We start from the raw sequence: 57,671 nt of genomic DNA on the forward strand, positions 1-57,671 counted from the left end.
GTTCGAACCCGGTCTCTCGCTCTAAGCGAAGAGTGGTGTGAAGTTTGTGCTGAGCGTAGTCGAAGCAAACCCAGTCTATCGCTCTAAACACTTACGAAAGTGGGTGTCTCTTCTTTTTAAATCTGTCTTTAATAAAGTAAGGCATGTTGAAAGATAGGGGAGAAAAAACTTTACGCCGGTGTAGCTCAGGGGTAGAGCGTTTCCTTGGTAAGGAAGAGGTCACGAGTTCAAATCTCGTCATTGGCTCATTTATAGTAGAAGAATTAAGTATTAATATAAATAGATTAAAACAGAAATAAACATGGCAAAGGCAACTTTCGATCGTTCAAAACCGCACCTTAATATAGGTACTATTGGACACGTAGATCACGGAAAAACAACCACGACTGCTGCTATTACAAAAGTATTAGCTGATGCAGGTTATTCAGAAGCGCAATCATTTGATTCAATTGATAATGCTCCAGAAGAAAAAGAAAGAGGTATTACAATTAATACATCGCACGTTGAATACGCAACAGCAAATCGTCACTACGCGCACGTTGACTGTCCTGGTCACGCCGATTACGTGAAGAACATGGTAACTGGTGCTGCGCAAATGGATGGAGCAATTTTAGTAGTTGCTGCTACAGATGGTCCTATGCCACAAACTCGTGAGCACATTCTTTTAGGTCGCCAGGTTGGTATTCCTAAAATTGTAGTGTTTATGAACAAAGTAGACTTAGTTGATGACGAGGAGTTATTAGAACTAGTTGAAATGGAAATCCGCGATTTATTATCATTCTATGAGTATGATGGTGATAATTGTCCTGTAATTGCTGGATCTGCTTTAGGTGCACTTAACGGTGAGCAAAAGTGGGTAGATGCTTTATTAGAATTAATGGAAGCTGTTGATACTTGGATTGACGAGCCTGTACGTGATACAGAAAAGCCGTTCTTAATGCCAATCGAAGATGTATTCTCTATTACTGGACGTGGTACTGTAGCTACTGGTCGTATTGAAACTGGTATCGCTAACACCGGAGATCCTGTAGAGATTATTGGTATGGGTGCAGAGAAATTAACTTCTACAATCACTGGAATTGAAATGTTCCGTCAGATTTTAGATAGAGGTGAAGCTGGTGATAATGCTGGTATCTTATTAAGAGGTATTGAGAAATCTCAAATCTCAAGAGGTATGGTAATTGTTAAGCCAGGTTCTGTAACACCACACGCTAAGTTTAAAGCTGAGGTTTATATCCTTAAGAAAGAAGAAGGTGGTCGTCACACACCATTCCATAACAACTACCGTCCACAGTTCTACGTACGTACAACTGATGTAACTGGAAATATTGCACTTCCAGATGGTATTGAAATGGTTATGCCAGGAGACAACTTAACGATCACAGTTGAGTTAATCCAACCAATTGCAATGAACGTAGGTTTACGTTTCGCTATCCGTGAAGGTGGTAGAACAGTTGGTGCTGGTCAGGTAACTGAAATTTTAGACTAATAAATAGTATAAGTCTTATAAATAAGAGTCAAGGTGTCGCGTGATTCACGCGATGCCTTTTGACATCTTTTTAAAAGTTTAACATATTCTTGATGTAAGAATGGTTATTCTTAAATACGGGTTTAGCTCAGTTGGTAGAGCACTGGTCTCCAAAACCAGGTGTCGTGAGTTCGAGTCTCTCAACCCGTGCAAAATTTAGGTATACACGAGCCGAAAAAGTTATCCTGAGCAAAGTCGAAGGAGAGTTGCTCAAACCGTGCAAATAAAGAATTAGAATAAATGGCTGGAATTGTAAATTACGTAAAGGAATCGTTTGGAGAGTTAAAAAACAATGTGACTTGGCCGACTTGGGCCGAGGGTCAGAATTTGACTATTTTGGTTGCAGTATTTTCAATTATATTCTCCTTGGCTATTTGGGGAATAGATACAGTTTTTAGCAGTGTGATTACAACTTATTTCGATTGGATTTCATAACGATTAAACACAAAATTTATGTCTGAAGAGAGTGAAAAGAAATGGTACGTGGTTAGAGCTGTTAGCGGTCAAGAAAATAAAATAAAAACTTACATAGAAAACGAAATAGCACGTTTAGGTTTACAGGATTATGTCGATCAAGTATTAGTACCTACAGAAAGAGTGGTGCAAGTGCGTAATGGTAAAAAAATCCATAAAGAAAAAGTGTTCTTTCCGGGTTATATCATGGTACAGGCGAATTTAACCGGAGAAGTACCTCATATTATAAGATCTGTTACTAATGTAATTGGTTTTTTGGGAGAAACAAAAGGTGGAGATCCAGTGCCGTTAAGGCAGTCTGAGGTAAATCGTATGTTAGGTAAAGTAGACGAGTTAACGGTAGATGAAACGGCCAGTGTGCCCATTCCTTATACCAAAGGAGAAACTGTTAAAGTGATAGACGGACCGTTTAATGGATTTGACGGTATAGTTGAAAATATAAACGAAGAAAAGCGTAAGCTTGAAGTAATGGTAAAGATTTTTGGAAGAAAAACACCATTAGAATTAAGTTATATGCAAGTCGAAAAAATATAATAATGTTACGTAAAGTTAGATGTGTCTTTTGCTTCCACAGAGAGACCATCAAAAATTAAATTATTAAAAATGGCAAAAGAATTAAGTAAAGTAGTTAAGTTACAAGTTCGGGGAGGTGCTGCGAATCCTTCGCCACCGGTTGGACCCGCTTTAGGAGCTGCAGGTGTTAACATCATGGAGTTCTGTAAGCAATTCAATGCCAGAACTCAAGATAAATCAGGTAAGGTTTTACCTGTAGTTATCTCTGTTTACAAAGACAAATCGTTCGACTTTGTAATAAAAACTCCACCAGCGGCAGTTCAATTAATGGAAGCTGCTAAAGTGAAGAAGGGTTCTGGAGAGCCAAACCGAAAGAAAGTAGCTAAAGTGACTTGGGATCAGGTAAAAGCCATCGCAGAAGACAAAATGGTAGATTTAAACACATTTACTATAGAGTCTGCTATGACTATGGTAGCCGGTACAGCAAGGTCGATGGGAATATCTGTAACAGGAAAATTTCCTTCTTAATCTATTAAAGACATTATAAAATGGCAAGATTAACAAAAAAGCAAAAAGAAGCTTTAGCAAAAATTGAAAAAGGAAGATTGTATTCTATTGATGAAGCGTCTTCTTTGATAAAAGAGATTACCAATACAAAGTTTGACTCATCTATCGAGTTAGCGGTACGTTTAGGAGTAGATCCGCGTAAAGCCAACCAGATGGTTAGAGGGGTGGTTTCACTACCGCACGGTACTGGTAAAGATATGAAAGTTTTAGCATTAGTAACACCAGATAAAGAAGCAGAGGCTAAAGAGGCCGGAGCAGATTATGTAGGTCTAGATGAATACCTTGATAAAATTAAGGGTGGATGGACAGACGTTGATGTTATTGTTACCATGCCTAGTGTTATGGGTAAGTTAGGACCTTTAGGTCGTATATTAGGCCCTCGTGGTTTAATGCCTAACCCAAAAACTGGAACGGTTACTATGGATGTAGCTAAAGCTGTAAGTGAAGTAAAAGCTGGTAAAATTGACTTTAAAGTTGATAAAACTGGTATCGTGCACGCAGCCATAGGTAAAGCATCGTTTAGTCCCGAAAAAATTGCAGGTAATGCAAATGAATTATTAACCACGTTAATTAAACTAAAACCGACAACAGCTAAGGGTGTTTATGTAAAGAGCATTTTTATGTCCTCTACAATGAGTCCGAGTTTAGCTATTGATCCTAAAATTGGTTAATTAAGTTAAAACTTTAAATTATGACAAGAGAAGAAAAATCACAAGTAATTGAGGAATTAACTGCAGAATTAGCTAATAACTCAAATATCTATTTAACAGATATTTCAGGATTAAATGCTGGAGATACCTCGAATTTGCGTCGTGCTGCCTTTAAAGCAAACGTGCAAATGGCAGTTGTTAAAAACACATTACTTGAAAAAGCAATGGAAGCTTCAGAGCGTGACTTTGGAGACCTTCCGTCTGTATTAAAAGGAAATACATCAGTAATGTATTCTGAAACTGGTAATGCCCCTGCGAAGTTAATTAAAAACTTTCGTAAGAAGACTGATAGACCGTTATTAAAGGGCGCGTTTATTGAGGAAGCAGTTTATTTAGGTGACGATCAACTAGATATGTTAGTTGATATTAAGTCTAAGGAAGAATTAATTGGAGAGATTGTTGGTTTATTACAATCGCCTGCTAAAAACGTTGTATCTGCACTTAAATCGGGTGGATCAACTATTGCTGGTCTAATTAAGACACTATCTGAAAAAGAAGGATAGTATTAACAAGTACGCACTAATTACAAATATATTATTACAAAATTATTAAAACGATAGAAAAATGGCAGATTTAAAAGATTTCGCAGAACAATTAGTTAACCTTACTGTAAAAGAAGTAAATGAGTTAGCAACTATATTAAAAGACGAGTATGGTATCGAGCCTGCTGCTGCTGCTGCAGTTGCTGTTGCTGGTCCTGCTGGTGGTGGTGAAGCTGAAGAAGCTCAAACTGAATTTGACGTAATTTTAAAAGCGGCTGGCGGTTCTAAGTTAGCAGTTGTAAAATTAGTTAAAGAATTAACAGGTTTAGGTTTAAAAGAAGCTAAAGGTTTAGTTGACGATGCACCAAGTGCAGTTAAAGAAGCAGTTAGTAAAGACGAAGCTGAAGCGTTAAAATCTCAGTTAGAAGAGGCAGGAGCAGAGGTTGAGCTTAAGTAAGCCATACCCTCAATAACACTAAGGTTTAGGTCTGGAGCATTGTCTTCGAGGCCTAAACCATTTTGCGTATATAGCGAGTACATACGCCAACACTATTTTTTTAATCATAATTCCGTCCATTGATGTTATCAACACAAGCTGAAAGATTAAATTTCTCATCTATTGTAAATAGAACAGAATATCCAGATTTCTTGGATATTCAGATAAAATCCTTCCAGGATTTTTTCCAGTTAGAAACGAAATCAGAAGAAAGAGGTGATGAAGGGCTCTACAATACCTTCATGGAAAACTTTCCAATCACAGATTCACGTAATCAATTCGTACTAGAATTTTTGGATTACTTTGTAGATCCACCTAGATATGCTATAGAAGAGTGTATTGAGCGTGGACTTACGTATAGCGTTCCGCTTAAAGCGAGGCTAAAATTATATTGTACAGACCCTGAACATGAGGATTTCGAAACTATTGTTCAAGATGTATATTTAGGTACTATCCCGTACATGACACCTTCTGGTACATTCTGCATAAATGGTGCCGAACGCGTTGTTGTATCTCAATTACACCGTTCTCCTGGTGTGTTTTTCGGGCAGTCTTTTCATGCCAATGGTACGAAATTATATTCTGCAAGAGTAATTCCTTTTAAAGGCTCTTGGATTGAATTTGCGACAGACATCAATCAAGTGATGTATGCCTATATCGATAGAAAGAAAAAATTACCTGTAACAACATTGTTTAGAGCTATTGGCTTTGAACGTGATAAAGATATTCTTGAAATCTTTGATCTCGCAGAAGAGGTGAAAGTTTCAAAAACAGGCTTAAAGAAATATTTAGGACGTAAATTAGCAGCACGTGTGCTTAATACGTGGCACGAAGATTTTGTAGATGAAGACACTGGAGAGGTGGTGTCTATTGAGCGTAACGAAATTGTGCTTGACCGTGATATTGTTCTAGACAAAGAAAATATTGAAGAAATTCTTGAAGCCGAAGTAAAAACCGTGCTTTTACACAAAGAAACTTCAGAGCAAGGCGATTATGCTATTATCCATAACACCCTGCAAAAAGATCCAACAAACTCTGAGAAAGAGGCTGTTGAACATATTTATAGACAACTACGTAATGCCGAGCCGCCAGATGAAGAGACAGCACGTGGTATTATAGACAAATTATTCTTTAGTGATCAACGTTACTCTTTAGGTGAAGTAGGTCGTTACAGAATGAATAAAAAGTTAGGTTTAGATATTGGAATGGACAAGCAAGTGCTTACCAAAGAAGATATTATAACCATCATAAAATATTTAATTGAGTTAATCAATTCTAAAGCAGAGATTGATGATATCGATCACCTATCAAACCGTCGTGTACGTACTGTTGGTGAACAGTTATCATCTCAGTTTGGCGTTGGTTTATCACGTATGGCGAGAACTATTCGCGAACGTATGAACGTTCGTGATAATGAGGTGTTTACGCCAATAGATTTAATTAATGCTAAGACGCTATCGTCTGTTATTAATTCGTTCTTTGGGACTAACCAACTGTCTCAGTTTATGGACCAAACCAATCCACTTGCCGAAATTACGCACAAGCGTCGTTTGTCTGCTCTTGGACCAGGTGGGTTATCTCGTGAAAGAGCAGGTTTCGAAGTTCGTGATGTGCATTACACACATTACGGTCGTTTATGTCCTATTGAAACGCCAGAGGGACCAAATATTGGTTTGATCTCGTCACTATCCGTATTCGCTAAAGTGAATAGTATGGGCTTTATTGAAACACCTTATCGAAAAGTAACCGATGGGGTTGTAGATATTAAAAATGCCCCAGTGTACTTGAGTGCAGAAGAAGAAGAAGATAAATTAATCGCACAAGCTACAGTTAAGGTAGATCATGATGGGAAGATTTCGCACGATAAGGTTATTGCTAGAATGGAAGGCGATTTCCCTGTTATCGAACCAGAAGAATTGCACTATACAGATGTTGCACCAAATCAAATTTCATCGATCTCGGCGTCGTTAATTCCATTCTTGGAGCACGATGATGCGAATAGAGCCTTGATGGGATCTAACATGATGCGTCAGGCGGTACCGTTGTTGCGAGTAGATGCTCCAATTGTGGGTACGGGCTTAGAGCGCCAAGTGGCATCAGATTCACGTGTATTAATAAATGCTGAAGGTAATGGTGTAGTGTTGTATGTTGATGCTAACGAAATTAAAATACAATACGAAAGAACCGAAGATGAAGCTAAGGTAAGTTTTGATAGTGATACCAAAACCTATAAATTGGTTAAATTTAGAAAAACCAATCAAGGAACCACTATAAACCTGAAACCAATTGTGGTTAAAGGTGATAAAGTAACTAAAGGTCAGGTGCTTTGTGAAGGTTATGCTACACAAAAAGGCGAATTAGCTTTAGGTAGAAATATGAAAGTGGCCTTCATGCCATGGAAAGGATACAATTTCGAGGATGCCATTGTAATTTCAGAGAAGGTTGTACGTGAAGATATTTTCACTTCTATTCATATCGACGAGTATTCGTTAGAAGTAAGAGATACTAAATTAGGTAACGAAGAACTAACAAACGATATTCCTAATGTTTCAGAAGAGGCGACAAAAGACCTAGATGAGTACGGTATGATTCGCGTTGGAGCCGAGGTAAAACCTGGTGATATCTTAATAGGTAAAATTACACCTAAAGGAGAATCAGATCCAACACCTGAAGAAAAATTACTACGTGCTATATTTGGTGATAAAGCAGGCGACGTTAAAGATGCTTCTTTAAAGGCTTCACCGTCATTACACGGTGTAGTTATTGAAAAGAAATTATTTTCAAAAGCCGTTAAAGACAAACGCAAAAGAGCGCAAGATAAAGACGATATTCTGCAATTAGAAGGTCGTTACGATGCTAAGTTTGATGAATTAAAAGCCGTTTTAATCGAAAAGCTTTTCGCTATTGTAAATGGCAAAACGGCGCAAGGTATTTTTAATGATTTAGGTGAAGAAGTATTACCAAAGGGTAAAAAATTCACACTTAAAATGTTAAATGCCGTCGATGATTACGCACATTTAGTATCTGGAAAATGGACAACCGATGACTATACTAATAAGCTTGTTGCCGATTTAATACACAACTATAAAATTAAAGAAAACGACCTACAAGGGGCTTTACGTCGTGAGAAGTTTACTATTTCTGTAGGCGATGAGTTACCATCGGGAATTATAAAACTTGCCAAAGTTTATATTGCTAAAAAGCGTAAACTAAAAGTTGGTGATAAGATGGCGGGTCGCCACGGTAACAAAGGTATTGTTGCACGTATTGTACGTCAAGAAGACATGCCTTTCTTAGAAGATGGAACACCTGTTGATATTGTTCTAAATCCACTTGGGGTACCATCCCGTATGAATATTGGTCAGATTTACGAAACCGTTTTGGGTTGGGCTGGTCAGAAATTAGGTCAAACTTATGCAACACCAATTTTTGATGGGGCGGAGATTGATCAAATTAACGAACTAACCGATAAAGCTGGAATTCCAAGATACGGGCATACGTACCTGTACGATGGAGGAACCGGACAGCGTTTCGATCAACCAGCAACTGTTGGGGTGATTTATATGCTTAAACTAGGGCATATGGTAGACGATAAGATGCACGCGCGTTCTATTGGACCTTACTCATTAATTACACAGCAACCGCTTGGTGGTAAAGCACAATTTGGTGGACAGCGTTTTGGTGAGATGGAAGTTTGGGCACTTGAGGCTTATGGCGCATCAAGTACCTTACGTGAAATTCTAACTGTGAAATCTGATGATGTCATTGGAAGAGCCAAAACTTACGAAGCAATTGTAAAAGGCGAACCAATGCCAGATCCAGGATTACCAGAATCCTTCAACGTACTTATGCACGAATTGAAAGGTTTAGCGTTGGATATCAGATTAGAGGAGTAAAAAAATAGTTGGCAGTCGCAACGTTCAGAATTTAGTTTAATCGACGCTCTGAACGTTGAGACCAAGACTGAAAACTTAAGAAAATGGCAAAAAAACAAGATAAGTATACTGTAAAGAGATTTAACCAAATCTCTATTGGTTTAGCCTCACCAGAATCTATTTTAGCAGAATCAAGAGGTGAAGTTTTAAAACCAGAAACTATTAATTATCGAACGCACAAACCAGAGAGAGATGGTTTGTTTTGCGAGCGTATATTTGGCCCTGTTAAGGATTACGAATGTGCTTGTGGAAAATATAAAAGAATTCGTTACAAAGGTATTGTTTGCGACCGCTGTGGTGTAGAAGTAACCGAAAAGAAAGTTCGTCGCGACCGTGTGGGGCATATCGACTTAGTTGTTCCTGTAGCTCATATTTGGTATTTCCGTTCTTTACCAAACAAAATTGGGTATTTATTAGGCTTACCGTCTAAGAAGTTAGATATGATTATCTACTACGAACGGTATGTGGTAATACAACCTGGAAATGCTAAAAATGAAGAAGGTGAGCCATTACAAAAATTGGATTTCCTTACCGAAGAAGAATACTTAAATATTCTTGAAACTCTTCCTCAAGATAATCAATATCTAGAAGACACCGACCCTAATAAGTTTATTGCAAAAATGGGAGCCGAGTGTTTAATCGATCTTTTGGCTAGAATTGACTTAGAAGCACTGTCTTACGAGTTGCGTCATAAAGCCAATACAGAAACTTCTAAACAACGTAAAACAGAAGCTTTAAAACGCTTACAGGTTGTTGGTGCGTTGCGCGATTCAAATAAAAATCGAGAAAATCTTCCAGAATGGATGATTCTAAAAGTGATTCCTATTATTCCGCCAGAATTACGTCCATTGGTACCGTTAGATGGTGGTCGTTTTGCGACTTCAGATTTAAACGATTTATACCGTCGTGTAATTATTCGAAATAATCGTTTAAAGAGACTGGTGGAGATTAAAGCTCCTGAAGTTATTTTACGTAACGAGAAACGTATGTTACAAGAATCTGTAGATTCGTTACTTGATAACACACGTAAATCTTCGGCTGTAAAAACAGATTCTAACAGACCGCTAAAATCCTTATCCGACTCCTTGAAAGGTAAGCAAGGGCGTTTTCGTCAAAACTTACTAGGTAAGCGTGTCGATTATTCTGCGCGTTCTGTAATTGTTGTGGGACCAGAATTAAGGTTGTTCGAATGTGGTATCCCTAAAGATATGGCAGCCGAATTATACAAACCTTTTGTCATTAGAAAACTAATTGAAAGAGGTATTGTAAAAACTGTAAAATCTGCAAAGAAAATTATAGATAAAAGAGAACCTGTAGTTTGGGATATTTTAGAGAATGTTTTAAAAGGACATCCAATCCTTTTAAACCGTGCACCTACATTACACAGACTCGGTATTCAAGCTTTCCAACCAAAATTAATTGAAGGAAAAGCGATACAATTACACCCATTAGTATGTACAGCATTTAACGCCGATTTTGATGGTGATCAAATGGCAGTACATTTACCTCTTGGTCCAGAAGCTATTTTAGAATGTCAATTATTAATGTTGGCATCTCATAATATATTAAATCCAGCTAATGGATCTCCAGTAACGGTACCATCACAAGATATGGTATTGGGGCTTTATTACATGACTAAGTTACGCAAGTCTACACCGGAGGTTCCAGTTAAAGGTGAAGGATTGACGTTCTATTCTCCAGAAGAAGTAATTATTGCTTACAACGAGAAAAAAGTCGATTTAAATGCTGGTATTAAAGTAAGAACCATCGATATTAATGCTGATGGAAAATTAGCACCAGCAATTATAGAAACTACAGTAGGGCGTGTGTTATTTAACCAACATGTACCAGAAGCTGCTGGATATATTAATGAGGTCCTTACCAAAAAATCTTTAAGAGATATTATTGGTAATATTTTGAAGTACACTTCGGTTCCAGAAACCGCAGATTTCTTAGATGCTATTAGAACCTTAGGATTTAAATTTGCATTCCAGGGCGGACTATCATTTAGCTTAGGGGATATTATTATTCCACCAGAAAAGCAAAACATGATTGATAAGGCTAACGGATTAGTTGATGGTATTACCGGTAACTACAACATGGGACTTATAACCAATAACGAGCGTTATAACCAGGTTATTGATATTTGGACCTCTACCAATGCCGAGTTAACAGAACTTTCTATGAAACGAATTCGAGAAGACCAACAAGGGTTTAACTCGGTGTATATGATGTTAGATTCTGGAGCTCGTGGATCGAAAGAACAAATTCGTCAGCTAACAGGTATGCGTGGTTTAATGGCTAAACCAAAAAAGACCAGTGCTGGTGGTGGAGAAATTATTGAAAATCCAATTCTTTCTAACTTTAAAGAAGGTCTTTCTATTTTAGAGTACTTTATTTCTACTCACGGTGCCCGTAAAGGTCTTGCAGATACCGCTCTTAAAACTGCCGATGCTGGTTATTTAACACGTCGTTTAGTGGATGTCTCTCAAGATGTTATTGTGAATTCTGAAGATTGTGGCACTTTAAGAGGTGTTGAAGTTGAAGCGCTAAAAAAGAATGATGAAGTTGTTGAGACCTTACAAGAAAGAATTGTAGGACGTGTATCTTTAAACGATGTTTATGATCCGTTAACAGACGAATTATTAGTCTCTGCTGGTGAACTCATTGAAGACGATATCGCCAAGTCTATTGAGGCTTCTCCAATTGATGCTATAGAAGTACGTTCGGCATTAACTTGTGAGGCTTTAAAAGGTATTTGTGCTAAATGTTACGGTCGTAACCTAGCAACTGGTAAAATGGTGCAACGCGGTGAAGCCGTAGGGGTTGTGGCAGCACAATCTATTGGAGAGCCAGGAACTCAGTTAACATTACGTACTTTCCACGTAGGTGGTATTGCAGGAAGCATTTCAGAAGATAATAAATTAGCTGTAAAATTCGACGGTATTGCCGAAATTGAAGATTTAAAAACAGTTAAAGGTAAAGATACAGAAGGAAACGACATCGATATTGTTATTTCTCGTACTTCAGAAATTAAGCTTGTAGATAAGAAAACAGGTATTGTTTTAAGTACCAACAATATCCCTTACGGTTCTACCATATACATTAAAAATGGCGACACACTAAGTAAAGGCGATGTGGTTTGTTCTTGGGATCCTTATAACGGTGTTATTATATCAGAATTCGCTGGTAAGGTGCGCTATGAAAATATTGAACAAGGGGTAACCTACCAAGTAGAAATTGATGAGCAAACTGGTTTCCAAGAGAAAGTAATATCCGAATCTCGAAATAAGAAGCTCATACCTACACTTCATATTGAAGATGCTAAAGGGGCCGTGATTCGTTCGTATAACTTACCAGTTGGAGCACATATTATGATTGATGATGGTGAGGATATTATAATTGGTAAAATTTTAGTAAAAATACCTCGTAAATCTGCTAGATCTGGTGATATTACTGGAGGTTTACCACGTGTAACAGAGCTTTTCGAAGCGCGTAACCCTTCAAATCCAGCAGTTGTAAGTGCTATTGATGGTGTGGTATCTTTCGGAAAAATTAAACGAGGAAACCGTGAGATTATAGTAGAGTCTAAAACCGGAGATATTAAGAAATACTTAATTAAATTATCGAGTCAGATTCTGGTTCAAGAAAATGATTTTGTAAAAGCAGGTATGCCTTTATCAGATGGATCTATCACGCCAAACGATATTTTAAATATAAAAGGCCCTTCTGCGGTACAACAATATCTAGTTAACGAAGTACAAGAAGTATATCGTTTACAGGGCGTGAAAATTAACGATAAGCACTTCGAGGTTGTTGTAAGACAAATGATGCGTAAGGTTAGAATTATTGACTCTGGTGATACCATGTTCTTAGAAGATCAATTGGTTCATAAATCAGATTTCATTAAAGAAAATGATGAGATTTTTGGTATGAAAGTGATTGAAGATGCTGGAGACTCTACAAACTTAAAAGCGGGACAAGTCGTTTCGCCAAGAGAGTTAAGAGACGAAAATTCTATTTTACGAAGAGAAGATAAAAATCTTGTAGTCGCTAGAGATGTACAACCAGCTACAGCAACACCTATACTACAAGGTATTACTAGAGCATCGCTCCAAACAAAATCATTTATTTCTGCAGCGTCGTTCCAAGAAACTACTAAAGTTTTAAACGAGGCCGCTGTAGCAGGAAAAGTAGATGCCTTAGAAGGACTTAAAGAAAATGTAATTGTTGGTCATAGAATTCCAGCAGGTACAGGTATGCGTGATTATGCGGATATTATTGTAGGTTCTAAAGAGGAATTTGATGAAATGATGCAAGTAAAAAAAGAATTAAACTATAACTAATATTTGGTATTCCCGCGAAGGCGGGAATCTCATAAATAAGAGTTCTATGATAAATAGAAACTAACAAAAAGCCTTCATGTAGATTACTTGAAGGCTTTTTTATTTAAACAACGATATATTATTAATAAGTCTTTCACTTTCGTGGAAGTACATAAACTAAATTACAATGGCAGACGAAAAAGAGAAACAAAAACAGGGACAGATTAATATCGAATTGGATGAGGCTGTTGCAGAAGGTATATACTCTAATTTAGCTATTATAAATCACTCAATATCCGAGTTTGTAGTCGATTTTGTGAGCATTATGCCTGGCGTTCCCAAAAGTAAAGTAAAATCAAGAATTATTTTAACACCACAGCATGCTAAACGTTTGCTAAAAGCTTTAAACGATAACGTAGCTAGATTTGAATCTACTCACGGCGAAATAAAGGATTATGAGCAACCGCCAATGCCTTTAAATTTTGGACCTACTGGTCAAGCCTAAAAAAACTGGTTCTAACATGAATATTGTGGAAACTAAATTTCGATTGCCGGACTTTGCGATTTAAGACATAAAACTAAAGCATTGGTGATAATGGTTTTTATTTCGGAGGAATCGAGCTGTCAAATTGTCATCAATCGAGGATCTTAGTTCCTTTTGTTCTATGTCCCATTAAGTACATAAAAACTCCTACCCACAGAAATAATAGTAGAACAAAAAAGCCTTTAAAATACACTTTTAAAGGCTTTTTGTTGATATTATACCAATGTTGTTTTGAAATGTCGTATGGTTAATTTGGTATCATATCTTGTATTAACAAAATCTAAACCTGTACTAGTCGAATTCAGATGTGAAGTGAAACTTGACGTTCGGATACTTTTGCTGTGTCATTTGTAAGGAAAATGCAGAGTCGGCCAAAAACACCAATTGATCTTGTTTGTCTTTAGCAAGATAACGTTGCTTAACCCGCACAAACTCTTTGTATTCCTCCGATTTCGCGTTTTTAGGATCTACCCAGCAGGCTTTAAAGACATTTAAATTCTCATAAGTACATTTCGCACCGTATTCATGCTCTAATCGATATTGAATCACTTCATATTGTAAAGCGCCCACGGTACCTATTACTTTTCTTCCGTTAAGTTCTAAAGTAAATAATTGTGCAACGCCTTCATCCATTAACTGGTCAATTCCTTTATAAAGCTGTTTAGATTTTAATGGGTCGGCATTATTAATATATCTAAAATGCTCTGGAGAGAAACTTGGTACACCCTTATAATTTATAATTTCGCCTTCGGTTAAGGTGTCTCCAATTTTAAAATTCCCGGTATCGTGAATACCAACAATGTCTCCGGGGTAAGAAGTATCTACAATTTCTTTTTTCTCGGCAAAAAAGGCATTCGGACTAGAAAATTTCATTTTCTTTTTGTTCCTAACATGTAAATATGGCTTGTTTCTTTCAAACATACCAGATACAATTTTTATAAAGGCTAAACGGTCTCTATGGTTTGGATCCATATTGGCGTGTATTTTAAAAACAAAACCAGTAAAGGCTTTCTCATCTGGCTTAACTAGACGCTCTTCACTTTGTTTTGCTCTTGGTTTTGGGGCTATTTCAACAAAGCAATCTAATAATTCTCTTACACCAAAGTTATTTAAAGCAGAACCGAAGAAAACGGGTTGTAAATCGCCTTCTAAATAGGCTTCCTTATTAAAATCTGGATAAATACCTTCTACAAGTTCAATTTCTTCTCTTAATGTTTCGGCGGCCTTTTCACCAATTAGGTCGTCTAATTTATTAGAAGATAAATCTGATATTTCAATAGTTTCCTCTATATTCCTTCTGCTATCACCGCTAAATAAATTAACATTTTTTTCCCAAATATTGTAAATGCCTTTAAAATCGTAACCCATTCCTATAGGGAAACTAAGGGGCACCACTTTTAGTCCTAATTTTTGTTCAATTTCGTCTAATAAATCAAAGGCATCTCGACCTTCACGATCCATTTTGTTAATGAACACAATCATCGGGATTTTTCTCATGCGGCAAACCTCAACTAATTTTTCAGTCTGTTCCTCAACACCCTTAGCGACATCTACAACAACAATAACACTATCAACAGCAGTTAATGTTCTAAAAGTGTCTTCGGCAAAATCTTTATGTCCTGGTGTATCGAGAATATTAATTTTTATCGCATTATATTCAAAAGCTAAAACCGAAGTAGCAACCGAGATACCACGTTGGCGCTCGATCTCCATAAAATCACTGGTTGCGCCTTTTTTAATTTTATTACTTTTTACAGCACCAGCCTCTTGAATAGCACCACCAAAAAGTAATAATTTTTCTGTAAGGGTTGTTTTTCCAGCATCTGGATGTGCAATAATTCCAAAGGTTCGTCTGCGTTGTATTTCTGATAAAAAACTCATATATTAATTGTAAATGGGTTGCAAAGATACTATTAATAGTATCAATTAAAATACAGCGCTTTTTTATTTTTATGTTAAGTTTAATAACATTTCAATATTTACTTGGTATTTTTACAAAACAGGACTCACTTAAAAAAAAAATCTAATTTTTTAATGAAGGGATTCAGAGTTATTACAACAAGATATAATTAAGTACAAGATGCAGATTAAAGAAGAACAAGTAATTCTGGTAGACCAAAATGACAATCAAATTGGGCTCATGCCAAAAATGGAAGCACATGAAAAAGCCTTGTTGCACAGAGCCTTCTCAGTTTTTATTTTTAATGACAAGAATGAATTGATGCTACAACAACGCGCATTACATAAATACCACACGCCTGGACTTTGGACCAATACCTGCTGTAGCCATCAGCGTGACGGAGAGAGCAATATTGAAGCAGGCAAGCGTCGTTTAATGGAAGAAATGGGTTTTGTAACCGAGTTGAAGGAGACCACTTCGTTTATTTATAAAGCACCTTTTGACAATGGTTTAACAGAGCATGAATACGATCACATTATGGTAGGACATTACAATGATGCACCTCATATAAATCCTGATGAAGTTGCCGATTGGAAATGGATGCCATTAGAAGATGTTAAAAAAGATATTGCGTTACAACCAGAGCTTTATACAGCTTGGTTTAAGATTATTTTTAGTAAATTTTACGACCATATTAATCTAAAAACATGAAAGTAACTATAAGCAGAAGAGCACACTTTAATGCGGCGCATAGGCTGTATAGAAAAGATTGGACAGACGAGAAAAATTTTTTGGTTTTTGGAAAATGTAGTAATCCTAATTTTCATGGACATAATTACGAACTCATCGTTAGTGTTACTGGAGAAATTGACCCAGAAACAGGCTATGTAATCGATGTTAAAATTTTAAAAGACATTATTAAAAACAAAATTGAAGATGCCTTCGATCATAAAAACCTAAATATAGAAGTTCCAGAATTTAAAGATTTAAATCCAACAGCCGAGAATATTGTTGTTGTAATTTACAACAAAATTAAACCGGAGTTAAAAGCCCATTTAGATTTAGAAGTTATACTTTACGAAACGCCTAGAAATTTTGTAAGCTACTCTGGGAATTAGGCTATACTTTTTAGGTCTTAGTGGTTTAATTTATAAGATTATAAGTTGTTCTAAAAATACTGTACCTGATAACAGATATTATTTAATAAATTACCTATTTTTGTGGCTAAATAAAATTACAATTTATGGCAAATGTTAGAAACCTAAAGAAAGACATTAATTATGTTTTAGGTGATATTATTGAAGCAGTTTATGTTTGGGAGTATACAAACAAAGATAAAGAAGCTAAAGCGGGAGAAGCAATTATTGATGAAGCTATTGAGACATTCGATTCTTTAATAGCTCGAGTAAATGCTAAGCATGTTGAAAATCCGAAAGCTCATTTTAAAGCTATTAATGCCGACTTAGAAGAAAGAGGAAGAGCATTAATCGATAAAATAAATAAATTAGGATAATTTTTTAACTTATTGTTTGCAAATGATAATTTTGATATTATATTTGCACTCGTTAAAAAAAGCCGATGTAGCTCAGCTGGCTAGAGCAGCTGATTTGTAATCAGCAGGTCGTGGGTTCGAGTCCCTCCATCGGCTCAAAAAAAAACCTTTCTAATCAGAAAGGTTTTTTTGGTTTTAATACTGGCCTAGTCTAAATATCCTATTCGATAAATATTTAGAACTATGTAGTATGGTGCTTAGTTGTTTTGATCAGTTTCTTTTATGTTATCTATAAATAGTTGTAATTCTTTTCCGTATTTCGAAGCTTTTACTTCTGGTGTTAAGACCTTATTTATAGTATCTAAAAGCTTAATATTTGCATTGTAAATTTCTGTTAATGCTAAATATGGAGCTACTTCACTATCTTTATTATTGATCGCAAAATTTACGGTATAAAGGTACTTTCGTTTTAGCAAATTGTTACTTTCGGTATTAATTAAAGTTAGTTTTGTAGTATCGCCCGCTTTTAGAGCGTCAAACTTTTCTTTTATTAAATCTAAATTTCTGCTGTTTAATTTAGCTATCATCGTTTTGTAGTCTTCCCATGTGCTGTGTTGGTTCGAACCTTTAATTTTAGCGTCGAAAACAAAGTTTTTTAATGTTGTATTAATTTCTGTAACCCCTTTATCTGCGAAAAAAGCAATGGCATCATCTTCATCCGTATTTTTATTTAAAAACAAATAAAGTACTTCGGGAGATTCTAAGGACGTATGGAGCTCAAATGAGGAGTTTCCATTTATTAATACCGAATCTAGAGTAATTAGTGTGGTGTCTTTTATTTTTTTTAGATAAACAGCTCCTTTTTTTAACCCCTTAATATTAGTTTTTACTGTTAAATCAGGTGTTTTGGCACAGGAAATTACTAATAGTAATGCGGTGAAAATGTACAGTTTTTTCATAATTGGTTTTTTAATTAAGAGGCAAATATCTTATAAAAATATATTAAATACTAGTACTAGGAATTCTTTTGTGAACTTTACTGTTACCGTGATTCATTTTAATAAGGCGATATTAAGAGTTTGGCATAGTAATTGTTTTATGTTTTGTAGCATTTAAAAACATAGGTTTATTGAGTGGTTACTTTAAACTTTAAAATGCTATTCATATTTTTGGTTAGTTAGTTTAGTTAGAAGAAACACCTTTTTTAAGGTGTTTTTTTTTTGTTTAAAAAGTTTCGTTGGGGCTCAGGTCTGTTTTAATTGAATCTTTTAAATGTTAAAATTATGTGTATTTGATCGAAATAAAAAGCTTTTCGTCGATATTGCAAGTATGGTTTTGTATATTTATTCCGGATTGAAGAAATAATGTATTTTTTAGTTCAATGGATTTTTTAGTTAATTTGTATTTGCAAAAGTAGTATTCATTTCTATTTAATATTATAAATGCAGATAAAAATAAACCGGGTTTGAGGGAACTCGGTTTTTTTTATATTTATTAATTTCGCTTGTAAGGATTAGACTAGTTTTTTGTTATGGTTAAAAGATTTTTGTTCGCAATTCTTTTTGTTATAGGTACTTCAATGGTATTCGCGCAATTACCCAATGGGTTTGTTTATGCAAAAGATGTGATTCCAGATCTAGATGTAGAATTGCGGTATTATACATCGAATAATTTTGTGGGCAAACCAATCGATGGGTATAAATCAAACCGACTTATTCTTACCAGACAAACTGCCGTGGCTTTAAAGTCTGTTCAAGAAGAATTACAGCATATTAATCTGTGTATTAAGGTATACGATGGGTATAGACCACAGCGGGCTGTAAACCACTTTATACGTTGGGCAAAACAATGGAAAGACACCATTAATAAGGCTGATTTTTATCCAAAAGTAAAAAAGAAAGATTTATTTAAATCGGGATATATTGCGAGCAGATCTGGCCATAGTAGAGGTAGTACAGTAGATTTAACCATTATTGATGGCAATACTGGTGAGCCTTTAGACATGGGAAGCCCTTATGATTTTTTCGGAAGAGAATCTTGGGTTAATTATTCTGGTATTACTGCAAAACAAAAAGAAAATAGACAACTTCTACAAACTGTCATGTTAAAACACGGGTTTAGAAATTACTCTAAAGAGTGGTGGCATTTTACGTTGCGACACGAGCCTTTTCCTAAAACGTATTTTGATTTTATAGTGAAATAAAAAGCGATTGACTTAAAAAAAGAAAATCGCATTCTAATTACGTGGGTATTGTTTTAATCTTTATCTAAGTTTTTAGTGATGAAAAAACCAATTAACAAGCCTGCTCCGGCCATTAAGAAAATTGAACCTGGCATGGCAATTTCAGATGCTACATTAAGGTTTTTCCAAAGTATTCCTCCTAACACAATACCTAATCCAATTCCCATGGATAATAAAGCAATATTTAGAATTAAAACTTTCCATATTGGTGCTGCTTGTTCTTTTTTTCCTTTAACAAAAATACTGGCATCGGTACCTTTTTCAATAAGGGCTAAACGCTCTTTATTGCGGGTTGAAAAATATAAATAAAACACCCCGAAGATTGTACCAAATATAACTGGTATGATAATTAACTCTGATCCCATAATGATTCGTTTTTAATTGATTAAATTTATTGCACTCTTAATTTATAGACGATGTATTTTAAATGTTGGTTACATTTTTATCAAACAAAATGTTTAACAAATACTTGTAACCTTTAATAAAATTTAGTCGTCTTAATTTGAAATGACTAATAATAACGATCAGCATTATATTAATCAAACAATAAATGGCGATGCTCATGCATTTTCTGTTTTAGTAAATCGTTACAAAGACTTGGTTTTTACTTTAGCATTACGCATGTTAAAAAACAAAGAAGAAGCTGAAGAGGTTTCGCAAGACACTTTTATTAAAACTTATCAAGCGTTACATAAATTTAAAGGCCATTCGAAGTTTTCAGCATGGATTTATAAAGTGACTTACAATACGTGTTTGGACAGACTAAAGAAGAATAAAAAGCACTATAATGATGTTGCTATCGACGAGATTACCGAAAATCAAATAAAAACCATGGATAATGCTTTAGATAAAATGGAGGAGAAGGAGTATAATAAGCTCATACAAGATTGCTTAACTTTATTGCCTAAGGATGATGCTTTTTTACTGACATTATATTATTTTGAAACATATTCTTTAGAGGAAATTTCAAAAATTGTTGGTATTACAGCTAACAATGTAAAGGTGAAAATATTTAGAAGTCGAAAAAAATTAGCGACTATTTTAAAGCATAGATTAGAACCAGAAATCATAGAGTATTATGAAAGAGAACGCAAATAAACATCTAGATAATTTTACAAAAAAAATTATTCAAAAAGCTTCTTTGGAGCATCCTTCGATTCATTTTACTTCAGAAATAATGTCTCAAGTAACAACATTGCATAGTAATCAAGCTACTGTTTATAAACCCTTAATCTCTAAAAAACTCTGGGTTTTAATGGCTTTAGGTTTTATTTTGCTTTGTTTCTATTTCGTTTTGGGCGCAGAAAAACAAGAAGAGTCCTGGTTTCGTGCTTTAGATTTTAGTGTCTTATCAAAAAACAAATTTGCTAATGTATTTTCAGACTTTACAATATCTGAAACCTTAAAATATGGCTTGCTCTTTTTCGGATTAATGCTTTGCATCCAAATACTATTTCTTAAAAACTATTTTGATAAACGATTGGAAGTTTAGTTAAATTAATCTTTAATGAATTGATTTTTTTTGTCTTTGTTCTAATATCTAACAGCAAAGCGGTCTTGGTTCTTTTTTAATCAATACCAGCGCTTCTTTTTCTTTTTAGAGGCTTCACTTTTACGGCCTTTTTTATATTTACTCCCGGTTTTTTTAGATTTATGAATTATCGGTTTTGCTTTAGGATCCAATGGGTATGGATGGTTTCCTTCAATAGGAATTTGAACATTTATTAATTGCTGAATGGATTGCACGTAGCTTTTCTCATCGGCAGAACAAAAGGAGTAAGACTTTCCGGCTTGACCTGCGCGTCCTGTTCTACCAATCCTATGTACATAGGTTTCGGGAATGTTAGGCATATCGAAATTTACCACAGCATCCAATTCATTGATGTCTATGCCACGAGCAGCAACATCGGTTGCTATTAAAATGTTTACATAACCACTTTTAAATTTTTTTAAAGCCTCATGTCTCAGATTTTGAGCTTTATTCCCATGAATAGTTTCAACCTTATAACCGTTATTTACAAGTGTTTGCTCTAATTTATCTACGCCATATTTGGTACGTCTAAAAATAAGAATATTACCCTTTATAGTATTTCTTAATAGGTGTAAACACAATTCAATTTTATGGCGTTTAGGGACGTAATATAAAACCTGACTCACATTTTTTGCAGCCGAAGATGTTGGCGATACCTCAACACGTTCAGGAGATTTTAAAATAGTATTGGCAAGCTGTTCTACTTTATAGGGCATGGTTGCCGAAAATAACAGAATCTGTTTTTCTTCAGGACATAAACGCTCAATCTTTTTAACATCATCAATAAAACCCATATCTAGCATTAAATCGGCCTCATCTAAAACTAAAGTCTCGATGTAATCTAAATTCAAATTGTCCTGTTTGTGCAAATCTAAGAGTCTTCCTGGGGTCGCAATAAGAATATCCACCCCTTTTTTTAGAATGTCCTTTTGAGGTTCTATAGAGGTTCCCCCGTAAATTACAGTGGTTCTCAAGTTGGTATTTTTGCCATAAACTTTAAAGTTTTCGTTTATCTGCACCGCTAATTCTCTAGTCGGACTTACAATAAGAGCTCTTATTTTTTTTCCTTTTTTAGGAGCGTCTTGTTTATCAAAAAGCAACTGGAGTATAGGAAGTGCAAAAGCAGCTGTTTTTCCTGTGCCCGTTTGGGCCGAAGCAATAACATCTTTTTTATCTAAAACCAGTGGTATGGTGCGTTCTTGAATTAATGTGGGATTGTCGTAACCAGCCTCTGCAATAGCTCTTAGAAGTGGTTTGTTAAGTTGTAAGTCTTTAAAGGACATGTAAAATGAGTTTGATGCAAAGATACAGTAAACTGAAGTAATCTTTTTTAGAGTTTATTGTAGTTTTTCTTTTTACTGAAACACTTATTCTAGTGCTTAGAATTATTTATATCAAAAACAGAATAACTTCATGGTTTTGAGCTAAAAGAAAGTCACTTTTTAAACAAGCGCTAAGGTATTAAACGCTGTTTTATTAGTTTTCTTTGCCTAGTTCTACCGCTCGATTAAATGCTGAAAAAGCAGCTTCTTTAATTAATTCATTAACATTGTTATCTTCCATAGAATCTAATGCTGCACGTGTTGTACCACCTTTAGAGGCTACCTTGTCCATCCAAGAATTTGGTGACAAACTAGATTGATTGAAAAGTTCTATAGCCCCTGTAAATGTTTGGCTCACTAAAACAGTGGAGTCGTTTTTTGAGAATCCCATTTGTAAGGCAGCTTCCATCATACTTTGCATAAAATAGAATACATAAGCTGGACCACTACCAGAAATACCTGTCGAGGCATCAATTAATTTCTCATTAGATACGTGAATGGACTTTCCTGTAGCATTCAATAAACTCGCAATAGTTAATATTTCAATTCTTGAGACTTCTTTGGAGGTCACGTAAGATGTTAGACCTTTACCTATTTGAGCCGGAAGGTTTGGCATGGCTCTAACCACTTTCTCTAATCCTGTTAATTCTTTTATTTTCCCAATGGTTACACCAGCCATAATAGAAACAATAATTTGTTCTGTTTTTACAAGCGATTTAATGTTTTTAAAAACATCTACGGCATGATAAGGTTTTACGGCTATAAATATAACATCGGCTTTAGGTACACAGTGTTCTAGTTCACTATAGGCATCAAAATAAGATACTTGATTAAGTTCTTCGATTTTCTCGGCAGACTTATCTAATATCATGATTTTATTTTTATTGAGTAGTTTTGATTTAGACATGCCTTCGGCATAGGTAAGTCCCATGTTTCCTGCACCAATTACTAATACTTTCATGTGTTTATCTTTATTGTTTTTTCATCGGTCACATGCGACATCCATTTAATTATTTCCTTGGGTATCAAGTTTTAGTTATGGATGTTTCATATAATATTTTTTGTAAATTTATTTAAATATTGGAGAAAACTAAATAAATAGCATGCAATCTTTACAATCTTTTACTTCGCCGTAATACGTTTCTCTGTATTTATGAAGCGTTTTTATTGGTAAACCAAATAAATATGTTTTAATATAAGTAACCCTAGCGGTTAATTCGCCCATTTTTATGGTATGTCGCTTTTCGTAGGTTGTTTTTCGTTTGACTTGTAAAATTTTCATTTGTTTTGTTTTGAAATTTATGGCTATTATCAAGTTTAGTTCGATTCTTCTAAAGACTATATAATTGAAACGGTAATCTTATTTTAGCTGATTTTTATCTGCTTAAAAATTAATAACAGTTTATTATCACTAGTGTCCGATTAAAATTATTATAATGCTGTCAATCTTTTTAAAATAAAGAACTTTGTACATTTTTTAAAATGTCACCTTGCTTATTTGAAATAATTATTAAGATTTAAAGGAGCTATTTTGTTAATTAAAGCACTTTTGTTTATCAGTTAGTTAGAATCAAGTCTTGGTTCTTATGTCTATTAGCGAAGCGGTCTTATGTCTTTTGTCGGACATTAATGGTTTATTATATTAAATGTTGATAATATATCTGCTTGAGATGATATAGCTTAAAGCGTAACTTTTTTCTATTGATGAATAAAGCTATAAAATTAAAGTTGAAGATTGTTTTAAAAATACAATATTGCTTTTCTTATGTGGCAAAGCTACAAAATTTAGGCTTTAACGGCAAATTATTAGTAATGAGATGTTTATAAGGTTAAAGTTTATAAATTTTTAGCTTCTTCCCAAAACACGTCCATCTCTGCCAGAGTCATATCTTTCAAAGGTTTATTTAAGTCTTTTGCTTTGGCCTCCAGATATTGAAATCTTTCTATAAATTTTTTGTTGGTGCGCTCTAAAGCATTTTCTGGATTTATTTTTAAGAATCGGGCGTAATTGACTAGCGAAAATATCACATCTCCAAATTCACTTTCCATAGCCTCTCTGTTTCCGGAGTTTATTTCGGCTTTAAATTCGTTTAATTCTTCTTCTACCTTCTCCCAAACTTGATTTGGCGCCTCCCAATCGAAACCAACTCCAGCAACTTTTTCTTGTATCCTATTAGCTTTTACTAATGCCGGTAAACTTTTTGGGACTCCCTCTAAAATGCTGGTTTTGCCTTCTTTAAGTTTGAGATTTTCCCAGTTGCGCTTAACGTCCTCTTCGCTTTCAACCTTTACATCACCGTAAATATGTGGGTGTCTGCTTATTAGTTTTTCACAAATGGTGTTGCAAACATCGGCGATATCAAAATCATTAGTTTCACTTCCAATTTTAGCATAAAAAACAATATGTAATAACACATCGCCTAATTCTTTTTTTACTTCTTCTAAATCCTGGTCTAAAATGGCGTCTCCAAGCTCGTAGGTCTCTTCAATAGTTAGGTGACGTAAGGTTTCCATAGTCTGTTTTTTATCCCATGGGCATTGCGCACGCAACTCGTCCATTATGGTTAGTAATCTGTCGAAAGCCTTTAATTGCTCTTGTCTAGAATTCATGTTACTAAAATTTTTGTAAAAGTACTATTTTGATGGTATTGACTAGATAATTTTGAGTTAATTTTAATTTATTAGATTTTAAAACTTTCAATTGTTTTTTAGTTTTGTATTGATGGTAATAATTACGACTTTCGTTTTGTATCATTGTAGAATTGGCTAAATGAAAGGACAACTAAAACACATAACATGAAAGATTTTTGGAACGCGAGATATAAGAATGAGGAGTTTGCCTATGGTAAAAACCCGAATGAATTTTTAAAACAAGTTATCGATAAGCTTAATTTAACTGGGAGCATACTGTTACCTGCAGAGGGTGAAGGACGAAATGCTATTTATGCTGCAAAAAAAGGTTTAGAGGTAACGGCATTCGATATTAGTGAAGAAGCTAAAAATAAGGCAATTAAATGGGCGACTTCTGAAAATGTAGACCTCGATTATAAACTTGGCTCAATAGAACATCTCGATTTCGAGAAGCATAGTTTTGATGTCCTCGCTTTAATCTATGCGCATTTTCCAGCGGATAAAAAAGAAGCCTTTTACACTGGGCTAGGGCAGTTGGTAAAGCCTCATGGTCATTTAATTTTAGAAGGGTTTAGTGTAAATAATCTTAAATTACGTGGTGAAAAACCATACGTTGGAGGTCCAGGCGATGTAAATATGCTATTTACTCAAGCCGAAATTGAAACTATTTTTAAAGATTTTGAGATTCTTGAACTTCAAGAAGTTGAGGTGGAATTAAATGAAGGTGAATTTCACAACGGATTAGCAAGTGTAATTCGTTTTGTAGGAAGAAAAAAGGGTTAGCTCGTTTAAGGTGTGTAATTTTAAGGGTGTTATGGCGCTATTCGCGGTGTATATTTAACCCAATAATTGTAATATTAACTTTTAAAAGTTCGTAACCTTGATTCATTATTTCGTAAATCCTTATCTTAATGTTTTTAAATTTAAAGGTCGTGCAAGTGAAAAAGAATTTTGGTATTTCTATTTCATGAATTTCACAATTGCTCTAATCTTAATGTTTACTAAACAGTTTCATGGTATTGAAGATGTTAAGGATTATTACCGTATATTCTATTTTATACCTCTAGTTTCACTGGGTTTTAGGCGTATTCAAGATACTGGATATTGTGGTTTTTTATTTTTTATTCCTTTGGTAAATATCTTTCTTGCGGCACTTCCTGGAGATCCAAAACCGAATAAATATGGCATGCCAAGAACCCTTTAACTATGCGATCATGGTTTTGTTTTATAGTTTATCAATAAATATGAAACATCTTAAAGTCCATTTTGGTTCTAATTAACTACTGTATTGACCAAATTTATTGTCTTGTGTATTTGTTGTATTTTGGTATTTAAATAGCTTTAACCATAGAATCGACGTAAATGTCGTTGAAATGACGTAAATATGACGGTATTAATCGATGCTGTTTTAAGTATTTTTACGAACAAAACACCTGGCATGCCTATGAAAGGAATTGGAGAAAAAATAAGAGAGGTGAGAAAGCAAGGGGGACTCTCTCAAGAGGCTTTAGCAGAATTAGCGCAAGTAAATTTAAGAACAATTCAACGTATTGAGAACAACGAAAATGAACCGCGTGGAAAAACGCTAAGTTTAATTTGCGAAGCACTTAATGTTAATGCCGAAGATATTTTACACCCCGAAAAACAAACTAATAAAAATGACCTTATCATTTTTCAGCTGTCGGTATTGGTATTTTTAGTTATTCCATTGGGAAATATAATTATTCCAATGTTGTTATGGGTTAGCAAACGAGACAGTATAAAAGGTCTTAATGCCATGGGTAAAAATGTTTTAAACTTTCAAATTCTATGGTCTATTTTGAGTTTTTTAGCTATGGTGATGTTAGTTTTTAAACTTGAATACTTTAAAATTATGGTTTTTGTTATTGGAACCTTATATGTTTTAAATATAATTTTACCAATAGGTTTTGCTATTAAAATTAATAAGGGTAAAACGGAAGGCTTTTACCCGAATTGGCTAAGATTTATTAAATAACGTGAGTAAAATTTGATAATCCTAGCTAATGCTTATGCGTTTAAAATTTGTTCCTCAAGTCGAGTTATTTTTCTGCATAGCAAAGTAGGTTAGCAAAGAAATTTAAGAAAGCTCCTGAAACGATACACTGTAATTACGAATGTTGATATGATATATAAAAAGCTGTTATAACACTAAATAATTTAATGCCTTATACCAATTTAATTTTGAAATGTCGTATGGTTAATTTGGTATTACTTACAAATTACAACAAAAAATCCAGCATTGAGCTGGATTTTGAGTTTATAAGAGAAGTCTCAGGTGCAGAAACACTTTAATATGTAACGTATCTGTTTACCTAAAGAACAACATGAGTTTATGCATTTTGTTTTTTAATTAAATTAAGTGCCGAACCTTCTTGATACCATTTAATTTGTGCATCGTTATAGGTGTGGTTTAGCTTAATAACATCTTTAGAGCCGTCTGCATGAACTATTTCTAGCGTTAAAGGCTTTCCTGCAGCAAATTGGTTTAAATCGATAAAGTTGAAGGTGTCGTCTTCTTGAATTAAATCGTAATCGCTTTCGTTGGCAAATGTTAAACCCAACATCCCTTGTTTTTTAAGGTTGGTTTCATGAATACGAGCAAACGATTTTACAATAACAGCGGCAACCCCTAAATGTCTTGGCTGCATGGCCGCATGCTCTCTAGAGGAACCTTCGCCATAGTTATGGTCACCAACCACAATGGTTTTAATACCAGCTTTTTTGTACTCGCGTTGTACATCGGGAACACCACCATAATCGCCAGTTAATTGGTTTTTTACAAAGTTTGTTTTCTTATTGAAAGCATTTACGGCTCCAATTAAAGTATTGTTTGAGATATTATCTAAATGCCCTCTAAATCGCAGCCATGGTCCAGCCATAGAGATATGATCTGTGGTACATTTACCAAAGGCTTTTATTAATAATTTTGCGCCTGTAATATCCTCTCCTAGAGGTGTAAAAGGCGTTAAGAGCTGTAAGCGTTCTGAGTCTTCTTTAATACTTACTTGCACATGACTACCATCGGCCTCTGGAGCTAGGTATCCATTGTCTTTAACCTCAAAGCCTTTTGGCGGTAACTCCCAACCTGTTGGCTCGTCGAACATGACTTCCTCTCCATTTTCGTTAATCAACTTATCTTTAAGCGGATTAAAATCTAAACGACCAGCAATAGCTATTGCAGCTGTAATTTCTGGCGAGGCTACAAAGGCATGTGTATTAGGATTACCATCGGCACGTTTTGCAAAGTTTCTATTAAAAGAGTGCACAATACTGTTTTTTGGTGCGTTTTTAGGATCTGAATATCTTGCCCATTGGCCAATACATGGGCCGCAAGCATTGGTAAATATTTTAGCATCTAATTTCTCGAAAATACCTAAAATACCATCGCGCTCTGCGGTGTAACGTACCTGTTCGGATCCTGGGTTAATACCCAATTCAGATTTCATCTTCAAACCTTTGTCTAAAGCTTGTTGTGCAATGGATGATGCTCGCGATAAATCTTCGTAAGACGAGTTTGTACAAGATCCTATTAACCCCCATTCTACAACAATAGGCCAATCGTTAGCTTTTGCTTTTTGAGTCATCTCACTACCTACTGTAGTTGATAAGTCTGGAGTAAAAGGACCATTCAATAAGGGACCTAATTCGGATAAATTAATATCTATAACCTGATCGAAATAGTCTTCAGGGTTAGCATATACTTCGGGATCGGCCGTTAAATGTTCTTTTACCGCGTTGGCAGCATCGGCAACGTCGGCTCTATCGGTGGCTCTCAAATAACGCTCCATAGACTCATCGTAACCAAAAGTAGATGTGGTAGCTCCAATTTCTGCACCCATATTACAAATGGTGCCCTTACCTGTACACGACATTGAAGTGGCTCCGGGGCCAAAATATTCTATAATAGCGCCAGTACCACCTTTTACGGTAAGAATTTCTGCTACTTTTAAAATGACATCTTTAGGGGCTGTCCAGCCAGATAATTTTCCTGTTAAACGCACGCCAATTAATTTTGGGAACTTAAGTTCCCAAGGCATACCTGCCATAACATCTACAGCATCTGCACCACCAACTCCAATAGCGACCATACCTAGACCACCTGCATTCACAGTATGTGAGTCTGTACCAATCATCATACCTCCAGGATATGCATAATTTTCTAAAACGACTTGATGAATAATACCCGCTCCAGGTTTCCAGAAGCCAATGCCGTATTTGTTAGAAACAGACTCTAAAAAGTTAAATACCTCACTACTTACATCGTTGGCATGTTTTAAATCGGCTACTGCACCATCTTTGGCTTGTATCAAGTGGTCGCAATGCACAGTTGTAGGCACGGCAACTTTTGTTTTACCGGCTTGCATAAATTGTAATAAAGCCATTTGCGCCGTAGCGTCTTGAAGTGCAATTCTATCTGGTGCAAAATCTACATAGTCTTTTCCTCTAGTAAAGATTTTAGTGGGATCGCCATCCCAAAGATGAGAGTATAATATTTTCTCTGATAGTGTGAGTGGTTTACCTAAAATTTCACGAGTCTTATTAACACGTTTAGCCATTTTGGTGTATACACCTTTTATCATGTCGATGTCGAATGCCATATCTTTTATAGTTTTTGTTTGTTCTTATTTTGAATGTACTACAAAAATACAAATAATAGAATACATTAAAAAATTCTAATCAAACCTATTATATTTTTAAACTATTCTTAATATATATAGTGATTTAGCTTTGGTTTGTAGGAATTCTATAAAATAATCACATCAAATTTTCTAAAATGACAAAATATATCTGTGCAAGTATTAATTTTAATTGGGATAAAACGGTGAATTCGACCGACGAACACCCGTTTACAGAAAATTAATTTGGTATAACACCCCCATAGAGAACTGTCGCAAATGGATATGTAACCAAAGGCGCTAGGTGATAAGGGTTGCGATTAAAACTTAAGAGTGCGTGTAATACCTATTATTATTAATAGCTGTTGGGGTAAAATGATTAAAACAGGCTTTTAATAATTTGATCTTCGGTAATACCTTCTGCTTCTGCTTTGTAATTCTTTACAATACGATGCCTTAAAATATTATGTGCTACCGCTTGTACATTTTCAATATCTGGAGAAAATTTACCAAGAATTGCAGCATGGGTTTTTGCGGCCAAAATTAGATTTTGAGAGGCTCTTGGACCCGCACCCCAATCGATGTAGTTTTTTACTAAACTACTGGCAGCATCGGTATTTGGTCTAGTTTTGCCAACCATGGTTACGGCGTATTCTATAACGTTATCTGCAATGGGCATGCGACGAATAAGCTGTTGAAAATCGATAATTTGTTGCGCTGTAAATAAAGGGTTGATTTTTATATTTTTATCGGTAGTGGTCGCTTTAACAACTTGAACTTCTTCTTCAAAATTGGGGTAATCTAAATTTACGGCGAACATAAATCGATCTAACTGTGCTTCTGGCAAGGGATAGGTGCCTTCTTGCTCGATAGGGTTTTGTGTTGCCAGTACAAAATATGGCAAATTTAATTTGTGGTGATGTCCAGCAACCGTGACCGATCGTTCTTGCATGGCTTCTAGTAAAGCGGCTTGTGTTTTTGGAGGTGTTCTGTTAATCTCGTCTGCCAAAATGATGTTAGCAAATACGGGACCTTTAATAAACTTGAAGTTCCTGTTTTCGTCTAGTATTTCACTGCCAAGAATATCGCTAGGCATTAAATCTGGAGTGAATTGAATACGTTTAAAATCTAGACCTAAGGCCTGTGCAATGGTGTTAACCATGAGTGTTTTTGCTAAACCAGGAACACCAACAAGTAAGGCGTGTCCGCCAGAAAAAATAGAAATCAAAATTTGATTAATAACCTCGTCTTGACCAATAATTGTTTTGGCTATTTCGGTTTTTAAATCACCATATTGCGCAACAAATTCTTTAAGGGCCGCTACATCGCTCATAGGTTTATTGTTTTAACCAATTACTAGAAAAATCACAATCTCTATGTTTGCCATTAATTTTAATATACGTGTCTAATATTTTTTCGTTTTGCCATTTTTGAATGGCATTAATTCTCTTTTCGTTTAGGGCTAGTTCTTTGATCTTTAAATAATCTCTTGCATAATCGGCAACGTGCTCATCAATTCTGTCTGTAACGGTTAAAATTTTAAACTTAACCTTGCCTTTTCTATCTTCTTCTCTAAGCACTAGGCTGACTTCCCCATCTTTTAAATTTTGAATTTGAGCATACAATTCTGGATCCATTCTGGTAAGTTCGAAATTGTAATCCTGGGTTTGCGGATTAATTAATTGTCCGCCATCAAACTTAGTTTCTTTTTCGTCGCTAGATTCTTGCGGCCTCAGCAAAAGTAAGATCGCCATCTACAATACTTTGTCTCACTTTTACAAGGCGTTCTCTAGCTTCATTAACGGCATCGTTAGACACCTTTGGAATTAATAGAACATGGCTTACATCGTAAAGTTGTCCTCTAATTTTTTCTAATTTTTATAATGTGGAAACCAAAATCTGTTTCAAACGGTTCAGAGACTTCACCTTCTTGAAGTGAAAAGGCAACATCTCGAAATTCTTTAACCATACGTGGTTTTTGTCTGTCTAAGGTATAAATGTATCCAGATTCTTTCATGCCTGGATCTTCCCCATACAATACTACTTTCGACCTAAAACTTGCGCCGTTTTCTATAACATCTGCTCTAAAGCTTTCTAAGCGATTAATTATTTTTTGCTTTTCTTCTTCAGATACTTCTGGCTCTGCTACAATTTGAGCCACTTTTAATTCCGTGCCAAACAAGGGTCTTTCGTCCTTAGGAATTTTATTAAAGAAAATGCGGACTTCGTCTGGAGTGATATCGACCTCTTCAACAATTTTAGCTTGCATTTTAGAAGCCAATTGATTGTTTTTAATAATTTCGAATATTTCATCTCGATAACTTTTCTCGTCTTCTTTTCGATGAATTTCCAGTAGTTTTTCCATTGAACCTCCAGTTTGTTGTAAAAACTGTTGTATGGTATAGTCTACTTGTTGAAGAATTTCTGCGCTTGAAACTTCAATACTATCTTGTATAGCATGGTGCGCGTATAGCTTGTTTTCTAATAGTTTACCAAACAATTCGCAAGGTTTAATAACGTTAATATCTACACCTTGAGCCTCTAGTTGTTTGTACTCTTTATCGAGGTCGGAGTCTAAAATAATGTAATTCCCCACAACAGCGGCCACACCATCTACTTTAGTAGCATCAAAATTAGATTTAACAGAGTCCTGTGCAGTTTCTGTTACTGGTTCTGGAATAATTTCTTGAGCAACCGCAACATTTACAGTTAGCAATGTTATGCTTAAAATGAATAGTTTTTTCAAATTAATTATAGATTTCAAATTTTTTGTTTTTAACAGCATCTTTAGTAATATCTTTTTCTAATTCCCTAATAAGCTCTAGTTTTCTTTTATTAATAACGATTTGTTTTATCGTCGGCATAACATATTCCAGCGGTGCCGTGTCATTGCGCAATAAAACGTCATTAATCTGCATCAAATATACTCCTATTGAATCTTTGAGTTGTAGAAAATTAGATTTTTTTAACAGTTCATTTTTATTTTCTGAGTTTAAAATAGGTATTCGCTCTAAAACCTGATTGGCTTTTACCCAAATAGAATCGTTTAAAGAAAAGGAATTAAATTGAATTGACATCGAATCTAGTTCTTTTTTATCTTGAAGATTAAATCGTTTAAATTTTTTTTCAATGTCTTTGAAGTTAATTATGTCTTTGTTTACATGTACATAACGAATTTTTATAAGTTCTTCATTTAATTTAAAGGCTTCTTTGTTTTTTTCGTAATAGGCAACTGCAGAACCTTTTGTTAGCGATGTGTCCAGATTCTTTTTTACTAAGCCTTCGATGTAAGCTTTTATATATAAATCGTTTTTATATTGCTCTGCTAATGTATTAAAATTTTCTTGAGTTTCTTCATTTAAATTCACCAAAGCGCCATCTAAAAATAGTTGTTGTGTTGCCCAGCGATTAATAAAATTTTGCACCAACAAAGTACTATCTTGTTTCGAGACAGCGTTTCTTGTGAGGTCTTTAATAGCGCTTTTATACAAGTACTTGTCGTTTACTCGAGCTAAAGGTTCACTCTCCTCTGTGTTTTTATAAAAATTACATGATGAGGTGATTACTGTTACCAGTAGTAATATGATGGTTTTAAGTTTCAAAGAATAAATTTTAGTTTTATTTGTTTTTTATTTTTTTGGACTTGTTTCTTCTTCTTAATTAATGTTTTAAACCGGATAATTTTAAGGGTTTTTGTCGGGTTTCTGTAAAACGAAAATTAATTAAAAGCTACTTGATGGTTTTTTAGTATTATTCCAGCCGTGTAAAACCACTAAAAACAACGGAGTCTTTAGATGCCCAAAACGATCTCTTAGCCGACAAAAATAATAATATAAACCCGTTACACAAGACGCTTTAACAAACGTTTAAAAATAAAAATTATTACTACTTTAGAATTAATTAGTATTACTTTTAACCAGAACTTTAAACACCTTGTCATGCGTAAACTTAAACTTATCTGGGATTTTCGGGGTCCTGAGGCCTTAAAAATAGCTGAGCACCACGAGCGGCATTTAAAGGAATACATTCAAATAGAGAAGTTAGCACTTGATATTACGGGATATGAACCGCTTACAGAGAGTCATGCAATTGCTTTTATGGTGGTTACGGAAGATAAGATGATAGCTATACGCGATGTTTTAAAACCACATCGCGGACAGGTTTATACGAAGTGATTTACCATACTGTGAAGTGGTAATAAATTTCTTTAAACAAAACCTTCAGTTTTTAAATTTTTAATAGCGAGATTAAATGCTTGTCCGTAAAGTACCATAGCCCCATAATTTGTTACGATATATGGCCACTTTTATATTATGACGAAAAACAAATATTTATTCTTATTCAGCGAAATCGGCGGAGCAATTTACTATTGAGCTGCTATTTATTTCCTGAAGATTTCGCAGACCTACCTGCGAGCTGGCAGGTAAGGCAGGTTTTTAAGTTTTATGGCAAAAAACGGATATTCTAACGCGATAAAATTAAAATCTCAGACTACAAACTAATCTGAGATTTTAACCGATAACATTTAATACCAATTAACACTGTGATGTCGCTTATAATTGGTTTACTCACATCTTTCTATTTTGTAAATAGGTGTTCATGATGTGCTTTGCAGTTCTTTTGTGCCCGTGTTTCGGTATAACATCATCGGTATAACATAAAATCTCAATTTTGGCTATACTTTGATTTTAGCTCACGCCCATATTAGAGTAAAATAACGAGTTCGTGAATCTGCGATTTCTATCTCATCTGAGCAAAAAATAATTCAAATTAACCATACAACATGTCAAAATTAAATTGGTATCAGATGTTTTTCTCTTGCTTAATTAATAGAGTCTTTTGTGTTTTTCTTCTTGCTGCCTAATATCCCTCCAAGTACATTTTTAACAGCATCGGTTGTGTTTTTTTTGGTTGAGGTGGAGTCTTTAGCAGTTTTGTTACTGTTTATAATACTTTCTAGAACGTTTTTAGTGGTATTGTTTTGTTCTTTTTTAAGGGAGTCTGTTTTTGTTTTGTGAGTTCCAAGAACATTGCCAATTAAATCTTCAACCTTGTCTTTGCCTTGGTTTAGAAGTTTTTGTTTTTCAATTTCAATAAGCTGTTTTGTTAAGGTACTAACACTATTGCTTAAATCTGTTTTCACCGTTGGGTTAGCATGGCTTCCGCCAATATTAGCTGTAATTGGTACAGCCATTTTGTTGGTTTCTACATTGTCAATTTTACCAATTAAACGGTTAATTTCACTACCTAAATATTTGGCTGGCACATTAAAAACAGCTTGGTAATTTAGGGTTTTATCAAAGCCATGAGAGCCCGAAACATCTATAGCAATATCGTCGTAAGTTAAACGAAATGGCGTTACGCTTACCTTGCCATCTTCAAAATGTAGGTTGGTTTTTAGATCTTTTAAATCTAATTTCTTAAAATCGATAAAGCTTAAAGCGCCTTGTAATTTACTCATTAATTCACTTTGGGTATTGCCAATTCTAGTGGCTAATAATTCCGCGAAAGCGTTACCTTTAATTGTGCTAAGATTTGGAGCAAGTGTTTTGTTTAAATCCCCAGAAATATTTAGTGTTGTGTTTAGTTTTCCTTCAAAAAGTCGAACTATAGGTGCTAGATTTTGTAGTAACTCTAGTCCTTTAAAGGATTTCCCGATATCAAATCCGTTGGCTCCTAAATTAAAATTAAAAGTAGGGGTTTCGGTTTTTGTGGAGACATCTCCGTTAATGGTTAAGGCGCCATCAAAAATATTAGAGCTCATGTTTTTTAGCGTGACTTGTTGATCTTTTATTAGAAGCGTGCCTTTTACGTCTTTTAAATTTAAGTTGTCGTAAACCACTGTTTTGGCGTTGGCGTTAATGCTGCAGTCTAAAAATGCAGGAATTTTTAGAGATTCGGTTGGTGATGTTGTTTTGTTTTTAGCGGCGTCTTCCTGTTGTTGGGTTTCTGTAGCGTCCGACATAAAATCATTCACTTTAAACAGATTAGAATTTAAATTGAAATCGCCTTGTAATGAGCCGTCTTTTAATAAAAATCCTAATAAGTTTTTAATAACCCCTGTGGCACTTAAATCGCTATCACCCGTTTTAGCCTTAAAACCATTTAGGGTTACTGTCCCAGGTTTAAAGGTAACATCGGCATTCGAGATATGAAAAGGTTTTGCAAGATCTTCTGAGGCAAACTTAAAATCTGTAAGACTTACCGCGCCATTGTTTTTAATACGAGAATAGGCATTAGTTTCAATCGCTTTCATGTCGAAATTGGTGCTAACATTTGCTTTTAAAATGCCGCTTAAATCGTTTTCTAATGTAATTGGATAAGCTTTAGAGATATTCGCAAGGTTTAATACCCCATTAATGTTAGCGTTTACCAACATATTTTTTGTCAAATTTTTTAGGGTTGCAGACGATCTAAAGGCATCATTATCAATTTGAAAATTTAGTTTTTCAATAGCTATATACGTGTCATCCATTAGACCAGTGGTGTTTTTTACGGATGCGTTTATAGAAATATGACTGACGCGTTTTGGTAAATCTGGATATTTGAAAGACGCATTATTCGAGACCATATTAATATCCAGATGGGGTATGGTCTTATCGGATACAATGCCTTTTATCGCCCCAGTTATTTTGAAATCGCCCGAGGTTTGTACCTTATCGATATTTTTAGAATAGGCTTTAGGAATAACGGCTAAAAAGTTTTTAAAATCGGACTCCGGATTGGTAAACCTGATATCGATATCTTGGCTGTTCTCTAATAGTCTAACATGGCCTTGAAACGCTATAGGTAAATCGTTAATAAAACCTTTGTTTTCTTTAAAGGTGTAGAGGTTGTTGTTTAAATCTAGGTCAATTAAAGCATCTAATTTTACTGGATTATTACTTAGGTATTCGGTGCCATTGTAGGTTAGACTTACATTAGCCGCGCTTTTTGTGTCTAATTCAGACTTTGCTACTGAAAAAATACCGTTTCCTTGATGATTTAATTCTGAAACATGAATTATAATGTTCGAGGCTTCATCAAGGTAAGTAAAAGCACTGTTATTGATGCTGTAATTTTCAAGATTAAAAGCAAAGTTGCTAGTTTCTGTTTCTTTTTCGTTAACCGAAGCCTCTTGCCCTTTTACGATATCGTAGTTAGTATCTCCAAGTTTATTCGTTTTTAAGGTTAATAAAACCGCATCTGCCTTAACTGAATTTACAGTAAGAGGGCCTTCGCTAGCTTTTTTAAACACTTCTTTAATAGGCATGGTAAACGAGATGCTTTTTGCAGTAGCTAAAGTCTCGTCTTTAAAAGGGGCGAAATTGGTAATAAGCAAGTCGCTAACCGTAACTTGAGCTTTTGGGAAACTGCGAATAAAACTTAAACTAATATCGCTAAACTCTACCTTGGCGTTTAGATTTTTGTTGATAAAGTTTTTAACGACATCTTGAATCTGGCCTTGAAATGCAAAAGGAATTGCAATAAGAAGTACGATGATGAAAAGTAGTATAAGTCCAAAAATTTTTAAAGCTTTTTTCAATTTTTAGTGTTTTTAGTTAATAGATTATTCGGGGTTGGTGTCTATAAAATTGTACAATTAATTAATATACGTAAAAAAGGTATACAAAGAAAGCATAATCTTTTCATTTTTAATACAGTAAGTTTTAAATTAACTTAATTTCTTCATTAACTTTTAATTTAAAACGTTTTTTAAATAAATACACACCTAGATATAGAAAAGGGGTATCGAAAGCGGCAACTAGAACTTTAAATAAGAATCCGCTAAGCAGTAATCCTTTAAAGAGATTCCATGGCAAAACTTCGAAAAAGCACAATAAGAAAACAACAGAAAACGTATCGACAAATTGAGATAGCCAGGTCGAGAAGTTATTGCGAAGCCAGAGATATTTTCCTTTGGTGAGGTTTTTCCAGAAATGGTATATTTGAATATCTACAAACTGTGCCAATAAATATGCGATCATGCTAGCTCCAACGGCTAAAATGGTTCTTCCAAAAACTTTTGTAAAAAGGGCATCGTTTATGGGGGAGTTGTTAAAGGCAGGAACACTATCGGCAATATAAATAATTAAAACAGAAAATAAAGAAGCAAATATACCCGCAAATACGACTTGGTTTGCACGTTTTTTTCCGTATATCTCGCTAATTAAATCGGTGATTAAAAAAGTAACTGGATAGGGTAAAATACCAACTGATATGATAAAAAGTTTAGTTCCAAAAACCTCCATGTTAAAAGGATACCAGTAGAAAAACTTTTGAAAAATTAAATTCGATACCACTAACGATGTTATAAATAAGGCACTTAAAAGTAGGTAAATACGTTGGGCGGCAAGTTTGTCTTTTAAAGTCATAGCTAAATATTACTTTGTTGGTTTCAGCGTTGCGATGCTGGCGCATTGTATCGAGAGCTTTTAAGGAATACTATAGCATTCTGAGCAAAAAAATAACAAGGTCAAGCTATTTCTGGAGGATTAGACTCGAGAATTTATTATTGAAATAGTAAAATTGTGCTCATTTAAAACTTCTGTTTGTGACACTTTAAAAGCTTAAATACAATACCTTTTTTTATTTGCAAAGATAAGCTTCTCGATACAATTGATGAACTTCTCGATGTAATTCCAATAAAAATCGCAATCATTCGAAGTGATCTTGTATTAAGAATTAATAATTGTGAATAACTCATTAATTTAAATATCAGCGAAACCATTTACTTTTAGTTATTTTGCTTTTTCTATGATAAAACCAACCACATATCATATCGCATTAGGCAGCAATAAAGGCGATAAGTTTAAAAATTTACAAACGGCCGTTAATGCTATTCACAAAAGAATTGGGCATATTAAGAGTCTGTCTAGAGTTTATAAATCGCCAGCTTTTGGGTTTGAAGGCGACACGTTTTTCAATGCTTGTTTAATTTTAGAGGCTTATGCCGCTCCAGAGCTGGTGTTGCAAGAGCTGCTTGCAATAGAAACAGATTTAGGGCGCACTCCTAATGAGGGCGTGGGGTATCAAGATCGAATTATCGATTTAGATGTGTTGTTTGTTGAAGATGAAATAATAAGCACCAAAACCTTGCAGGTACCGCATCCAGAAATGGTGAAACGCCGTTTTGTATTGCAACCCTTAAACGATATTGCGACTAAATTTAAACATCCAAAGTACAACAAGGAAGTTTCTGTTTTGTTGGAAGAATGTCAAGATCATTCGGTTTTAGAACCTGTTAATATTTGGCTTAAAAATCCAGCAAAACAATACGGTTTTTCGAAGTATAATTACATCGCTATCGAAGGTAATATCGGTGCCGGAAAAACTAGTTTAGCCACAAAAATAGCACGCGATTTTAATGCCAAATTAATTTTAGAACGTTTTGCCGACAATCCCTTTTTACCAAAATTTTATGAAGACGCACAGCGCTATGCCTTTACACTAGAAATGTCGTTTTTAGCAGACCGCTACCAGCAAATCTCGGAAGATTTATCGCAGCTCGATTTGTTTAAAGATTTTATAGTAAGTGATTACGATGTGTTTAAATCGCTTATATTTTCTAAAATCACTTTGGCCGATGATGAGTTTAATCTCTACCGAAAGCTTTTTAATTTAATGTATAAAGATTTAAAAAAGCCGGAATTATATGTGTATTTATACCAAAATACCGAGCGTTTACAACAAAATATAAAAAAACGCGGACGTGATTACGAGCAAAATATTGCCAACGATTATCTGGAAAAAATAAATACAGGCTATTTAGAATTTCTAAAAACTCAAAACGATTTTAACGTTAAAATTATTGATATCTCTAATCGGGATTTTGTAGATAATCGAGCCGATTATTTGTGGGTTTTAGAAAAAATTTGTGAGTAACTTAGTGTCCTTTGTAAGATTGTGTTTTGTTAAAACTAAGGGCTTTTAAATAGAAATAAATCTTAACTTTTAAATTAAAACTGGGCTAACTCGAGCTCTAAACCCATTAAAAAATTTATCGGGAAATGGGGCCTAAAGCATTTTCTGGTAATTTAAATAAGCAAACAGGTCTTAATCGGGTGCAAGATTTATAAGCTCACCATTTTCCAAAATAATTTCAGAGGCATAAAACTCATCAAAGAAAAATCCAGGGTCTAGAACACCTTTAACTATGATATTTTGTCCAGTTTTTACTAGGTTTGTATTTCTCCACCCCGTGTATACTTTTATTGTTTTACTGCTGTCTTGTATTCTAAACTCATCGACATCTGTTATTTTTATTACCGAGCCTTGGATGTAGGAGGAGGTGTATTTTTTTAAATCTGATATTTTAGTGATTTCTATATTAGAATCGTCTTCTTTAGTAGGCGCGTTTTGAGCTATAGTTGCCGTGCTTAAGACAACAAAAAGTACCATAAGATTGTTTTTAAAGGCTTTCATCTTAATTTATTTTTAAAGTTACCTTTTAAAAATAACATATTATGGTTAAATGGAACTCTAATTATTGTTTTATTAACATTTGGTTTTAGCGGGGGTTTAGTTTTTTGTTTTAAATACTATAGAGTATTGGTGCTAAGTGATTATAAGACCAATTTAATTTTGAAATGTCGTATGGTTAATTTGGTTTAAGATATGCTTTCTCGGTATTTTGTATTTCTACACAGGAAATTTAATTCAAAAAAAAGCTCTCGTTATCATGAGAGCCTTTTTAAAGGTTGTGTTTAATTAACTCAAGAAAGTCAACTAGAGTTTACTAATTTAAATATTCGTAAACAACTGAATATGTGCTTTGTTCGGTAGTTATTCCTGACGAAACCGCAGTTATAGTTCCTGAAGTTGGATAATTATCGCTGTCATAACTATAGTTCGCATTAATGGTGTAGATAGTTTCCCCATTTTCGTTCTTGTAAACAATTTGCGAAGGATTATTTGAAGGGAAAAGCATTTTAGCTTGAACGATTTCTGGAACTTGAGGATTTAGACTAAAGTTTAATTCTATACCATCTAAAACATCAATAATTCCACCAGCTTGCAACGTAAAGAAATATGGGTTTGGAGCATCGTCGTAAGAAATATTTGCGGTATAGATCTCTTTAAAATATTCGTAATTTCCAGTTATATAGTTGTACTCATACCATTCTTCGTAAAATTCAATAGTCTTAGGATTTCCGTTGTCATCATAATTTAAAACATCTCCAGCTTCAAAAGCATCATAAGGCGATTGGTATAATTCTTCAAGACTTAAATTGTTAATTCCGCTGCCAGCGATGTCAGTCAATTCATTGTTGTTATTGTAAACAAAAATGTTAGTATTAACACCGTTTGTAATAGTGTTTAATTTCCCGTCTTGCGTGTACGATAATTCGATTTTTTCGTTTTCTAGATTGTTTTGTGCTGAAGTAATAGATATAGACGTAATTAACTTTTCTTGAACATTTCCGTTGGCGTTAGTAAATTCGTCTGTAACAGAATCTTCACTACAGCTAAAAGACAAAGATAAAACACATAAAAGGGAATTGGAGTAAATTTTTTCATGATTTGGTTGTTTTTAAATGGTTATTGGTTTTAAATTTTCGAAAATGATTAAAAATATTGAGTTTAAATTCTCTGTATCTACTTGCGATCAAACATATGTTTTCTCAGACTAAAAATCAAATAATATTGTATGTAAATGCCTTCAATATAAAATACTTTTATCGCTAAGTTGTATAAGTAAAGTTTGATATCGATTAAAATTGAAAACAGTCGATTCCTGTTTTTCATATGAGAAATACTATTCTAAGGCTTTTAGCTTCGAGAAAACATCCCAAACCACAACCCCACAGCTCACGGCAATATTTAAAGAATGTTTCGTGCCAAATTGTGGTATTTCGATAACCGTATCGCTGGCGTTAACCACCTCTTGGGCTACACCTTTAACTTCGTTGCCAAAAACTAGCGCGTATTTGGTGTTAGGGTTTACTTTAAAATCGTTTAACATGGTGGCGTTTTCAGCTTGTTCAATGGCACATATTTTTACGTTTTCGGCTTTCAGTTTTGTAATCACATCCATAGTGTTTTTAGCATATTCCCAAGCTACCGTATCGGTACTTCCTAAAGCTGTTTTATGAATGTCTTTGTGTGGTGGTGTTGCGGTAATACCACACAAGTAAATTTTTTCAACTAAAAAGGCATCACTTGTTCTAAAAACAGAGCCGATATTGTTTAAGCTTCTAATATGGTCTAATACAATAATAATAGGTGTTTTTTTGGCAGCTTTAAAAGCATCGATGCTTAATCTATCTAATTCGCTATTTTTAAGTTTACGCATGGCGTGTTTTTTTATTTTTCATTCCCTAATAAAGCGGGAATCTCATTTAATTGTTAATAATTGTCTTTAAATTCAATAAATTCAATTTCAAAAAACATGAAATTAATGGTACATTGCACGTTATAATTTTGTCAAAAGTAAGATTTAAAATTCGCTTTTATACTCGAAGATTGCTGTCTGCAAGGAAATAGAAAACCGTTACATGAAAAAAACAAAAAAAGAAACGCCGTTAATGAAGCAATACAACGCTATTAAAGCAAAGTACCCTGATGCTTTGTTGTTGTTTCGTGTGGGCGATTTTTACGAAACCTTTGGTGAAGATGCCATAAAAACAGCTGGTATTTTAGGTATAATTTTAACCAAACGCGGTGCGGGTAGCGATAGCGAAACCGAACTTGCAGGTTTTCCGCATCATTCTATAAATACCTACTTACCTAAATTGGTTAAGGCTGGACAGCGGGTGGCTATTTGCGATCAGCTTGAAGATCCGAAGCAAACCAAAACTATCGTAAAACGTGGGGTTACCGAGTTAGTAACTCCTGGGGTGGCATTAAACGATGAGGTTCTAGTGTCTAAATCTAATAACTTTTTATGCTCGGTTTATTTTAATAAAAAACTCATTGGTGTTTCGTTTTTAGACATTTCTACGGGCGAATTTTTAACCTCGCAGGGTAATGCTGAGTATATTGACAAGCTATTACAAAATTTTAGTCCGAGTGAAGTCTTAGTGTCTAAACAAAAACGAAGTTTATTTAAAGAGACTTTTGGTGAAGATTTTCACACCTTTTATTTAGAGGATTGGGTGTATCAAACCGATTATGCTTACGAAACTTTAATTAAACATTTTAACACTAAAACATTAAAAGGTTTTGGTGTCGAGGAGTTAAGTGAAGGTGTTATCGCCTCGGGGTCTGTTCTACATTATTTGGCCGAAACTCAACACAATAAACTTCAGCATATTACTGCAATAGCGCGAATCGCTGAAGATGATTACGTATGGATGGACAGGTTCACCATTAGAAATTTAGAGCTTTATAATTCTACAAATACCAATGCCGTAACGCTTTTAAATGTTATTGATAAAACCATTTCGCCAATGGGTGGCCGGCTGTTAAAACGTTGGTTGGCCTTACCTTTAAAACGCCTTGAAAGCATTAAGCAGCGTCACGAGGTGGTCGATTTTTTAACGAAAGATGACTCGACGCTTCAAAGTATTCAAAACCATATTAAGCAAATTGGCGATTTAGAGCGTTTAATTTCTAAAGTCGCTACGGGGAAGATAAATCCGCGAGAGGTGATTCAGCTTAAAAATTCTTTAGAAGCCATAGTACCCATAAAAGTATTGGCGTCAAATTGTAGTAATGAGTCCCTTAAAATTATAGGCGATAAATTACAAAGTTGCGATGTCTTGCGACAAAAAATTAAAGAGACTCTAAATGAAGATGCACCAGTAAATATTTTAAAGGGACACAGTATTGCTGCTGGTTTTTCATCAGAATTAGACGAGTTAAGAGGTTTATCAAAATCTGGTAAAGATTATTTAGATGCCATGTTGGAGCGAGAAACTAAGCACACAGGAATTACCTCGCTTAAAATTGGATCTAATAATGTATACGGGTATTATATTGAAGTTAGAAACACACATAAAGACAAAGTTCCAGAGACCTGGATAAGAAAACAAACTTTGGTAAATGCCGAAAGATATATCACTGAAGAGTTAAAAGAATACGAAAACAAAATTTTAGGTGCCGAAGAACGTATTTTGGTTATCGAGCAGCAATTGTTTTCAGAATTAATTGTTTGGTTGCATCAATATATTAAACCCGTGCAGCAAAATGCCTATTTAATTGGACAATTAGATTGTTTATGTGGGTTTGCACAATTAGCAAAAGAGAATAATTACAGCTATCCAATTATTAGCGAATCCTACGATTTAGACATAAAAGATGGTCGTCATCCTGTTATCGAGAAACAGCTACCAATAGGCGAGAGTTATATAGCAAACGATGTGTTTTTAGATAGAGAAACCCAACAAATAATAATGATTACTGGGCCAAATATGTCTGGTAAATCGGCTATTCTACGTCAAACGGCACTTATTGTACTATTGGCCCAAATAGGAAGCTTTGTGCCGGCACAAACGGCTAGAATAGGGTTGGTAGATAAAATCTTTACTCGGGTAGGGGCAAGTGATAATATTTCGATGGGCGAATCGACCTTTATGGTAGAAATGAATGAAACCGCTTCCATCTTAAATAATATTTCAGATAGAAGTTTAGTGCTTTTAGATGAAATTGGTCGAGGAACAAGCACTTACGACGGTATTTCGATAGCTTGGGCCATTAGCGAATATTTACACGAACATCCCGCCAAACCCAAAACACTATTTGCGACACATTACCACGAGTTGAATGAAATGAGTGAAACCTTTGGGCGTATTAAAAACTATAATGTTTCCGTAAAAGAATTAAAAGACAATGTGCTTTTTTTGCGAAAATTAGTTGAAGGCGGCAGTGCACATAGTTTTGGAATTCATGTGGCCAAAATGGCGGGTATGCCACAGCAGGTTTTACATCGTGCAAACCGTATTTTAAAGAAATTAGAGCGCTCACATTCTAGCGAAGAGCTTACAGATAAGGTTAAAACGATAAAAGACGACATGCAACTCAGTTTTTTTAATTTAGACGACCCATTGCTTGAAAACATTAAGGAAGAGATTTTACATATTGATATTGATACACTTACGCCAGTAGAAGCGCTCATGAAATTAAATGAAATTAAACGCATGTTGGCGCCTAAAAAAGAAATCTAAATAAATTTTTATAATTTTTTAAAAAAAGCTTTGGAATTCGAAGAAAAGTTCTAAATTTGCAACCGCAATCACGATATTGCAAGTCAGCTAAACGCTGGTAAGTTCATTAAAAGAATGCGAAAGTAGCTCAGGGGTAGAGCATCACCTTGCCAAGGTGAGGGTCGCGGGTTCAAATCCCGTCTTTCGCTCTGAAACTTTCTTTAAAAATACCAATGCTGAAGTGGTGGAATTGGTAGACACGTTGGACTTAAAATCCAATGTCCATTAGGACGTACGGGTTCAAGTCCCGTCTTCAGTACTTAGAAAAGCCGTAATATAATTGTTTAATCAGTTATTTACGGCTTTCTTTTTTCTTGTCTAGTCCACATCTTGTCAGCCATTTTAAAATACCTTGTTTCTTATTCTTTTTGTGTGCATGTGATGTGCGCTCAAAATACTCTTTTTTCGATTGAAGTATCAAATATGGAAATATATTGATTAGAGATCAGGCGTTGTGATGAGAGTTCTCTGTACACGCTTCTTTATCTTAAATCTCTTGGTCTTTTTTGTCTATAAGTAGGTTATAATATTCTCAACAATTAGGCCTTGGCATATTTATGGTTTTAATCCCGATCTTTTGGTTAATTAGTGTCATACAAAAGCCACACGTTTTCTTTTGGTTTATACCAATAATTTAAATTGAAAGTGGCTAGGACTTTAAAATAGGAATCCAAAACGGCCCTTGGCGTTAAAACCTAAAATTTAAACACTAAGATGGTTAAATTGGAAAATAGGCAGCGCGCTTTTGATGCTTTTATGCGGCCTTATGTCCATTTAGTGGTTGTAGATGTGTTAAACGCTAGTTTTTAAAAGGATAGAAACCTCTAAAACGATGAGAGCATCTTTAAAAATTGTAAGTGAGGACCTTTCCAAAAATGAATAGTAAAAATAAAATAGATTGAGATTTTCAGGCATGCTTACAATCCAAGCAATATTGAATAAGATTTTTCCGAAATTAATTTTAGGATTAAAGCGATTAATGTTTAAACTTACAGTATTTTTGCCAAATTAAATTTTTAGAAAGAGTTTTTCTAATGCGATAAGAACGTTTATCAATGTTGAGTTGAATAAATAAGCTAGGTTGCTATAGTAGACGCATCAAAACCCCGTAATTTTTAAGGTGAGTGTATCTTAAAAAGGTTAAAAATTAAATTTATTGAACATCAAAATATGCAATTAGTAATTATTGAAGACGATAAGTGGTTCCAGTTAACCCTAGAAAATTTACTTGAGACTTATTTTCCAGAAATTAAAATTCTAGGAACCGCACCTAATGTTAAAGCAGGTATATCATTAATTGAAAAAACGCAGCCTGACTTCATTCTGGCGGATATACAACTGGGCGATGAGACTATTTTTGAACTCATGTCGCAAGTTGAAACAGCTCATAATTATAATTTTATTTTAACAACGTCTCATGAGAATTTTGCTTTAGAAGCCATATCTCATGAGGTTATCGACTATATTTTAAAACCCGTAAATCTTGAAAATCTAACCATAGCGATAAATAAATTTAAAAGACGCTACAAAGAGAAAAAAGAATTACAACAGCAGAGTTTTGTAGAAAATGCTGAGAATAAAATGTTAGGAATTTCTTCTGTAGACAAAATAGAAATTGTGAATACAGACGATATTGTATACATTAAAGCAGACGGTAGGTATTCGCATTTTTATCTGTTAGATGGCACAAAAAAAGTCGCTTCTAAAAATCTGGGAGAGTATGAAAAATTACTCCCAAAAGAAACTTTTCTTCGGGTGCATCACTCGTATCTGGTAAACATGAGTCGTGTAAAAAACATCCATAAAACAGATGGTTACTACCTCGAGTTGTTTGATAGTACCGAGTTAATCTCCGTGTCTAAGCGCAGGCAAGAGGTCGTGGTGAAGTTTTTAAAGCTTAAGGTGTAAAGTTCTGCTAGAGAAATTAAGGTTGGCTAGTCTTACAAAAAGCTATAAAACACTGCGCCTTAGGGGTTATGTAAGTATCTGATGATGTTTTGGTTTAAAATCTATATAACTCTTAATTTCTTACACCTATTTTTTATTAAGACCACTTATTACTTAAACTCATAAGAAACCACAATTTAAAAGTAAATTTATCCAGGTTAATTCAAAACTGTCATTGTTTAATTGCTGTTAAGGCAATGATTTTAAGTGAGATTTGTTTGTTTTAGAACACTCTAGCCATCTTGGTTAGAGTGTTTTTTTATTCTGGTAAAATTAAAATGATAAGGCTTAGGTTAAAAAAAACACCAACTTCGATGTATTTAACCGTTGTAACTTATCAAGTTTGTCTCGCTTTTTTTGGCTAAGATTAATACAGGCCTCACGGTATTTGTTATGGCTTATGGTACAGGTGATAGATTAGCTTATGTCTTTTCAATCGAGAAAGCGCATGTTTAAAAGCCACTTATTTTACCGGAATATTGTCATCAAATTAGGTTTATTCGAGCGGAAAAAGCGGGGTATTTTACCAATAATGTTCTTGTAAACAACCAGCAAGAACACTACGATATTAGTTTAGAAAAAAGAATGCTATTGTTAGCAGATGGGTCTGATCTTGGAGCGACTTGGCTTAATCCCATTTATTTTGATTTCGATAAGTCAGATATAACAAGTAAAGCCGAAGTAGAATTACAAAAACTGGTGGTACTCATGCAGCAAAATAAGCAGTTAAAACTCGAGGTGCGTTCGCATACCGATAGTCGTGCAAACGATGCTTACAATAAGGCTTTATCAGAAAAGCGTGCCCAAGCTACAATTCACTATTTAGTCGAGCAGGGTATTTCTAGAGATAGGCTTTCTGGGAAGGGCTATGGAGAAAGCCAGTTGTTAAATCACTGCTCTAACGCTGTAAAATGTACGGCAGCTCAACACGCCAAAAATAGACGAAGTGAATTTATAATAATAAAATAAAAAATAGGCTATACCCATTTAACTTTATAATGTCGTGTAAATAAATTGAATTATTTTTTGATTAATTGAAATGAAAAATTAATAGCATAGCATCGTTACGGTAATTATTTTTGATGAAAAGTAAGTGAAAAAGAAGCTATTTATTACGGCATTATAGGGTTAATTGTTATTAATAGGATAAAGAGATTAAGTAGAAGTGCAGTAATGGAAAACAGCCATACTGCGCAAATACGAAAGCGAAAAACATGAAACATCCATAGCTAAAACTTTGGATAACTAGGAAATGAATACATGGATGTCGCATGTGACCGATGAAAAAACAATGAATATCAACACATGAAAAAAGTAATATTAATACTAATGCTATTGGGTGCGAGCTTTACGGGTTTTACACAAGTAGGCATAGGTACAAACGCACCACATCCTTCGGCAGCCCTAGAGGTGAGTAGCACAACACAAGGCTTTTTACCCCCACGAATGAAAGAGGTACAGCTAAGGACTATTAAAAACCCTGTAGAAGGTTTGTTGGTATATTGTTACGATTGCAAACCTAAAGGCATGTATTATTACGATGGCAGAACTTTTTTAAGTACCATAAATAGCAAGCCTAGTAATATGAAATCTACCGACGTGTACTCGCCAGCAACAGGACGTATTTGGATGGATAGAAACCTTGGAGCAAGTCGGGTGGCTAAAAGCCCGACTGATGAAGCAGCCTATGGCGATTTATACCAATGGGGTAGAAATACAGATGGGCATGAGAAGCGTAATAGTACAGTAGTGGCAGGGCCTGTTTCTGCAGATTATAAGGGGGCTGCTTTTATTACTTCTAGTAGCGATTGGTTAGCACCATCAAATGATAAACGTTGGAATTTGGGAGATGAAAAAAATCCTAAAAAAAATGAAGCTTATGATCCTTGTCCAGAGGGTTATAGAATACCTACAGAAAGCGAATGGGATGGAGAAGTAAATTCTTGGGGTTCTAAAAGCAGTGCTGAAGAAGCTTTTGAAAGCCCATTGAAATTAACGCTTACTGGGCAACGACGTTATAATGACGGTACTTATGGTGTCATGGAGACAGTTGGTCACTATTGGTACAGTAAGGTTAATGGTGTTTCTGCTTACCGCCTTGGAATACGTATAAGTAATACACTGGCCGATAAACGTGCTGTTTCTCGTAGTTGGGGCTTGACAGTTCGTTGTATTAAAGAGCAGTAACTATTTTAATTACACACGTTAAACCTAGTTAAAAACTTTGTAGATTGAAAAATAAAAAATGAACATAATAGCATGAAACATCCATCACTAAAGCTTGATATCCAAGAAAATGATTAATGGGATGTCGCATGTGTCCGATGAAAAAAAATAGATATAAACACATGAGAAAAATATTACTTTCAGTGTCGCTTATTGCAGTATGTTTAACCACTTATGCACAAGTCGGCATAGGTACAAACGCACCAAGTGCCTCTGCAGCTTTAGAGGTTAATAGCAAAACGCAGGGTTTTTTAATGCCACGCATGCGTAAAGCACAAATGGAAGCTATTAAAGCCCCTGCAGAAGGGCTTATGGTGTATTGTTTAGATTGTACACCAAAAGGTTTTCATGTTTACAATGGACGTGGTTTTATAAATGCAAATACTGGAGAATACCTTGATGGGCCAGATAAAATTGCTGCCATTGTTGCGGCATCTACAGTTCCAGCCGCTGGGGGTACACCAAGTTTAGCCGATTTGGCAGCAGCTCATGTAACCAATGCGACGGGAGACCAAGCCGCTTATGAGGAGGCCATTGCTAGGGCTTCACCAGTACCTACAACATTGAGGGAGTTGCAGGGTATTATAGATAGCGAAAATTTCTGTTTATCTGTTCTCTCCTCTTCCGTTGCTGTTACTGTTGTTGTACCAGTTAAAAATCCGAAAACTGGAAGGGTTTGGATGGATAGAAACCTTGGCGCATCACGTGCCGCAACTAGTAGTACAGACGAAGCGGCTTACGGTGATTTATATCAATGGGGTCGCAAAAAGGATGGGCACCAGCTGCGTAGAAGTTGTTCTGTAACAGGACCAGTAACAGCTGGTAGTGAGGGGTATAAATTTGTGGGGAACCCATTGAATAATGGTTATAATTGGTTAATAACTCGTGACGACAAGAGATGGAATTTAGGAGATGTAAATACAATTATTAAATCTGCTAATGACCCTTGCCCTGATGGCTATAGAGTACCATCAAGAAAAGAATTAGATAATGAACGTCAATCCTGGAAATCCAATGATGCTGCAGGAGCTTTTGCTAGTCCTTTAAAATGGCCACTTGCGGGTTACCGCTCCCGTGGTGGCGGTTCAGAACCACATATTAGTTTGGGTACTCGTAGTATTTATTGGTCTAATGAAAATACTAGCACTAGTGGAGCAACTCTGGAATTCAATCATCTTAATTCGAAAATGGCTGGTTACAGTCGGGCTTACGGCTTTTCTGTTCGATGTATCAAGGAATAGATACATTTACTCGATCCATGCTCAATCCTACATGGATGAACTTGAGTTATTAATTTACTATTAAAATAACTAATGAATATATTCGTAACCCCATTAAGAGTTAAAGAATTATAAGTCAAGTATGCAATTTAATTAGACATTTATATTAAAGATAGTTTAAGCTGAAACAATTACTAAGACATGAAAAAAATAACACTAACCGCTCTATTCATAACACTAAGCCTTAAAGCTTTCACCCAAATAGCCATAGGCACAAATGCCCCAGAGACCTCTGCCGCTTTAGAGGTTTCGAGTACAACACAAGGGTTTTTACCACCACGTATGGAAAAAGCGCAAATAAAAGCGATTAAAAATCCAGAAGAGGGGCTTATGGTGTATTGTTTGGATTGTAAGCCTAAAGGGGTTTATTATAATGACGGTAAAGCTTTTGTTAATCTTGATAATGGCGAACCTAGTGATATGAAAGAGACCGATGTTTATTCGCCGGCAACAGGACGCGTATGGATGGATAGAAATCTTGGGGCTTCACGGGTTGCTTTAAACTCTACTGATGCAGCTGCTTACGGTGATTTGTATCAGTGGGGTAGAGGAAATGATGGACACTCAAGACGAGATGCTGCTGTGGTATCGGGACGTGTTTCCGCAGGCTACGAAGGGTCGGCTTTTATAAAAGACGAAAATGATTGGCTTTCTGAAAAAGATGATTTTCGTTGGAATGCAGGTACAGAAGAAAACCCTATAAAAACTGTTAATGATCCTTGCCCTATCGGATATAGAGTACCCACATGGAAAGAGTGGAATGAAGAAAAAAACAATATTGATTACATTCTGCTAAATAGTGATGCCACGGTTTTTTCAGCTAGCCCTTTAAAACTACCATTTTCGGGCAGTCGTCATTATGCTTGGGGTACTTTATACGCTACAGGAGTCAATGGGTACTATTGGTCTAGTAAGGTTTATGATGCAACTCGCGGAAGAGACTTCACATTTTACGGTAATCGAACAACTAAAAACGCACATCCACGTTCGGATGGTTTTGCAGTTCGATGTATTAAAGAGAATCAATAGTCCTTTTGTATTCGTTTGTGCTTTATTTTTATGTATTGCAGATGACTTTGCTACACCATTCTGATATTAAAGACAATTTATTATCACTTTATTCTTATGTAAATTAAATTTTAAAGTCTGAGTTATTGTATTCGGGCTTTTAAACTTAGTTTAAATAACTATTTTTAACTACACAATGAAAAAAACAAACCTCCTATTAACTTTACTATTCTTCACCCAACTCCTGCAAGCCCAAACACTAACAGGTCATTACAAACAGCACGCTGGGCAAGAATTAAGTCTAACAGGTTTTAATTATTACAAATCCACCACGCTAGGAACGGCTAAAGCAGATAGTTCTGGTTTTTTTATTATCAACTACCCTAAAGGTTATAAGGGGATGGCCATTTTAAATGCACAAGACCAAGCGAATTTAGTATTGGCATTAACTCAAGATAGCATACAGTTAAAAGGGACACACTTAAACGCCATAGATCGGTTAGAATATATAAATAGCAAAGAGAACACACAGTTTTTAAACTATGCCCAAGCGCAAGGGGTGAGAAGTAATGCCTTATCGGCCATAAATTACTTATTGTCTTTGTATAACAATCGGCAAGATTTAGCGACGAGCAAAATTTTTCTTGAAACATTAACGCAAGAAAAAGAGCGTTTAAACCAGCAAGACACAAATTTTTTAAACGGTTTAGATCAAGATAGTTATTTACGTTGGTTTATTCCCTTACGGAAATTGGTTCAAGAGACGCCTGTTGTGGCGCAAACAGAAACCGAGCGCATACCAGAAGCTATAGCGCAATTTAGAACCATAGATTTTAATAATAAAAATTTTAAAAACAGTGGTCTTTTAGAGGGCTTAATTACTGGGCATTACGATTTGTTGCAAAGTATGGAGCAACCTCTCGATCGTATCGCCACTCAAATGAATTTAAGCACACAGTATCTCATCGATAATTTACAAGATAACGATGAGGTTTTAAATGTGGTTTCCAGCGAGTTGTTTCATTATTTAGAAGCGCGTAGTTTATTTGAAGCCTCAGAATATTTGTCGGTTAGTCTATTAAACAACAGTCAATGTGCTTTAACAGACGATTTGTTGGCCAAACTAGAAAGTTACCGCAAACTAAAAGTGGGCGCTTATGGACCAGATATTCAATTAAACGGCACAGAAAAATTAAGTGCTATAAAAACCTATAAACTCTTGGTGTTTGGTGCCAGTTGGTGTCCAAATTGTAAGAACGAAGCTCTAGAGCTATTAAAACAATACGATACTTGGCAAGCGAAAAATATTGAGGTGGTCTACATCAGTTTAGACACAGAGGAATCGGCGTTTAAAACCGCCTATAATAATGCCCCTTGGAAGACCTTTTGCGATTATCAAGGCTGGGACACACAAGCCGCAAAGGATTATTATATTTCTGGAACACCGAGCTATTTTTTACTAGATGCTAACAATAAAATAGTGCTGAGACCAAGCTCGGTAGCCCACGCCAAAGCATGGATAGCCCAACACTTGAAATAGGAAATTCATAAAGCGCTTAAATGGGAGCTATCCCCATTTTGTTTGAGCTTGCTTAGCTTCTGGTTATGCGTTAAAGGGGGTGTGGAACGTGTGGTTTTCGCTTTCTGAGGTTTGTTGCGACACAAATTTTAGATTCTAAAAAGGGTTTCGAATTATTTCTTGTTCAAATGAGGTAGAACATCAACGCTTAGCCAAAGTTAGGGTTTTATGTTATTACGAAATAGGGGCGAAAAAGAACTGCGAAGCACCTCATGAACACCTATTTATAACATAGAAAGATGCGAGTAAACAAATTATATGCGGCATGACATGGCTAATTTGGTATTCTGAGTTTACGATGCTTTACGGACAATCAATTACAATCTAAAGGTTATTTAAAAAGGTGGCGTGGTAGTAAAAAAGAGGGTATAAAAAAACCACCCATAAGGTGGCTTTTTAGTACGTTCTAGTAGTTTTATTTCCCGCTAGTCGCTTCTTTTGCTTTTTTCTTAGCATCTTCAGCAGCTTTATCGGCAGCACTTTCTACGTTTTCAACGGCTTCACCAGCAGCATCAACAGCGCTATCAATAGCTTCTCCTGCTTTTTCTGTAGCTTCATTTAGAGCTTCACCAGTTTTATCAGCAGCTTCATCAACAGCTTCTCCTGCATTTTCAGCAGCCTCTTCTAAAGCTTCAGCAGCGTTTTCTGCAGTCTCTTCAGTGGCTTCAACAGCGTTTTCTAAAGTGTCTTCTGCTTTCTTGGTGTCTCTACAAGACGTAAAAGTTAGGCCTAAAGCTAACAGTAAAGCAGTGCTTAAAAGTAATTTTTTCATGAGTTTTGGTTTTAATGTTTATTAATTTAATTAGTGAGTGAAAATATTATATTTTTTACGATTTTCAAAGGATATTATTAGAAAAATTCTTATTACTTTATAAGAATATATCCCACTGGTAGAGGCTTAATTTTTTGCTTGTATAAACCTATTATAACAGTGCTTTTCACCTTTTTTTGTTGAGCAAGAATTGATCGACTAACGTAAAAAAACTTACTTACTAGATAGTTGGTAAGTAAGTTTTAAATATTTTAACGGTTATTTATTCTGGCATTACTACAGTATCGATGGCGTGAATCACACCGTTTGAAGCAGCGACGTCGGCTATAACAACTTTGGCGGCATTTCCTTTAGCGTCCTTTATTATAACATCGGTACCATTTAAAGTAGCAACTAATGTGTTGCCTTGTACTGTGGTAACCTCAAAAGCACCGTCATTAGCATTAATGGCTTCAACTACAGCCGCGGCATCAAATGTTCCAGAAACAACATGGTAGGTTAAAATACCTGATAAGGTAGCTTTGTTTTCTGGTTTTAATAAATTGTCTACTGTGCCTTCAGGTAATTTAGCAAAAGCATCGTTTGTAGGAGCAAAAACCGTAAAAGGTCCTGTTCCACTTAATACTTCAACTAAGTCTGCTGCTTTTACTGCGGCTACAAGTGTAGAGAAGTTTTCGTTAGCAGCAGCAACCTCAACAATGTTTGGTGCTTTCTCCTCTTCAACGGCTTCTTCAATAACTTCTACAGTATCTTCGGTTACTACTTCTTCTTGTTTTTTGGTGTCTTTACAAGAATTAAATGATAGGCCAAATACTGCTAATAGAACCGTACTTAAAAGTAATTTTTTCATTGGTTTTTGTTTTAGTGTTAATTATTTTCTAATCTAAACACTTATTCTGTAGGATATAAAGGTCTGTCTTGATATCTTTAGCGTTAAGGGTTAAATTATCTTATATACGCAGATAGTTGAGTATTTGGATGACTGCCCCTTTGTTTTTTTTAATATACGCTAAGTTTTTATCGCCAGCTTGTAATCTTTTCTCGGCGTTACCAATAAGCTCATCGAGAACCAAATTGAATTCTTTTTGGTTTGCAATAGAAAACATACCACAATTAGCAATCATAGCTTTAGCCTCAGGAAATTTATCGTACTTGTTTCCAATAATAATAGGAATCCCGAAAACGGCAGGCTCTAGTGTATTGTGTAAACCCGTATGCCCCATAGCACCACCAACATAAGCTATATCGGCATAATGATATATTTTAGTTAATAATCCAATGGTATCTACAATGAATACTTGCGCGTCTTTAAGGTCTTTGTCGGCCTGTTCACTGTATAAAACTGTTGGAGAATCCAATTTATCTGCCAGGCTTTTTATTTGGGTCGGGTTAATATTATGAGGCGCAATAATAAATTTGACGTCCTTACTGGTTTTAGTATTAATGTAATTTATAAATAGATTGTCGTCTATCGGCCAAGTACTTCCTGCAACAATGCATAAATGATTATTCTTAAAGGTTTCTATAAAATCTAGGGTGTTATTAACCTCTAATTGATTGGAAACCCGATCAAAACGGGTGTCTCCAGATACGGTAACCGCATGATAATTTATGGATTGCAGTAGTTTTTTTGAGGTTTCGTTTTGTGTAAAAATATGCTCGAATGTGAATAACGCTTCTCTTAAGGTTTTTCCGTAGAATTTAAAGAAGGATTGAGTTTCTCTAAAGGCCGCCGATATTAATACAGCGCGTAATTGCCGTTGCTTTAATGCGTTTAGGAAATTAGGCCAAATATCGTATTTAACAAAAACCGTGAGCTCTGGATTTACGATATTTAAAAAGTGATGGGCATTTTTTTTGGTGTCTAAAGGTAAATACACGACAACATCGGCAATGGGCGAGTTTTTACGAATTTCGTATCCAGATGGCGAGAAAAAAGTGAGAACAATTTTATGTGTTGGGTATTGCTTTCGCAGGGCCTGAAACACGGGAAGCCCTTGTTCGTACTCTCCCAACGACGCACAATGAAACCACAGCGTTTTATCTTGACTATGAAGCTTGTCTTTTAATATACCAAAGGTTTTGGATCGGCCGGCAACCCCTAATTTAATTTTTTTGTTAAATGCTGCGATACATTTTAAACCGATACTTGCTAAATGTATTCCTAAGTTATATAGTAGAGTCAAAACTTTTTATCACAAAAATACATTTCTTTAAAATAAATACGTTGGTTAGCGCTTACGAATTTTGTAATTTCGCCCTCTATATCGCTTTATTAAGACGAGTTAACTAAGCAGAGCTTGTTTTCTGTGAAAATAAAAAATGAGCCGTAAAATTTTTCAGATGAAGAAAATCCAAATGGTAGACCTCAAAGGTCAATACAATCAAATAAAAGATGTTGTGAATCCTTCAATTCAGGAGGTTATAGACACGACCTCATTTATAAACGGTCCAAAAGTTCATGAATTTCAGAAGAATTTGGAGCAATATCTGGGTGTAAAGCATGTTATACCCTGTGCAAACGGCACCGATGCTTTACAAATAGCCATGATGGGGCTGGATTTAAAACCCGGAGATGAGGTTATTACGGCCGATTTCACTTTTGCGGCGACTGTAGAAGTTATCGCACTGTTAAATTTAACACCAGTATTGGTAGATGTTAATCCCGACGACTTTAATATAAGTATTGAAGCTATTAAAAAGGCGATTACACCAAAAACTAAAGCCATTGTACCGGTGCATTTATTTGGGCAATGTGCCAATATGGAGGCGATTATGGAAATAGCAAAAGCCCATAATTTGTTTGTCATTGAAGATAATGCACAAGCCATTGGGGCGACTTTTACCTACAAAGATGGCACGAAGGCGAAAGCAGGAACTATTGGGCATGTGGCATCTACTTCCTTTTTTCCTTCAAAAAACTTAGGTTGTTATGGCGATGGTGGCGCCATTTTCACTAACGATGACGATTTAGCACACCGCATAAGAGGTATTGTTAATCATGGTATGTACAAGCGTTATCACCATGATGTGGTTGGTGTTAATTCCAGATTAGATACGATTCAAGCCGCTGTTTTAAATGCGAAATTACCGTATTTAGATCGTTATAATGAGGCAAGGCGAAAGGCTGCCCGAAAATATAATGAGGCGTTTAAAGGTGTTAAAAACATAATAACACCTATAACCGTAAATGGATGCAAAGATATTTGTGATACTTGCGATTGCCATGTGTTTCATCAATACACATTAAAAGTAAAAGGTGTCGATCGAGACGCATTAGTAAAGCATTTAAATGCACACGATATTCCTTGTGGTGTCTATTATCCCATTCCGTTACATAAGCAAAAAGCTTACGCAGATGCCCGATATCAAGAAGCCGATTTCCCAGTTACCAACCAGTTAATTCAGGAAGTAATCTCCTTGCCAATGCATACCGAATTGGACGACGAACAAATTGCCTATATCACATCAACACTTATAAACTTTATAAATGGATAAGATACTAGTTACAGGAGGATTAGGTTTTATTGGTTCTCATACTGTTGTAGAACTACAAAACAAGGGTTACGAGGTTGTTATTATTGATGATTTATCTAATGCTTCGGAAGCCGTTTTAGACGGTATAACAGCCATAACGGGCATAAAACCCACATTTGAAAAGTTAGATTTAAAAGACAAACAAAAAGTAGAGCGTTTTTTTCAAGATTACAACGACATCAAAGGCGTTATTCATTTCGCAGCGAGTAAGGCTGTTGGCGAAAGTGTGCAAGAGCCATTGTTGTACTACGAGAACAATATCTCTACACTCATTTACCTGCTTAAAGAATTAAAAAACTTACCTGAAGCGGCATTTATTTTTAGCTCATCTTGTACGGTTTACGGTCAAGCCGATGAATTGCCAATAACAGAAAGTGCTCCGGTAAAACAAGCCGAATCGCCTTACGGAAATACCAAACAGATTGGTGAAGAGATTATTAGTGATACTTGCAAAGTAACCCCAAACTTAAAGGCGATAGCCCTTAGATATTTTAACCCGATTGGCGCACACGAGTCTGGAAAAATTGGCGAGTTACCAATAGGTGTGCCCCAGAATTTAGTACCGTTTATTACCCAAACGGCTATAGGAATTCGTGAAGAATTATCGGTTTTTGGGGACGATTATCCCACGCCAGATGGCACCTGTATACGAGATTATATTCATGTGGTCGATTTGGCCAAAGCCCATGTTGTAGCTCTTAATCGCTTGTTGCAAAATAAAAATAAAGCGAATTACGAAACCTTTAATCTGGGCACAGGAAAAGGGAGTTCTGTATTAGAAGTAATCCATGCTTTCGAAAACGTTTCTGGAGAAAAACTAAATTATAAAATAGTAGGCAGAAGAGCAGGCGATATTATTTCGGCCTAT

At 35.2% G+C, this 57,671-nt stretch carries 50 protein-coding genes and 6 tRNA genes (2 of these 56 cut by a window edge); 36 read left to right on the forward strand and 20 right to left on the reverse strand.

The features are described from left to right. The 13 genes from FEZ18_RS09455 to FEZ18_RS09515 form a co-directional block, all read left to right on the forward strand. Positions 1-21: transfer RNA gene (locus FEZ18_RS09455), tRNA-Gly, on the forward strand; it begins 52 nt to the left of the window's first position. Positions 22-174: 153 nt separating this feature from the next. Then, positions 175-246: transfer RNA gene (locus tag FEZ18_RS09460), tRNA-Thr, on the forward strand. Between the two features lie 55 nt (positions 247-301). Continuing rightward, a complete protein-coding gene (gene tuf / locus FEZ18_RS09465; protein ID WP_153268078.1) occupies positions 302-1,489 on the forward strand; it encodes an elongation factor Tu in 1,188 nt (395 codons plus the stop codon). A 116-nt stretch (positions 1,490-1,605) separates the two neighbouring features. Further along, a tRNA-Trp gene (locus tag FEZ18_RS09470) sits at positions 1,606-1,678 on the forward strand. Between the two features lie 90 nt (positions 1,679-1,768). Further along, entirely contained in the window at positions 1,769-1,963 is a 195-nt protein-coding gene (gene secE, locus FEZ18_RS09475) for a preprotein translocase subunit SecE (protein WP_153268079.1), read from the forward strand. An 18-nt stretch (positions 1,964-1,981) separates the two neighbouring features. Then, complete coding sequence (gene nusG, locus FEZ18_RS09480) at positions 1,982-2,536, forward strand: transcription termination/antitermination protein NusG (RefSeq protein WP_153268080.1); 555 nt, start codon at positions 1,982-1,984, stop codon at positions 2,534-2,536. Between the two features lie 69 nt (positions 2,537-2,605). Continuing rightward, complete coding sequence (gene rplK / locus FEZ18_RS09485; protein WP_153268081.1) at positions 2,606-3,043, forward strand: 50S ribosomal protein L11; 438 nt, start codon at positions 2,606-2,608, stop codon at positions 3,041-3,043. Positions 3,044-3,063: 20 nt separating this feature from the next. After that, on the forward strand, positions 3,064-3,753 hold the full coding sequence (rplA, locus tag FEZ18_RS09490; protein WP_153268082.1) for a 50S ribosomal protein L1: 690 nt from the start codon (positions 3,064-3,066) through the stop codon (positions 3,751-3,753). Between the two features lie 20 nt (positions 3,754-3,773). Continuing rightward, on the forward strand, positions 3,774-4,295 hold the full coding sequence (gene rplJ, locus FEZ18_RS09495; RefSeq protein WP_153268083.1) for a 50S ribosomal protein L10: 522 nt from the start codon (positions 3,774-3,776) through the stop codon (positions 4,293-4,295). 61 nt (positions 4,296-4,356) lie between these two features. Continuing rightward, positions 4,357-4,731 (forward strand): 50S ribosomal protein L7/L12, encoded by a 375-nt coding sequence (rplL, locus tag FEZ18_RS09500; protein WP_153268084.1) that lies wholly within the window; start codon positions 4,357-4,359, stop codon positions 4,729-4,731. Positions 4,732-4,853: 122 nt separating this feature from the next. Continuing rightward, positions 4,854-8,666 (forward strand): DNA-directed RNA polymerase subunit beta, encoded by a 3,813-nt coding sequence (rpoB, locus tag FEZ18_RS09505; RefSeq protein WP_153268085.1) that lies wholly within the window; start codon positions 4,854-4,856, stop codon positions 8,664-8,666. 83 nt (positions 8,667-8,749) lie between these two features. Next, complete coding sequence (gene rpoC / locus FEZ18_RS09510; RefSeq protein ID WP_153268086.1) at positions 8,750-13,051, forward strand: DNA-directed RNA polymerase subunit beta'; 4,302 nt, start codon at positions 8,750-8,752, stop codon at positions 13,049-13,051. A 166-nt stretch (positions 13,052-13,217) separates the two neighbouring features. Then, positions 13,218-13,535 (forward strand): DUF3467 domain-containing protein, encoded by a 318-nt coding sequence (locus FEZ18_RS09515; protein WP_153268087.1) that lies wholly within the window; start codon positions 13,218-13,220, stop codon positions 13,533-13,535. A gap of 330 nt (positions 13,536-13,865) precedes the next feature. Here the strand turns inward: FEZ18_RS09515 and FEZ18_RS09520 are convergent, their stop codons facing one another. Next, the gene (locus FEZ18_RS09520) at positions 13,866-15,455 is read right to left on the reverse strand and encodes a peptide chain release factor 3 (protein WP_153268088.1); all 1,590 of its coding nucleotides are present in this window, start codon (positions 15,453-15,455) and stop codon (positions 13,866-13,868) included. Between the two features lie 205 nt (positions 15,456-15,660). On the opposite strand from FEZ18_RS09520, the gene idi reads away from it, so the two are divergent. The 4 genes from idi (at position 15,661) to FEZ18_RS09540 (ending at position 17,122) form a co-directional block, all read left to right on the forward strand. Further along, the gene (gene idi / locus FEZ18_RS09525) at positions 15,661-16,185 is read left to right on the forward strand and encodes an isopentenyl-diphosphate Delta-isomerase (RefSeq protein WP_153269098.1); all 525 of its coding nucleotides are present in this window, start codon (positions 15,661-15,663) and stop codon (positions 16,183-16,185) included. After that, positions 16,182-16,592: a 6-pyruvoyl trahydropterin synthase family protein gene (locus FEZ18_RS09530; RefSeq protein ID WP_153268089.1), complete on the forward strand. Its 411-nt coding sequence runs from the start codon at positions 16,182-16,184 to the stop codon at positions 16,590-16,592. Before idi ends, FEZ18_RS09530 begins: the two co-directional genes overlap by 4 nt. Before the next feature lie 125 nt (positions 16,593-16,717). Next, positions 16,718-16,987, forward strand: coding sequence for a hypothetical protein (locus FEZ18_RS09535; RefSeq protein WP_153268090.1), 270 nt, complete (start codon positions 16,718-16,720; stop codon positions 16,985-16,987). A 61-nt stretch (positions 16,988-17,048) separates the two neighbouring features. Further along, positions 17,049-17,122, forward strand: a tRNA-Thr gene (locus FEZ18_RS09540). Positions 17,123-17,223: 101 nt separating this feature from the next. On the opposite strand, the gene FEZ18_RS09545 is transcribed toward FEZ18_RS09540, so the two are convergent. Beyond that, the gene (locus FEZ18_RS09545) at positions 17,224-17,925 is read right to left on the reverse strand and encodes a DUF4369 domain-containing protein (RefSeq protein ID WP_153268091.1); all 702 of its coding nucleotides are present in this window, start codon (positions 17,923-17,925) and stop codon (positions 17,224-17,226) included. A 572-nt stretch (positions 17,926-18,497) separates the two neighbouring features. Here FEZ18_RS09545 and FEZ18_RS09550 point away from each other — a divergent pair. Next, positions 18,498-19,169, forward strand: a complete 672-nt coding sequence (locus FEZ18_RS09550; protein ID WP_153268092.1) for a M15 family metallopeptidase — start codon at positions 18,498-18,500, stop codon at positions 19,167-19,169. 53 nt (positions 19,170-19,222) lie between these two features. On the opposite strand, the gene FEZ18_RS09555 is transcribed toward FEZ18_RS09550, so the two are convergent. Continuing rightward, positions 19,223-19,573, reverse strand: a complete 351-nt coding sequence (locus tag FEZ18_RS09555) for a DUF6249 domain-containing protein (protein WP_153268093.1) — start codon at positions 19,571-19,573, stop codon at positions 19,223-19,225. Positions 19,574-19,715: 142 nt separating this feature from the next. Here FEZ18_RS09555 and FEZ18_RS09560 point away from each other — a divergent pair, with 142 nt between their 5' ends. Further along, positions 19,716-20,306 (forward strand): RNA polymerase sigma factor, encoded by a 591-nt coding sequence (locus tag FEZ18_RS09560; RefSeq protein WP_153268094.1) that lies wholly within the window; start codon positions 19,716-19,718, stop codon positions 20,304-20,306. Then, positions 20,287-20,700 (forward strand): hypothetical protein, encoded by a 414-nt coding sequence (locus FEZ18_RS09565; protein WP_153268095.1) that lies wholly within the window; start codon positions 20,287-20,289, stop codon positions 20,698-20,700. The genes FEZ18_RS09560 and FEZ18_RS09565 overlap by 20 nt, the downstream gene beginning before the upstream one ends. A gap of 80 nt (positions 20,701-20,780) precedes the next feature. Here FEZ18_RS09565 and FEZ18_RS09570 read toward each other — a convergent pair whose 3' ends face one another. The 4 genes from FEZ18_RS09570 to mazG all read right to left on the reverse strand — a co-directional run bounded on the left by FEZ18_RS09570 (position 20,781) and on the right by mazG (position 24,671). Beyond that, positions 20,781-22,022, reverse strand: coding sequence for a DEAD/DEAH box helicase (locus FEZ18_RS09570; RefSeq protein WP_153268096.1), 1,242 nt, complete (start codon positions 22,020-22,022; stop codon positions 20,781-20,783). Between the two features lie 193 nt (positions 22,023-22,215). Further along, positions 22,216-23,022, reverse strand: coding sequence for a pyrroline-5-carboxylate reductase (proC, locus tag FEZ18_RS09575; RefSeq protein ID WP_153268097.1), 807 nt, complete (start codon positions 23,020-23,022; stop codon positions 22,216-22,218). Between the two features lie 129 nt (positions 23,023-23,151). Next, positions 23,152-23,343 (reverse strand): hypothetical protein, encoded by a 192-nt coding sequence (locus FEZ18_RS09580; protein ID WP_153268098.1) that lies wholly within the window; start codon positions 23,341-23,343, stop codon positions 23,152-23,154. Between the two features lie 554 nt (positions 23,344-23,897). Continuing rightward, entirely contained in the window at positions 23,898-24,671 is a 774-nt protein-coding gene (mazG, locus tag FEZ18_RS09585) for a nucleoside triphosphate pyrophosphohydrolase (RefSeq protein ID WP_153268099.1), read from the reverse strand. 186 nt (positions 24,672-24,857) lie between these two features. On the opposite strand from mazG, the gene FEZ18_RS09590 reads away from it, so the two are divergent. From FEZ18_RS09590 to FEZ18_RS09600, 3 genes are all read left to right on the forward strand, one after another. Beyond that, entirely contained in the window at positions 24,858-25,475 is a 618-nt protein-coding gene (locus tag FEZ18_RS09590) for a class I SAM-dependent methyltransferase (RefSeq protein WP_153268100.1), read from the forward strand. A 97-nt stretch (positions 25,476-25,572) separates the two neighbouring features. Continuing rightward, entirely contained in the window at positions 25,573-25,896 is a 324-nt protein-coding gene (locus tag FEZ18_RS09595; protein WP_153268101.1) for a DUF805 domain-containing protein, read from the forward strand. Between the two features lie 180 nt (positions 25,897-26,076). Next, entirely contained in the window at positions 26,077-26,688 is a 612-nt protein-coding gene (locus FEZ18_RS09600; protein ID WP_228122705.1) for a helix-turn-helix domain-containing protein, read from the forward strand. A 355-nt stretch (positions 26,689-27,043) separates the two neighbouring features. Here the strand turns inward: FEZ18_RS09600 and FEZ18_RS09605 are convergent, their stop codons facing one another. The 5 genes from FEZ18_RS09605 to FEZ18_RS09620 all read right to left on the reverse strand — a co-directional run bounded on the left by FEZ18_RS09605 (position 27,044) and on the right by FEZ18_RS09620 (position 32,931). After that, a complete protein-coding gene (locus FEZ18_RS09605) occupies positions 27,044-29,311 on the reverse strand; it encodes an aconitate hydratase (protein WP_153268102.1) in 2,268 nt (755 codons plus the stop codon). A gap of 397 nt (positions 29,312-29,708) precedes the next feature. Beyond that, on the reverse strand, positions 29,709-30,662 hold the full coding sequence (locus FEZ18_RS09610; protein WP_153268103.1) for an AAA family ATPase: 954 nt from the start codon (positions 30,660-30,662) through the stop codon (positions 29,709-29,711). 4 nt (positions 30,663-30,666) lie between these two features. Next, on the reverse strand, positions 30,667-31,083 hold the full coding sequence (locus FEZ18_RS14920; protein WP_317164434.1) for a hypothetical protein: 417 nt from the start codon (positions 31,081-31,083) through the stop codon (positions 30,667-30,669). A 107-nt stretch (positions 31,084-31,190) separates the two neighbouring features. Next, positions 31,191-32,093 (reverse strand): peptidylprolyl isomerase, encoded by a 903-nt coding sequence (locus FEZ18_RS14925; protein ID WP_317164435.1) that lies wholly within the window; start codon positions 32,091-32,093, stop codon positions 31,191-31,193. Continuing rightward, positions 32,077-32,931, reverse strand: coding sequence for a peptidyl-prolyl cis-trans isomerase (locus FEZ18_RS09620; protein ID WP_153268104.1), 855 nt, complete (start codon positions 32,929-32,931; stop codon positions 32,077-32,079). The genes FEZ18_RS14925 and FEZ18_RS09620 overlap by 17 nt, the downstream gene beginning before the upstream one ends. A gap of 336 nt (positions 32,932-33,267) precedes the next feature. Between FEZ18_RS09620 and FEZ18_RS09625 the strand changes: the two genes are divergently transcribed. After that, positions 33,268-33,504 carry a hypothetical protein gene (locus tag FEZ18_RS09625; protein WP_153268105.1) on the forward strand — a complete coding sequence of 79 codons (237 nt, stop codon included), beginning with the start codon at positions 33,268-33,270 and terminating at the stop codon, positions 33,502-33,504. 647 nt (positions 33,505-34,151) lie between these two features. Here the strand turns inward: FEZ18_RS09625 and FEZ18_RS09630 are convergent. Continuing rightward, positions 34,152-36,854 (reverse strand): AsmA-like C-terminal region-containing protein, encoded by a 2,703-nt coding sequence (locus FEZ18_RS09630; protein WP_153268106.1) that lies wholly within the window; start codon positions 36,852-36,854, stop codon positions 34,152-34,154. Positions 36,855-36,978: 124 nt separating this feature from the next. Continuing rightward, the gene (locus FEZ18_RS09635) at positions 36,979-37,683 is read right to left on the reverse strand and encodes a queuosine precursor transporter (protein WP_153268107.1); all 705 of its coding nucleotides are present in this window, start codon (positions 37,681-37,683) and stop codon (positions 36,979-36,981) included. Between the two features lie 382 nt (positions 37,684-38,065). Between FEZ18_RS09635 and folK the strand changes: the two genes are divergently transcribed. Further along, positions 38,066-39,193 (forward strand): 2-amino-4-hydroxy-6-hydroxymethyldihydropteridine diphosphokinase, encoded by a 1,128-nt coding sequence (gene folK / locus FEZ18_RS09640; protein ID WP_153268108.1) that lies wholly within the window; start codon positions 38,066-38,068, stop codon positions 39,191-39,193. 171 nt (positions 39,194-39,364) lie between these two features. Here the strand turns inward: folK and FEZ18_RS09645 are convergent, their stop codons facing one another. From FEZ18_RS09645 to FEZ18_RS09655, 3 genes are all read right to left on the reverse strand, one after another. Next, the gene (locus tag FEZ18_RS09645) at positions 39,365-39,733 is read right to left on the reverse strand and encodes a hypothetical protein (protein ID WP_153268109.1); all 369 of its coding nucleotides are present in this window, start codon (positions 39,731-39,733) and stop codon (positions 39,365-39,367) included. Between the two features lie 313 nt (positions 39,734-40,046). Then, complete coding sequence (locus FEZ18_RS09650) at positions 40,047-40,787, reverse strand: hypothetical protein (RefSeq protein WP_228122707.1); 741 nt, start codon at positions 40,785-40,787, stop codon at positions 40,047-40,049. Positions 40,788-41,066: 279 nt separating this feature from the next. Beyond that, a complete protein-coding gene (locus FEZ18_RS09655; protein WP_153268111.1) occupies positions 41,067-41,603 on the reverse strand; it encodes an RNA methyltransferase in 537 nt (178 codons plus the stop codon). Positions 41,604-41,805: 202 nt separating this feature from the next. On the opposite strand from FEZ18_RS09655, the gene mutS reads away from it, so the two are divergent. From mutS to FEZ18_RS09700, 9 genes are all read left to right on the forward strand, one after another. Next, positions 41,806-44,415: a DNA mismatch repair protein MutS gene (gene mutS, locus FEZ18_RS09660; protein ID WP_153268112.1), complete on the forward strand. Its 2,610-nt coding sequence runs from the start codon at positions 41,806-41,808 to the stop codon at positions 44,413-44,415. Positions 44,416-44,531: 116 nt separating this feature from the next. Further along, a tRNA-Gly gene (locus FEZ18_RS09665) sits at positions 44,532-44,603 on the forward strand. Between the two features lie 26 nt (positions 44,604-44,629). Beyond that, positions 44,630-44,713 (forward strand) — tRNA-Leu (locus tag FEZ18_RS09670). Positions 44,714-45,624: 911 nt separating this feature from the next. After that, positions 45,625-46,362, forward strand: coding sequence for a LytR/AlgR family response regulator transcription factor (locus FEZ18_RS09675; RefSeq protein WP_153268113.1), 738 nt, complete (start codon positions 45,625-45,627; stop codon positions 46,360-46,362). 624 nt (positions 46,363-46,986) lie between these two features. Further along, on the forward strand, positions 46,987-47,370 hold the full coding sequence (locus tag FEZ18_RS09680) for an OmpA family protein (protein ID WP_153268114.1): 384 nt from the start codon (positions 46,987-46,989) through the stop codon (positions 47,368-47,370). Between the two features lie 336 nt (positions 47,371-47,706). After that, a complete protein-coding gene (locus tag FEZ18_RS09685; RefSeq protein WP_153268115.1) occupies positions 47,707-48,588 on the forward strand; it encodes an FISUMP domain-containing protein in 882 nt (293 codons plus the stop codon). A 161-nt stretch (positions 48,589-48,749) separates the two neighbouring features. Then, positions 48,750-49,868, forward strand: coding sequence for an FISUMP domain-containing protein (locus FEZ18_RS09690; RefSeq protein WP_194269470.1), 1,119 nt, complete (start codon positions 48,750-48,752; stop codon positions 49,866-49,868). Between the two features lie 180 nt (positions 49,869-50,048). Beyond that, on the forward strand, positions 50,049-50,936 hold the full coding sequence (locus FEZ18_RS09695; RefSeq protein ID WP_153268117.1) for an FISUMP domain-containing protein: 888 nt from the start codon (positions 50,049-50,051) through the stop codon (positions 50,934-50,936). A gap of 175 nt (positions 50,937-51,111) precedes the next feature. Then, positions 51,112-52,455, forward strand: coding sequence for a peroxiredoxin family protein (locus FEZ18_RS09700; RefSeq protein ID WP_153268118.1), 1,344 nt, complete (start codon positions 51,112-51,114; stop codon positions 52,453-52,455). 454 nt (positions 52,456-52,909) lie between these two features. Here the strand turns inward: FEZ18_RS09700 and FEZ18_RS09705 are convergent, their stop codons facing one another. From FEZ18_RS09705 to FEZ18_RS09715, 3 genes are all read right to left on the reverse strand, one after another. Next, entirely contained in the window at positions 52,910-53,266 is a 357-nt protein-coding gene (locus FEZ18_RS09705; RefSeq protein ID WP_153268119.1) for a hypothetical protein, read from the reverse strand. Between the two features lie 262 nt (positions 53,267-53,528). Beyond that, the gene (locus FEZ18_RS09710; RefSeq protein ID WP_153268120.1) at positions 53,529-54,116 is read right to left on the reverse strand and encodes a fasciclin domain-containing protein; all 588 of its coding nucleotides are present in this window, start codon (positions 54,114-54,116) and stop codon (positions 53,529-53,531) included. Between the two features lie 100 nt (positions 54,117-54,216). Further along, positions 54,217-55,452: a 3-deoxy-D-manno-octulosonic acid transferase gene (locus tag FEZ18_RS09715; RefSeq protein WP_153268121.1), complete on the reverse strand. Its 1,236-nt coding sequence runs from the start codon at positions 55,450-55,452 to the stop codon at positions 54,217-54,219. 157 nt (positions 55,453-55,609) lie between these two features. Here FEZ18_RS09715 and FEZ18_RS09720 point away from each other — a divergent pair, with 157 nt between their 5' ends. Next, positions 55,610-56,764 (forward strand): DegT/DnrJ/EryC1/StrS family aminotransferase, encoded by a 1,155-nt coding sequence (locus FEZ18_RS09720; RefSeq protein WP_153268122.1) that lies wholly within the window; start codon positions 55,610-55,612, stop codon positions 56,762-56,764. Then, positions 56,757-57,671, forward strand: partial view of a UDP-glucose 4-epimerase GalE gene (gene galE, locus FEZ18_RS09725; RefSeq protein WP_153268123.1) — the 5' portion only. Its footprint extends 108 nt past the window's final position; only the first 915 of its 1,023 coding nucleotides appear in the window; it begins with the start codon at positions 56,757-56,759; its stop codon lies beyond the right edge, outside the window. The genes FEZ18_RS09720 and galE overlap by 8 nt, the downstream gene beginning before the upstream one ends.

Origin of the sequence: Oceanihabitans sp. IOP_32, from assembly GCF_009498295.1 — a bacterium.
GTDB classification, from domain to species: Bacteria; Bacteroidota; Bacteroidia; order Flavobacteriales; family Flavobacteriaceae; genus Wocania; species Wocania indica.

What these genes read in the sequence shown, in the direction of transcription:
- tuf (WP_153268078.1), top strand. Translation starts at nt 302, where the DNA reads ATGGCAAAGGCAACTTTCGATCGTTCAAAACCGCACCTTAATATAGGT.
- secE (WP_153268079.1), top strand. Translation starts at nt 1,769, where the DNA reads ATGGCTGGAATTGTAAATTACGTAAAGGAATCGTTTGGAGAGTTAAAA.
- nusG (WP_153268080.1), top strand. Translation starts at nt 1,982, where the DNA reads ATGTCTGAAGAGAGTGAAAAGAAATGGTACGTGGTTAGAGCTGTTAGC.
- rplK (WP_153268081.1), top strand. Translation starts at nt 2,606, where the DNA reads ATGGCAAAAGAATTAAGTAAAGTAGTTAAGTTACAAGTTCGGGGAGGT.
- rplA (WP_153268082.1), top strand. Translation starts at nt 3,064, where the DNA reads ATGGCAAGATTAACAAAAAAGCAAAAAGAAGCTTTAGCAAAAATTGAA.
- rplJ (WP_153268083.1), top strand. Translation starts at nt 3,774, where the DNA reads ATGACAAGAGAAGAAAAATCACAAGTAATTGAGGAATTAACTGCAGAA.
- rplL (WP_153268084.1), top strand. Translation starts at nt 4,357, where the DNA reads ATGGCAGATTTAAAAGATTTCGCAGAACAATTAGTTAACCTTACTGTA.
- rpoB (WP_153268085.1), top strand. Translation starts at nt 4,854, where the DNA reads ATGTTATCAACACAAGCTGAAAGATTAAATTTCTCATCTATTGTAAAT.
- rpoC (WP_153268086.1), top strand. Translation starts at nt 8,750, where the DNA reads ATGGCAAAAAAACAAGATAAGTATACTGTAAAGAGATTTAACCAAATC.
- FEZ18_RS09515 (WP_153268087.1), top strand. Translation starts at nt 13,218, where the DNA reads ATGGCAGACGAAAAAGAGAAACAAAAACAGGGACAGATTAATATCGAA.
- FEZ18_RS09520 (WP_153268088.1), bottom strand. Translation starts at nt 15,455, where the DNA reads ATGAGTTTTTTATCAGAAATACAACGCAGACGAACCTTTGGAATTATT.
- FEZ18_RS09530 (WP_153268089.1), top strand. Translation starts at nt 16,182, where the DNA reads ATGAAAGTAACTATAAGCAGAAGAGCACACTTTAATGCGGCGCATAGG.
- FEZ18_RS09535 (WP_153268090.1), top strand. Translation starts at nt 16,718, where the DNA reads ATGGCAAATGTTAGAAACCTAAAGAAAGACATTAATTATGTTTTAGGT.
- FEZ18_RS09545 (WP_153268091.1), bottom strand. Translation starts at nt 17,925, where the DNA reads ATGAAAAAACTGTACATTTTCACCGCATTACTATTAGTAATTTCCTGT.
- FEZ18_RS09550 (WP_153268092.1), top strand. Translation starts at nt 18,498, where the DNA reads ATGGTTAAAAGATTTTTGTTCGCAATTCTTTTTGTTATAGGTACTTCA.
- FEZ18_RS09555 (WP_153268093.1), bottom strand. Translation starts at nt 19,573, where the DNA reads ATGGGATCAGAGTTAATTATCATACCAGTTATATTTGGTACAATCTTC.
- FEZ18_RS09560 (WP_153268094.1), top strand. Translation starts at nt 19,716, where the DNA reads ATGACTAATAATAACGATCAGCATTATATTAATCAAACAATAAATGGC.
- FEZ18_RS09565 (WP_153268095.1), top strand. Translation starts at nt 20,287, where the DNA reads ATGAAAGAGAACGCAAATAAACATCTAGATAATTTTACAAAAAAAATT.
- FEZ18_RS09570 (WP_153268096.1), bottom strand. Translation starts at nt 22,022, where the DNA reads ATGTCCTTTAAAGACTTACAACTTAACAAACCACTTCTAAGAGCTATT.
- proC (WP_153268097.1), bottom strand. Translation starts at nt 23,022, where the DNA reads ATGAAAGTATTAGTAATTGGTGCAGGAAACATGGGACTTACCTATGCC.
- FEZ18_RS09580 (WP_153268098.1), bottom strand. Translation starts at nt 23,343, where the DNA reads ATGAAAATTTTACAAGTCAAACGAAAAACAACCTACGAAAAGCGACAT.
- mazG (WP_153268099.1), bottom strand. Translation starts at nt 24,671, where the DNA reads ATGAATTCTAGACAAGAGCAATTAAAGGCTTTCGACAGATTACTAACC.
- FEZ18_RS09590 (WP_153268100.1), top strand. Translation starts at nt 24,858, where the DNA reads ATGAAAGATTTTTGGAACGCGAGATATAAGAATGAGGAGTTTGCCTAT.
- FEZ18_RS09600 (WP_228122705.1), top strand. Translation starts at nt 26,077, where the DNA reads ATGACGGTATTAATCGATGCTGTTTTAAGTATTTTTACGAACAAAACA.
- FEZ18_RS09605 (WP_153268102.1), bottom strand. Translation starts at nt 29,311, where the DNA reads ATGGCATTCGACATCGACATGATAAAAGGTGTATACACCAAAATGGCT.
- FEZ18_RS09610 (WP_153268103.1), bottom strand. Translation starts at nt 30,662, where the DNA reads ATGAGCGATGTAGCGGCCCTTAAAGAATTTGTTGCGCAATATGGTGAT.
- FEZ18_RS14920 (WP_317164434.1), bottom strand. Translation starts at nt 31,083, where the DNA reads ATGGCGATCTTACTTTTGCTGAGGCCGCAAGAATCTAGCGACGAAAAA.
- FEZ18_RS09625 (WP_153268105.1), top strand. Translation starts at nt 33,268, where the DNA reads ATGCGTAAACTTAAACTTATCTGGGATTTTCGGGGTCCTGAGGCCTTA.
- FEZ18_RS09635 (WP_153268107.1), bottom strand. Translation starts at nt 37,683, where the DNA reads ATGACTTTAAAAGACAAACTTGCCGCCCAACGTATTTACCTACTTTTA.
- folK (WP_153268108.1), top strand. Translation starts at nt 38,066, where the DNA reads ATGATAAAACCAACCACATATCATATCGCATTAGGCAGCAATAAAGGC.
- FEZ18_RS09645 (WP_153268109.1), bottom strand. Translation starts at nt 39,733, where the DNA reads ATGAAAGCCTTTAAAAACAATCTTATGGTACTTTTTGTTGTCTTAAGC.
- FEZ18_RS09655 (WP_153268111.1), bottom strand. Translation starts at nt 41,603, where the DNA reads ATGCGTAAACTTAAAAATAGCGAATTAGATAGATTAAGCATCGATGCT.
- mutS (WP_153268112.1), top strand. Translation starts at nt 41,806, where the DNA reads ATGAAAAAAACAAAAAAAGAAACGCCGTTAATGAAGCAATACAACGCT.
- FEZ18_RS09675 (WP_153268113.1), top strand. Translation starts at nt 45,625, where the DNA reads ATGCAATTAGTAATTATTGAAGACGATAAGTGGTTCCAGTTAACCCTA.
- FEZ18_RS09680 (WP_153268114.1), top strand. Translation starts at nt 46,987, where the DNA reads ATGCTATTGTTAGCAGATGGGTCTGATCTTGGAGCGACTTGGCTTAAT.
- FEZ18_RS09685 (WP_153268115.1), top strand. Translation starts at nt 47,707, where the DNA reads ATGAAAAAAGTAATATTAATACTAATGCTATTGGGTGCGAGCTTTACG.
- FEZ18_RS09690 (WP_194269470.1), top strand. Translation starts at nt 48,750, where the DNA reads ATGAGAAAAATATTACTTTCAGTGTCGCTTATTGCAGTATGTTTAACC.
- FEZ18_RS09695 (WP_153268117.1), top strand. Translation starts at nt 50,049, where the DNA reads ATGAAAAAAATAACACTAACCGCTCTATTCATAACACTAAGCCTTAAA.
- FEZ18_RS09700 (WP_153268118.1), top strand. Translation starts at nt 51,112, where the DNA reads ATGAAAAAAACAAACCTCCTATTAACTTTACTATTCTTCACCCAACTC.
- FEZ18_RS09705 (WP_153268119.1), bottom strand. Translation starts at nt 53,266, where the DNA reads ATGAAAAAATTACTTTTAAGCACTGCTTTACTGTTAGCTTTAGGCCTA.
- FEZ18_RS09710 (WP_153268120.1), bottom strand. Translation starts at nt 54,116, where the DNA reads ATGAAAAAATTACTTTTAAGTACGGTTCTATTAGCAGTATTTGGCCTA.
- FEZ18_RS09720 (WP_153268122.1), top strand. Translation starts at nt 55,610, where the DNA reads ATGAAGAAAATCCAAATGGTAGACCTCAAAGGTCAATACAATCAAATA.